The sequence below is a fragment of the Kribbella sp. VKM Ac-2568 genome, assembly GCF_004345365.1.
Taxonomy (GTDB): domain Bacteria; phylum Actinomycetota; class Actinomycetes; order Propionibacteriales; family Kribbellaceae; genus Kribbella; species Kribbella orskensis.
The window spans coordinates 54,642-111,856 of the sequence record NZ_SLVF01000007.1 but is presented as its reverse complement, the minus strand read 5'-3'; the positions used below and the strand labels follow the sequence as shown (position 1 = coordinate 111,856).

51 protein-coding genes (2 of these 51 cut by a window edge) are annotated in these 57,215 nt (G+C 69.7%); 34 read left to right on the top strand and 17 right to left on the bottom strand.

From position 1 onward, the window contains the following. Positions 1-1,313 carry the 3' portion of a DUF1116 domain-containing protein gene (locus EV648_RS21320; protein ID WP_132294466.1) on the top strand. Its footprint begins 103 nt before the window's first position, so only the last 1,313 of its 1,416 coding nucleotides appear in the window; the start codon falls outside the window, past its left edge; it ends in the stop codon at positions 1,311-1,313. A gap of 4 nt (positions 1,314-1,317) precedes the next feature. Then, positions 1,318-2,124: a DUF2877 domain-containing protein gene (locus EV648_RS21315; RefSeq protein ID WP_132294463.1), complete on the top strand. Its 807-nt coding sequence runs from the start codon at positions 1,318-1,320 to the stop codon at positions 2,122-2,124. Here the strand turns inward: EV648_RS21315 and EV648_RS21310 are convergent. After that, entirely contained in the window at positions 2,075-5,251 is a 3,177-nt protein-coding gene (locus tag EV648_RS21310) for an AAA family ATPase (protein WP_158294036.1), read from the bottom strand. The two genes, EV648_RS21315 and EV648_RS21310, sit on opposite strands and share 50 nt — an antisense overlap. Positions 5,252-5,369: 118 nt before the next feature. On the opposite strand from EV648_RS21310, the gene EV648_RS21305 reads away from it, so the two are divergent. The 7 genes from EV648_RS21305 (at position 5,370) to EV648_RS21280 (ending at position 12,458) form a co-directional block, all read left to right on the top strand. After that, the gene (locus EV648_RS21305; RefSeq protein WP_132294457.1) at positions 5,370-6,164 is read left to right on the top strand and encodes a phosphosulfolactate synthase; all 795 of its coding nucleotides are present in this window, start codon (positions 5,370-5,372) and stop codon (positions 6,162-6,164) included. After that, positions 6,154-7,083: a hypothetical protein gene (locus tag EV648_RS42665; protein ID WP_158294035.1), complete on the top strand. Its 930-nt coding sequence runs from the start codon at positions 6,154-6,156 to the stop codon at positions 7,081-7,083. The genes EV648_RS21305 and EV648_RS42665 overlap by 11 nt, the downstream gene beginning before the upstream one ends. Next, complete coding sequence (locus tag EV648_RS21300) at positions 7,068-8,417, top strand: adenylosuccinate lyase family protein (protein WP_158294034.1); 1,350 nt, start codon at positions 7,068-7,070, stop codon at positions 8,415-8,417. Before EV648_RS42665 ends, EV648_RS21300 begins: the two co-directional genes overlap by 16 nt. Next, positions 8,408-9,406 carry a 1-aminocyclopropane-1-carboxylate deaminase/D-cysteine desulfhydrase gene (locus EV648_RS21295; RefSeq protein ID WP_132294451.1) on the top strand — a complete coding sequence of 333 codons (999 nt, stop codon included), beginning with the start codon at positions 8,408-8,410 and terminating at the stop codon, positions 9,404-9,406. The genes EV648_RS21300 and EV648_RS21295 overlap by 10 nt, the downstream gene beginning before the upstream one ends. Next, positions 9,403-10,917 (top strand): argininosuccinate lyase, encoded by a 1,515-nt coding sequence (locus EV648_RS21290; protein WP_132294448.1) that lies wholly within the window; start codon positions 9,403-9,405, stop codon positions 10,915-10,917. The genes EV648_RS21295 and EV648_RS21290 overlap by 4 nt, the downstream gene beginning before the upstream one ends. 78 nt (positions 10,918-10,995) lie before the next feature. Further along, positions 10,996-11,355, top strand: a complete 360-nt coding sequence (locus EV648_RS21285) for a hypothetical protein (protein ID WP_132294445.1) — start codon at positions 10,996-10,998, stop codon at positions 11,353-11,355. A gap of 17 nt (positions 11,356-11,372) precedes the next feature. Then, complete coding sequence (locus tag EV648_RS21280; RefSeq protein WP_132294442.1) at positions 11,373-12,458, top strand: type I glyceraldehyde-3-phosphate dehydrogenase; 1,086 nt, start codon at positions 11,373-11,375, stop codon at positions 12,456-12,458. On the opposite strand, the gene EV648_RS21275 is transcribed toward EV648_RS21280, so the two are convergent. Further along, positions 12,435-13,091, bottom strand: coding sequence for a cupin domain-containing protein (locus tag EV648_RS21275; RefSeq protein ID WP_132294440.1), 657 nt, complete (start codon positions 13,089-13,091; stop codon positions 12,435-12,437). The genes EV648_RS21280 and EV648_RS21275 overlap by 24 nt on opposite strands. A gap of 137 nt (positions 13,092-13,228) precedes the next feature. On the opposite strand from EV648_RS21275, the gene nthB reads away from it, so the two are divergent. The 7 genes from nthB (at position 13,229) to EV648_RS21240 (ending at position 17,486) form a co-directional block, all read left to right on the top strand. Further along, on the top strand, positions 13,229-13,891 hold the full coding sequence (gene nthB, locus EV648_RS21270) for a nitrile hydratase subunit beta (protein ID WP_132294438.1): 663 nt from the start codon (positions 13,229-13,231) through the stop codon (positions 13,889-13,891). Then, the gene (gene nthA, locus EV648_RS21265) at positions 13,888-14,490 is read left to right on the top strand and encodes a nitrile hydratase subunit alpha (protein ID WP_132294436.1); all 603 of its coding nucleotides are present in this window, start codon (positions 13,888-13,890) and stop codon (positions 14,488-14,490) included. The genes nthB and nthA overlap by 4 nt, the downstream gene beginning before the upstream one ends. After that, positions 14,487-14,846, top strand: coding sequence for a nitrile hydratase accessory protein (locus EV648_RS21260; protein WP_132294434.1), 360 nt, complete (start codon positions 14,487-14,489; stop codon positions 14,844-14,846). The genes nthA and EV648_RS21260 overlap by 4 nt, the downstream gene beginning before the upstream one ends. Continuing rightward, positions 14,836-15,258 (top strand): OsmC family protein, encoded by a 423-nt coding sequence (locus tag EV648_RS21255; protein ID WP_158294033.1) that lies wholly within the window; start codon positions 14,836-14,838, stop codon positions 15,256-15,258. The genes EV648_RS21260 and EV648_RS21255 overlap by 11 nt, the downstream gene beginning before the upstream one ends. A gap of 75 nt (positions 15,259-15,333) precedes the next feature. Then, positions 15,334-16,656, top strand: a complete 1,323-nt coding sequence (locus EV648_RS21250) for an FAD-dependent oxidoreductase (protein WP_199234741.1) — start codon at positions 15,334-15,336, stop codon at positions 16,654-16,656. 10 nt (positions 16,657-16,666) lie between these two features. Then, entirely contained in the window at positions 16,667-16,924 is a 258-nt protein-coding gene (locus EV648_RS21245) for a hypothetical protein (protein WP_132294428.1), read from the top strand. 73 nt (positions 16,925-16,997) lie between these two features. Beyond that, on the top strand, positions 16,998-17,486 hold the full coding sequence (locus EV648_RS21240; protein ID WP_132187467.1) for an MSMEG_0572/Sll0783 family nitrogen starvation response protein: 489 nt from the start codon (positions 16,998-17,000) through the stop codon (positions 17,484-17,486). Positions 17,487-17,569: 83 nt separating this feature from the next. Here the strand turns inward: EV648_RS21240 and EV648_RS21235 are convergent, their stop codons facing one another. From EV648_RS21235 to rpe, 3 genes are read right to left on the bottom strand one after another with little or no spacing between them, the layout of a single operon-like run. Next, on the bottom strand, positions 17,570-18,256 hold the full coding sequence (locus EV648_RS21235) for an HAD-IA family hydrolase (protein ID WP_132294425.1): 687 nt from the start codon (positions 18,254-18,256) through the stop codon (positions 17,570-17,572). Further along, positions 18,253-20,178, bottom strand: coding sequence for a transketolase (gene tkt / locus EV648_RS21230; protein WP_132294422.1), 1,926 nt, complete (start codon positions 20,176-20,178; stop codon positions 18,253-18,255). Before tkt ends, EV648_RS21235 begins: the two co-directional genes overlap by 4 nt. After that, positions 20,178-20,882: a ribulose-phosphate 3-epimerase gene (gene rpe / locus EV648_RS21225; RefSeq protein ID WP_132294419.1), complete on the bottom strand. Its 705-nt coding sequence runs from the start codon at positions 20,880-20,882 to the stop codon at positions 20,178-20,180. Before rpe ends, tkt begins: the two co-directional genes overlap by 1 nt. A gap of 137 nt (positions 20,883-21,019) precedes the next feature. Between rpe and EV648_RS21220 the strand changes: the two genes are divergently transcribed. Further along, positions 21,020-21,688 (top strand): response regulator transcription factor, encoded by a 669-nt coding sequence (locus EV648_RS21220; RefSeq protein ID WP_132294416.1) that lies wholly within the window; start codon positions 21,020-21,022, stop codon positions 21,686-21,688. After that, positions 21,685-22,857: a GAF domain-containing sensor histidine kinase gene (locus EV648_RS21215; protein ID WP_132294413.1), complete on the top strand. Its 1,173-nt coding sequence runs from the start codon at positions 21,685-21,687 to the stop codon at positions 22,855-22,857. The genes EV648_RS21220 and EV648_RS21215 overlap by 4 nt, the downstream gene beginning before the upstream one ends. A gap of 6 nt (positions 22,858-22,863) precedes the next feature. Here the strand turns inward: EV648_RS21215 and EV648_RS21210 are convergent, their stop codons facing one another. Together EV648_RS21210 and EV648_RS21205 are read right to left on the bottom strand one after the other, a co-directional pair. Beyond that, positions 22,864-23,859, bottom strand: a complete 996-nt coding sequence (locus EV648_RS21210; RefSeq protein ID WP_132294410.1) for a class I fructose-bisphosphate aldolase — start codon at positions 23,857-23,859, stop codon at positions 22,864-22,866. A 36-nt stretch (positions 23,860-23,895) separates the two neighbouring features. Further along, positions 23,896-24,813 carry a LysR family transcriptional regulator gene (locus EV648_RS21205; RefSeq protein WP_132294407.1) on the bottom strand — a complete coding sequence of 306 codons (918 nt, stop codon included), beginning with the start codon at positions 24,811-24,813 and terminating at the stop codon, positions 23,896-23,898. Positions 24,814-24,922: 109 nt separating this feature from the next. Here EV648_RS21205 and EV648_RS21200 point away from each other — a divergent pair, with 109 nt between their 5' ends. The 4 genes from EV648_RS21200 to EV648_RS21185 all read left to right on the top strand — a co-directional run bounded on the left by EV648_RS21200 (position 24,923) and on the right by EV648_RS21185 (position 28,960). Continuing rightward, the gene (locus tag EV648_RS21200; RefSeq protein WP_132294404.1) at positions 24,923-26,383 is read left to right on the top strand and encodes a form I ribulose bisphosphate carboxylase large subunit; all 1,461 of its coding nucleotides are present in this window, start codon (positions 24,923-24,925) and stop codon (positions 26,381-26,383) included. A 25-nt stretch (positions 26,384-26,408) separates the two neighbouring features. Further along, positions 26,409-26,834: a ribulose bisphosphate carboxylase small subunit gene (locus tag EV648_RS21195; RefSeq protein ID WP_132294401.1), complete on the top strand. Its 426-nt coding sequence runs from the start codon at positions 26,409-26,411 to the stop codon at positions 26,832-26,834. Beyond that, positions 26,831-27,823 (top strand): AAA family ATPase, encoded by a 993-nt coding sequence (locus EV648_RS21190; protein WP_199234740.1) that lies wholly within the window; start codon positions 26,831-26,833, stop codon positions 27,821-27,823. The genes EV648_RS21195 and EV648_RS21190 overlap by 4 nt, the downstream gene beginning before the upstream one ends. A gap of 696 nt (positions 27,824-28,519) precedes the next feature. After that, positions 28,520-28,960 (top strand): BlaI/MecI/CopY family transcriptional regulator, encoded by a 441-nt coding sequence (locus tag EV648_RS21185; RefSeq protein ID WP_132294398.1) that lies wholly within the window; start codon positions 28,520-28,522, stop codon positions 28,958-28,960. Here EV648_RS21185 and EV648_RS21180 read toward each other — a convergent pair whose 3' ends face one another. Then, a complete protein-coding gene (locus EV648_RS21180) occupies positions 28,961-29,803 on the bottom strand; it encodes a sulfurtransferase (protein ID WP_132294395.1) in 843 nt (280 codons plus the stop codon). Positions 29,804-29,937: 134 nt separating this feature from the next. Between EV648_RS21180 and EV648_RS21175 the strand changes: the two genes are divergently transcribed. Then, a complete protein-coding gene (locus EV648_RS21175; RefSeq protein ID WP_241995437.1) occupies positions 29,938-30,429 on the top strand; it encodes a MarR family winged helix-turn-helix transcriptional regulator in 492 nt (163 codons plus the stop codon). An 8-nt stretch (positions 30,430-30,437) separates the two neighbouring features. Here EV648_RS21175 and EV648_RS21170 read toward each other — a convergent pair whose 3' ends face one another. Continuing rightward, positions 30,438-32,114, bottom strand: a complete 1,677-nt coding sequence (locus EV648_RS21170) for a nitrite/sulfite reductase (RefSeq protein ID WP_241995436.1) — start codon at positions 32,112-32,114, stop codon at positions 30,438-30,440. Between the two features lie 110 nt (positions 32,115-32,224). Here EV648_RS21170 and EV648_RS21165 point away from each other — a divergent pair, with 110 nt between their 5' ends. The 3 genes from EV648_RS21165 (at position 32,225) to EV648_RS21155 (ending at position 38,448) form a co-directional block, all read left to right on the top strand. After that, on the top strand, positions 32,225-32,632 hold the full coding sequence (locus tag EV648_RS21165) for a globin (RefSeq protein WP_132294386.1): 408 nt from the start codon (positions 32,225-32,227) through the stop codon (positions 32,630-32,632). An 86-nt stretch (positions 32,633-32,718) separates the two neighbouring features. Next, the gene (locus tag EV648_RS21160) at positions 32,719-35,496 is read left to right on the top strand and encodes an AAA family ATPase (RefSeq protein ID WP_132294383.1); all 2,778 of its coding nucleotides are present in this window, start codon (positions 32,719-32,721) and stop codon (positions 35,494-35,496) included. Between the two features lie 192 nt (positions 35,497-35,688). Next, on the top strand, positions 35,689-38,448 hold the full coding sequence (locus EV648_RS21155; RefSeq protein ID WP_199234739.1) for an AAA family ATPase: 2,760 nt from the start codon (positions 35,689-35,691) through the stop codon (positions 38,446-38,448). Here EV648_RS21155 and EV648_RS21150 read toward each other — a convergent pair whose 3' ends face one another. Further along, positions 38,449-39,567: a DUF4331 family protein gene (locus EV648_RS21150; RefSeq protein WP_132294380.1), complete on the bottom strand. Its 1,119-nt coding sequence runs from the start codon at positions 39,565-39,567 to the stop codon at positions 38,449-38,451. A gap of 173 nt (positions 39,568-39,740) precedes the next feature. Between EV648_RS21150 and EV648_RS21145 the strand changes: the two genes are divergently transcribed. From EV648_RS21145 to EV648_RS21135, 3 genes are all read left to right on the top strand, one after another. Further along, complete coding sequence (locus tag EV648_RS21145) at positions 39,741-40,154, top strand: cupin domain-containing protein (protein ID WP_132294377.1); 414 nt, start codon at positions 39,741-39,743, stop codon at positions 40,152-40,154. 116 nt (positions 40,155-40,270) lie between these two features. Next, positions 40,271-41,437, top strand: a complete 1,167-nt coding sequence (locus EV648_RS21140) for a HoxN/HupN/NixA family nickel/cobalt transporter (protein ID WP_132294374.1) — start codon at positions 40,271-40,273, stop codon at positions 41,435-41,437. A gap of 236 nt (positions 41,438-41,673) precedes the next feature. Continuing rightward, positions 41,674-42,690 carry a cation:proton antiporter gene (locus EV648_RS21135; protein ID WP_241995435.1) on the top strand — a complete coding sequence of 339 codons (1,017 nt, stop codon included), beginning with the start codon at positions 41,674-41,676 and terminating at the stop codon, positions 42,688-42,690. On the opposite strand, the gene EV648_RS21130 is transcribed toward EV648_RS21135, so the two are convergent. Both EV648_RS21130 and EV648_RS21125 read right to left on the bottom strand, forming a co-directional pair. Then, entirely contained in the window at positions 42,652-45,426 is a 2,775-nt protein-coding gene (locus EV648_RS21130) for an AAA family ATPase (RefSeq protein ID WP_132294371.1), read from the bottom strand. The genes EV648_RS21135 and EV648_RS21130 overlap by 39 nt on opposite strands. Positions 45,427-45,540: 114 nt before the next feature. After that, entirely contained in the window at positions 45,541-46,647 is a 1,107-nt protein-coding gene (locus tag EV648_RS21125) for an alpha/beta fold hydrolase (protein ID WP_132294368.1), read from the bottom strand. A gap of 221 nt (positions 46,648-46,868) precedes the next feature. On the opposite strand from EV648_RS21125, the gene EV648_RS21120 reads away from it, so the two are divergent. Continuing rightward, positions 46,869-49,637 carry a LuxR family transcriptional regulator gene (locus EV648_RS21120; RefSeq protein ID WP_132294365.1) on the top strand — a complete coding sequence of 923 codons (2,769 nt, stop codon included), beginning with the start codon at positions 46,869-46,871 and terminating at the stop codon, positions 49,635-49,637. An 18-nt stretch (positions 49,638-49,655) separates the two neighbouring features. On the opposite strand, the gene EV648_RS21115 is transcribed toward EV648_RS21120, so the two are convergent. After that, positions 49,656-49,880 carry a bleomycin resistance protein gene (locus tag EV648_RS21115; protein ID WP_132294362.1) on the bottom strand — a complete coding sequence of 75 codons (225 nt, stop codon included), beginning with the start codon at positions 49,878-49,880 and terminating at the stop codon, positions 49,656-49,658. A 109-nt stretch (positions 49,881-49,989) separates the two neighbouring features. Beyond that, positions 49,990-50,502, bottom strand: a complete 513-nt coding sequence (locus EV648_RS21110) for a VOC family protein (protein ID WP_132294359.1) — start codon at positions 50,500-50,502, stop codon at positions 49,990-49,992. A gap of 266 nt (positions 50,503-50,768) precedes the next feature. On the opposite strand from EV648_RS21110, the gene EV648_RS21105 reads away from it, so the two are divergent. Continuing rightward, the gene (locus tag EV648_RS21105; protein ID WP_158294032.1) at positions 50,769-51,698 is read left to right on the top strand and encodes an NAD(P)-dependent oxidoreductase; all 930 of its coding nucleotides are present in this window, start codon (positions 50,769-50,771) and stop codon (positions 51,696-51,698) included. 34 nt (positions 51,699-51,732) lie between these two features. On the opposite strand, the gene EV648_RS21100 is transcribed toward EV648_RS21105, so the two are convergent. From EV648_RS21100 to EV648_RS21090, 3 genes are all read right to left on the bottom strand, one after another. Continuing rightward, the gene (locus tag EV648_RS21100) at positions 51,733-52,506 is read right to left on the bottom strand and encodes an ABC transporter permease (RefSeq protein WP_199234737.1); all 774 of its coding nucleotides are present in this window, start codon (positions 52,504-52,506) and stop codon (positions 51,733-51,735) included. A gap of 94 nt (positions 52,507-52,600) precedes the next feature. After that, on the bottom strand, positions 52,601-53,326 hold the full coding sequence (locus EV648_RS21095) for an ABC transporter ATP-binding protein (protein WP_199234736.1): 726 nt from the start codon (positions 53,324-53,326) through the stop codon (positions 52,601-52,603). 131 nt (positions 53,327-53,457) lie between these two features. Then, positions 53,458-54,315, bottom strand: coding sequence for a hypothetical protein (locus EV648_RS21090; RefSeq protein WP_199234735.1), 858 nt, complete (start codon positions 54,313-54,315; stop codon positions 53,458-53,460). A gap of 441 nt (positions 54,316-54,756) precedes the next feature. Here EV648_RS21090 and EV648_RS21085 point away from each other — a divergent pair, with 441 nt between their 5' ends. From EV648_RS21085 to EV648_RS21075, 3 genes are all read left to right on the top strand, one after another. Further along, positions 54,757-56,004 carry an MFS transporter gene (locus EV648_RS21085; RefSeq protein WP_132294353.1) on the top strand — a complete coding sequence of 416 codons (1,248 nt, stop codon included), beginning with the start codon at positions 54,757-54,759 and terminating at the stop codon, positions 56,002-56,004. Positions 56,005-56,036: 32 nt separating this feature from the next. Continuing rightward, on the top strand, positions 56,037-56,513 hold the full coding sequence (locus tag EV648_RS21080; protein WP_132294350.1) for a helix-turn-helix domain-containing protein: 477 nt from the start codon (positions 56,037-56,039) through the stop codon (positions 56,511-56,513). A 98-nt stretch (positions 56,514-56,611) separates the two neighbouring features. After that, positions 56,612-57,215, top strand: the 5' portion of a protein-coding gene (locus tag EV648_RS21075) for a GAF and ANTAR domain-containing protein (RefSeq protein WP_132294347.1). 164 nt of this gene lie beyond the right edge of the window; only the first 604 of its 768 coding nucleotides appear in the window; its start codon is at positions 56,612-56,614; its stop codon lies beyond the right edge, outside the window.

Sequence of the window (57,215 nt, the reverse complement as noted above, 5' to 3'; positions counted from 1 at the left end):
TCGGGGTGGACTGGCGGATCCCGGCCGGTGGCGACTCCGAGGCGGTGGCTGCGCTGGCCCGGCTCCTCGGCCCGCGGGCGGACCGGATCGAGCGTGCGAACGCGGAGGTGATCCGCCGGCTCAACGAAGGCGTGCCGATGCTGGTCGGCATCGATCGCGCCGGCGACGTCATCCCGGGCTTCGGTGGGCGGGACGTCCTGCACTGCGGTCCGGCCATCGCCTGGCAGGACATGCCGGACCCGTTGCAGCGTTCGGTGCGCGCCGCCGTGGTCGCGGAGGGCTGGGCCGAGGATGTGGCCGCCGCCGGGGCGCTCGTCGAGTCCGGCCAGGTACGGCTGAAGCCGGCCAACGAGCACAGCACCGTCGTACCGATGGCCACGTCGATCGGCCCGTCCGCACCGGTGTACGTCGTGCAGAACGAGGCCGGGGGTACCACGGCGTACTCGAGCATCAACCAGGGCTCAGGTGCCGTGCAGTGGTTCGGGGTCGACAACGATCACGCCATCGAGCGGCTGCGGTTCGTCCGGGACGCGGTCGGACCGGTGCTGGCCGAGGCGCTGGCGTCGCGCGGTCCGGTCGACGTGTTCGCCCTTGCCGCCCAGGGTGTCCCGATGGGCGACGACGTCCACATGCGGGTCCAGGCGACCACCAACCTCTTCCTGCGTGACCTGCTTCCCTACCTGGTCCGCAGTACCCACCCCGCGGCGCCGGAGGTGGCGACCTTCCTCAGTGGCAACCACCTGATGTTCCTCAACGTGGCCATGGCCGCCGCCAAGTCCTTGGTGGAGTGGGCCCGTGACGTGCCGGAGTCCAGCATCGTCACCACCATGTCGCGCAACGGTTCGACGTACGGCGTGCGCCTCGCCGGCGGCGGCGACTGGTTCCTCGCGCCGTCACCGCCGATCCAGGATGCGTTGTACTACCCGGGATACGGGCCGGAGACGAGCGCGCCGGACATCGGTGACAGCGCCGTGCTCGAGCTGGTGGGGCTCGGTGGTCCCGCCGCGGCCAACTCGCCTGCTGTCGCGGGCTTCCTCGGTGGCCGGATGTCCGACGCGATCGCCGCGACGCGCAGCATGCAACGGATCTGCGCGGGGGAGAGTCCTCGCTTCCGGCTGCCCATCCTGGACAACATCGGCACGCCCGTCGGCGTGGACGTTCGCAAGGTGGTCGAGCTGGGTATCACCCCGGCGGTCAACACCGGCGTCATCCACGCGTCGGACGGCAGCGGCCAGGTGGGTGCCGGCGTGGCCTGGGCTCCGATCGCCTGCTTCATCGACGCCCTGCTCGACCTCGACCGTCGTCTGGCCTGACGCGATGCCCGCGCACCTGCGGCCTCTCGTCGTGGGCTCGGGGGTCGATGCCGCCCACGTCGACGGTGCCCACGGAACCGTGGTCGGGATCTTCCGGCACGGTTGTTATGTGCAGGTGGGCGGCGAGGTCTACGCCATCGCGGGTCCCGCCGTCGCGCCCGGGCCGATCCATCTGATCGTGGCCGCGCCGCCCGCTCGCGCCACCGAGGGGTTGGCCGTCTGGCGCGACGGCACCCGGCTGCGTTCGTCGCATTGGCAGGTCGAGCTCGGTGAAGCAGCTTTCTTCGCACCGTGGCAGCCCGCTCGCGCGGACCTGCTGCACGCCGAGGCGGCACTCGGATCGATGCTCGAGTCGCTGGCTGTCCCCGCCGACCTGGCGCGAGGATGGCACTCGGTACGACGTGCCGTGGCGGCCGGCGATCTCGTCGCGTCGCGCGAGCTGCTCGAAGGCCGCGGGGGAGGTCTGACGCCCACCGGCGACGACGTACTCGCCGGTCTCCTGCTCGTGCACGCGTGGCGCGGCGAGGACGAGGACACTCTGCTGCGCGTCGCGCGGGATACCGCCACCACGAACCTCAGCCGATCCTTCCTGGCCTGGGCTGCCCGAGGTCAGAGCGTGGCGCCGGTGCACGACCTGGTCGCCTGCGCGGCCGCCTACGACCGCCCGGCGTTCGACCACGCGGTCACGACCGTCTCGGCCATCGGCGGCTCGTCGGGCATCGCGCTCCTGTGGGGGATCGGCCTCGCAACCGCCGCGAGCGTCAACCTCGTCCGGCCGGAAGGCGTCCCGCCTGCGAGAAGTTCGGCCTGAGCTGGCGCGGCAGCCTCGCCTCGAGGCGGCGGAGGGCATCTCGCGCCTCGTCAGGTGCGCCCACCTCGCCCAGGAGCAGCAGTGAGCCGGTCTGCCGAGCCAGGACGGCGGCGTCCTCACCACGGCCCTGCAGGTGGAGAGCCAGGGCCTGGTACTTGACCGAGCCGGCCGCCCGCGCAGCCTCGAGCAGGGCCTCGGGATCCTCGAGCCGCAACCTCGAACGCACCTCGCGGATCCGCAGGTCGGCGCGCCACTTGAACGGCAGCCAGTGCTCGATCAGCTCGGACGCAACCTCGAGCCGCTCCGCCGCGCGGTCGAGCTGGCCGTCCAGACGCTCGGAGTCGGCCAATGAGCAGAGGGCGTGGAGCTCCTGCTCGATCTGCAGACTGCCCGCGTCCACCTCCCGCGACTGCTCGAGCGCCAGTTCGGACAGGTCGTGGGCCCGGGTCGGCTCGCCGAGCTCGCGCCAGACCCACGCGAGCGAGGTGTTCGTCCGCGCTCGGTAGAACGAGACGTCGTAGCGCTCCAGGATCGCGGCCTTCGTCTGCAGGGCCGTCAACGCTCCGGAGAGGTCTCCGGCGTTTGCGCGCGCCAGACCGGCGAAGAACAGGCCGCGCAGCAGCGGGTGGAACGCGCCGATCCGGTGCGCGGCCCCGACCGCCTCGTCCAGGACGTCGATCGCCTCGCCGTAGCGGTCGGCGTGGGCCAGCAGGGCGCCGAGGCAGCTGAGTACCGAGACCCGGACCGCTTCCTCCTCGTCGCCGAGCCCGTCGAGGGCTCGTTCGTACGCCCGGTACGCCGCGTCGAAGTCGCCGGCCCAGTGCTTGGTCCGGCCCAGCAGGTTCCAGGCGCTCGGCCCCGCGCCGGGCATCCGCGATGCCTCCTCGGCACGGGCGACGGCCTCCTCGACGTCGCGGCGGTAGTACGCCGTCCAGCCGAGGCGCTCGACCGCGGTCGCCCGGAGCGAATGCTGCCCGGTCGCGACCGCGAGGGACTCCGCCTCCTGATGGTCGTCGGTCGCCAGGTCGAACTGGCCGAGCTCCTCGTGAGCAGCACCCCGGCCGATCAGGGCCAGGCCTTCCAGCTCCTGGTCGGCTGCCTTCCGGGCGCAGTCGAGGGCGGAGGAGAACAGCCGAACGGCATCGGCGTTCGCGAACGAGCGACGGGCCAGCACGGCCGCCTCGTACCACGACCTGGCCGCGGCCGGTGTCAGCCCGGAGCGCTCCTGGTGGAGTGCCCGCAGCTCCGGCCTCGCCGAGAAGATCTCCGCCAGTTGCCGGTGGCGCAGTACCCGGATCGGTCCGGGCAGGTTGTCGTACAGGGTCTGCCCCAGGATCGGCGGCGAGAAGACGAACAGGTCGTTGCGGGACGCCAGCAGGCCGGCCGCCATCGCCTGCTGCACGGCCGGCATGAAGTCGACCGCCGGACGTCCGACCAGGCGCTCCAGCGTTTCGAGCTCGAAGGCGGTACCGATCACCGAGGCGGACTGAAGCAGGTCCTCGACCCCGCGGCCGCTGCGGCGTACCCGGTTGAGGACCATCGATCTCAGCGTGCCGGGAATGTCCGAGCGGTCCTCCCCGCGGCGCAGCGCCGCGAGCACCTCGACCACGAACATGAGCCGGCCCTGGGTCAGCTCCCAGACGAAGGCCGCCTCGTCGGGGACTCGGGCCTGGGCCGCCAGCTGGGCGACCTCCGACTCGGTCAGCGAACCGAGCTCGACCAGCAGGCTGCTGTCGGCCAGGGAGCCCAGTTCCGCGTCCAAGCGGTCGGACGGCACCGTGGCGACCACCAGGAGCGGCACCTCGCCGAAGGAGTGGAGGAGCCACTGGAGCGCCTCGACGGTGGCGGTGCCGGCCAGGTGCAGGTCGTCGAAGAAGAGCAGCAGCGGTTGCTCCTCGGCCGCGGTCGCGAGGACGTGGCGCATGGTGTTGAGCACGCGCCGGTGTTCGATCTCCGGGCTTGCCCGCTGGTAGTCGGGCGTACCGACGACATCACGCAGGTCGGGCACCAGCTCGACCGCCGTGTCCGTCCAGGACCCGAGCAGAGCCGGCAGGTCTTCGGGCGCGGTCGACAGCAGGATCCGGCTCAGCACGGTGACGAGCGGCTGGAGCGGGGAGGAGCGCTCGCCCTCGAAGCAGTCGACCCGGATCGCCCGGGCGCCACTGCCGTCGGCGTTGTCGGCGAGAGCCTGGGCGAGCGACGAGCGCCCGGAGCCGGGGGTTCCCGTGATCACCACCGAGCCGGCGTGACCAGCGGCGGCATCGTGCCAGCGGCCGACGATCGAGGTGAAATCCTCCGCCCGGCCGATCAGCTCGGAGGTCCCGGTCGCGGCCGGACCGGGAACCGACACCGGTCCTGGTTCGGCCCCGCTCACGATCGCGCTGAACAGGGCGTCGCTCTGCGGGCTCGGCTCGACGTCGAGCTCGTTGCCGAGCTGCAGCCGGAGCTCTTCGTACACACGCAGAGCGGCCACCCGGTCGCCGAGATGCCAGTACGCGTCCATCAGCGCGCAGCCCGCCAGCTCGTCGTGCGGGATGTGCCGGAGAACCGCCTCGGCCTGGCTCGCGATGTCGCTCCACATGCCGAGGCGAGCCTCGGCATCCCACCGCGCGCGGTTCAGGCGACGGGTGAGTGCGTCGACATGACGTTGCTGTTCCTCGGCCCAGCTGTGCTGGGCGAACGCGGGAGGCAGTTGCGGGTTGCCGCCGGCCAGCAGCGCGAAGGCGCGCCGCGCCGCGGTCACCGTCACGGCCGGGCTCAGCGCGGCTCGCGCCTGCGCCGACTTGGTCAGTTCCTCCAGTTGGGCGAGGTCACTCGTCCAGGTCCGGCCCGCGTTGAAGCGGTAGCCGGTGGACACCGAACCGGTGATGACGTCGGATCCGATGGCCCGTCTCACCCGGCTGACCAGCGAGGCGATCACGCGATCCGCCGTCGCCGGGGCGTCGTCGTCCCACAACGCATCCATCAGTGCGTCCGTCTCGACGACGGCGCCGCCGCCGGCGACGAGCCTGCGCAGCAGGATGCCCGCCCTGCCCGCGGGAACGGGGCCGAGCGGATGACCCTGCGCGTCGGTGACGCGCAGACCGCCGAGGACGAACACCGTCGAGGGCGGAGGACTGGTGGACATCGTGAGACACCGCTCCTCTCCAGGAATTACTTCGGCCATCTCCTATAGTGTAGAATCGTCACCTATCGTAGAGGGACTTCGGTCCCGCAGTCGAGCCGAGCGGAAAGGAACGGGTGCGATGGACGCGGCACCTCCCAGCTTCCTCACGGTGCCGGAACGGCCCGCCAAGCCACGATCCGCCGGCATCACCCATGTGTTGGACAAAGGGTATTCCCTCGACCCGGTGCGGTCGGTGCTGAAGGCCTACTCCGGCTGGATCGACGTCTGGAAGCTGGGCTGGGGTACGGCGTACGTCGAGCCCGCGCTCGCGCAGAAGATCCGCCTGCTCCGTGACCATCAGGTCAAGCCGTGCACCGGCGGCACGCTGCTCGAGATCGCCTGGCTCCAGGACCGGGTGGCGGAGTTCTTCGACTTCGCGACCTGGGCCGGCTTCGAGTGCGTCGAGGTGTCCCGCGGCGCCACGGAGCTGCCGCCGACCGAGAAGCGCGAGCTCATCCAGCTGGCGAGGTCGCTCGGGTTCGAGGTCTTCGCCGAGGTCGGCAGCAAGGATCCGCTCGAACTCGTCTCGGCGGTCGACTGGATCGCCGAGCTGCAGGGCGACCTGGACGCCGGCGCGACCTGGATCGTGGCGGAGGGACGGGAGAGCGGCACCGTCGGCCTGTACGACGCGGACGGCTCGGTCCGGGAATCCCTGCTCGACGAGCTGGCGTCTTCCGGCGCGGCCGGCAGGATCATCTACGAGGCTCCGCAACGGTCGCAGCAGGCGCACTTGCTGCGCCGGCTCGGACCAGGGGTGAACCTCGGGAACGTCGCGCTCGAGGACGTGATGGGACTGGAGACGCTCCGCCTCGGCCTGCGCTCGGACACCATCGGGCTGGGGATCGAGATCGGGGAGCCGGTCCGTGCTCGCTGAGCCGGCACGTGCCGCCGACCGGGCCACGGATCCGCTGGCGCCGAACGTAGTGCCCTCGCGCTACCGCCAGGTCGCCGTGGCCTCGGTCCCGAGCCTCGACCCGGACTGGCTGGCCGAGCACTTCACCGGCCGTGAGGTGTACTTCCGGACCCGGTTCGTGGTCGCTCGTCAGGGGAGCAGGGCGGCGTTGGTCGAGGTGGACCGGCTCCCGACGACCGAGCTGTTCACCATGACCCGGTCCGCGCGAGTGCTCGCCGGGCCGGAGGACTGTGCCCTCGTCGTGGACGAGTCTCTCGACACCGCGGTGCCCTCGCAGCTTGCCGCCGCGGCCGAGCGCTCCGGCGCCCGGTGCGTCATCGTCGAAGGCCTGTACTCCCACGTGAGCTTCATCCTCAACCCCGCCCCGCTGCGGATCCGGCTGGTCGACGTCTATCCACCCGGGCCGCCCAAACTGCTCGACCAGGTCCAGCGGGTGCTCAGCGCAGCGGAGGACCTGCCGCCGGTCGTCGTCGTCCCCGACATCGTCGACAGCCGTGACCTCCTCGCCGACCAGTACGACGAGCAGCCGGCCGAGTTGCTGATCCCGTGTCGCGGCTCCGGGATGGACTTCCCCGGCAGCAAGGTCTCCTTCCTGGACGAGCGCCCGCCCGAGCGCGAGTGGACGCTGCTCGGGTGCGAGCGGTCCAACCAGATCCATCGCTGGTTCTACGGCAGCACGCCCGACCGGGTCGACATCTGCCCCCGGCAGTGGCTGGCCTCGGAAGGACGGCCGACGCTCACCCGCTGCTGCCTGATCCAGGAGGGGATCGAGGCCGACGGGCCGGCCCGGTTGGTGCCGTGGGGCGCCTCCCTGGCCGAAGTACGGGCCGCGATCGAGCTCCTGGTCGAAACGTCGGAGGTGACGTGGACGCACATCTGATCGACTCCGAGATCTTCGGCCACCAGTGGAGCACGCCGGAGAGCCACGCGATCTTCGCCGAGCCGTCGCGGGTCAGGCGCTGGCTCGAGGTGGTCATCGCGCTGGCGCAGGCCCAGGCCGAGGTCGGGATCATTCCGGCCCGCTCCGCCGCTGCCATCGCGGGACTGCGCGACCGTGAGCTGGACGTCGCCGCGATCGGCGAGAGCACCCGCGCCACGTCGCACTCGACCCTGGGGATGATCCAGGTACTGCGCACCCTGCTGCCGGCCGACGCCGCCGAGCACGTGTACTACGGCACGACCGTCCAAGACATCTCCGACACCGCTCAGGTGCTGGAAATCGGGGCCGTGGCGGACCTGCTGTGGCGGGACCTGTGGGCGATCGAGGCGGAGCTGCTCGCCCTGGCCTCCACGCATCGCGAGACGGCGATGGTGGGACGTACGCACGGTCAGCCCGGCGCACCGATCACCTTCGGATTCAAGGCGGCGACCTGGGCGGACGAGACCGGACGCAACCTCGAACGCCTCCGTTCGGGCCGCGACCGCTGGCTGGTCGGGCAGCTCGGTGGCGCCGTCGGAGTACTGGGTTTCTTCGGCTCGAGGGCCATGCCCCTGCGGACGGCGTACTGCCGGCGGCTGGGGCTCGCCGAACCCGCGATCTCCTGGTTGACCACACGGGACCGGCTCGCCGAGTTCGCACAGGTGGTGGCGAGCCTGACGACGTCGGCGGCGCGGATCGCGAACGAGGTCTACGTGCTCGCGCGCGCAGAGCTCGGTGAGCTCCGCGAGCCCACCTCGGCGGCCACGGTCGGCAGCATCTCCATGCCCCACAAGCGCAACCCCGAGGTGAGTGAGCAGGTCGTCACCCTCGCGCGGCTGGTCCGTTCCCTGTCCGGCGTCCTCAACGACACCATGGTCGGCGAGCATGAGCGAGACGGCCGATCGTGGAAGACGGAATGGGTCGTGCTGCCGGAGCTGTGCCACTACGCCCTTACCGCGACCGGCATGACGCGTTCGCTGATCAGTTCTCTCGAGGTCGACCCGACGAGGATGCGTGCCAACCTCGAGGCGACCGGCTCGGCCACGTCGGAGCGCCTGCTGAGTGCGATGTCCGAACGGCTCGGCAAGCACCATGCTCAGGCCGCCCTCCACGAGGCCTACCGCGAGGCAAGCGAGTCCGGCCGAACCCTGAAGGCGGTGCTCGAGGGTCGTGTCGAAGCCGACGAGTTCGCCGAGCTGGACCGCGTGCACACCGGAGCGGCCGCCGCGATGGCTGACGAGGTGGTCGCCCGCGCCCGCCGCCGGCGCGAGAAAGAGAGCACCTCATGGCGCTAGACCACCTCCCGCGGGTACAGCTCGGACTGTTCCCCACTCCGATGCAGTACGTCGCCGACCTCGCTCCGGGCCTGCAGGACCTACTGCTCAAACGGGACGACCTCACCGGTTTCGCGTGGGGCGGCAACAAGGTCCGGACCGTCGAGTTCGTGCTTGGCGACGCCCTGGAGCGCGGTTCAGACACGCTCGTCGTCGCCGGTGGACCGGGTTCCAACTTCGCCGCCCTGCTGGCCGTCGCGGCCGCCGCGAAGGGAGTGGCGATCAGACAGGTCTGCTACGGCTCGCCGCGTGGCGCCGCGGCGCTCGAGGTGTCGAGAAGGGCCGGCGCGGAGGTGGTCTTCACCGGCTCCGACGACCGCCAGAGCATGGAGATCGGCGCCCGCGAGCTCGTCGAACGTCTGAACGCAGAGGGAGCCCTCGCGTACGCCGTACCGCGGGGCGGTGCTACGCCGGTGGGCGCCTGTGGCTTTGCCGGAGCAGCGGCCGAGCTGGTCTCGCAGCTTGCCGAGCGCAACCTTCCCCGGGCCACGGTCGTCCTCCCCGTCGGGTCAGGCGGCAGCATTGCCGGGCTGCTCGCGGGCCTCGGTGCCAACGGTCACGCCGACCGGGTCGACATCGTCGGAGTCTCTGTCTCGCGTCCTCCGGATGAAGTCGAGCCCCGCATCGCCGCCTGCGCCCTGGAGACCGCACGACTGCTAGGCGGCGGCGAACCGTCGACCCGCTGGCGGCTGGTCGACGGCAGGGCCGGCGGTCCCGGTCCGGAGGCCGATCGGTTGACCCGGGACGCACTCCGGCACAGCGGTCTCGTCGCAGACCCGGTCTACAACGTGAAGGCCCTCCTTTGGCTGGCCGACCACCGCGCCGAGTTGCGGGAGCCGACCGTCTACTGGAGCACCGGCGGCGCACTCGCGGCCGCCGACACACTCATCACTACGTTCGCCGAGGCTGGGATTGGATCCGGGGCCGTCGGCGCGGAGGCAAACCCATGACAGCGGTCAACGCGGGACGCCGGGTCGAGGGCCCGTCCAAGGATCGGCCGGCCCAGCAGCTCATCGACGCTGGGTTCGCCTGGGAGATCGCGGACGCCCCGCTGCTCCACCACGGCCTCAACCTCGCCGACATCGCGCACGTGCTCGATCTGCGCCACCGCCGGATCATCCCCGAGCGAGCGGCTGCCGCACTGCTCGGCGTACTCCTGGAGGCGTATCGGACCAGGCCCGAGGACTTCCCGTACGACGCGGCGTACGGCGAGCCCTACAACTCGCGCGAGCGGCACTTCGTCGCCACGATCGGTGACGACGCCGGCTGGTTGCACGCCGGCCGGCCGCGGCGCGAGGCGGCGCGGGTCGCGCTGCGCATCCTGCTCCGCGGGCTCACCGCCGAGCTCGCCGCGGGCGCCGCCGAGTTCGCGGCCACCTCGTCTCGCACGGCAGCGCGGTACCGCGAGGTCTTCATGCCGGACCAGACCTATCTCCAGCAGGCGCAACCGTCGACGTTCGGGCACTACCTGCTCGGCTTCGTGCCGCCGGCGATCCGCGACTGTGAGCGGCTGGTGGCAGCGCTCGCACAGCTGAACAGCAGCCCGGGTGGCGCGGGGTGTGTCAACGGCAGCCGGTTGCTCGACGACCGCCGGGTGATCGCGGACCTGCTGGGCTTCGACGATGTCATCACCCACACCCGCGACGCGATGTGGCAGACCGACACCTTCATCGACGTCCTTGCCACCGGTGTCAGCCTGCTGTCGAACCAGTCGAAGCTCGCGGAGGACCTCGAGATCTGGTCCAGCCAGGAGTTCGACTACGTCGACCTGGCCGGCCCGTACACGCGCGCCTCGGTGCTGATGCCGCAGAAGCGCAATCCCTATGCGCTGTCGATCGTCCGCGGCGCCGGGGGAGTCCTGATCGGACGGCTCACCGGCTTCCTGGCCGTGGTGAAGAGCCCTTCGGCCCGCAGCGACAACCTGATCTTCGCGTACGGCGAGATTCCCCGGGCGGTCGAGTTCGCCACCCGGATCACCGCGCTGATGGAGGGGGTGGTCGACACGCTGACGGTCAACGAGAGTCGCATGTGGGAACGGCTGGAGGAGGGCTTCACGCAGGCCACGGACCTGGCGGAGTTCGTCATGCTCCGCTGCGGGGTCGACTACCGGGCGGCGTACCTGATCGTCGGGGAGGTGGTGGGCGCTGCGAGCAGGCGCGGGATCCGCGGCGTGGACATCAGCCCGGAGGATCTCGACGTCGCCGCCCAGCGCGTGATCGGGCGATCGCTGGAGCTGGAAGCCGACGAGGTCAGAGCCGTCCTCGACCCCCGTGCCATCGTCGCGACGCGGAGCGCCCTCGGTGGGGCGGCACCCGAGGCGGTCGATGCCATGACCGAGGAGTACCTCGCGAAGGCCGTGGACCTGGGCTACCGGGCGAAGCGAGAGCTCGAGAAGTACGCCGCGGCGGAGGCGCGGCTGATCGCCGAGGCCGAGCAGGTCGCGGGGGACCAGCATCGCTGACAGGTGCCGCAAGCTGTCGTGCCGGGCCGGCAAACGGCCGTGCAACGGCTGTGCAACAGCGGCGGCCACCATCCGTTCATGGAGACGTTCAGTGTTGAACCCGACCGTTGCGGTTGCCGCTTCGAGCAGCACGCGCCCGCCCACCACCGCCGCCTGGTCTCGCTCGAGCGAGAGCCGATGACCGCCCTGGTCGAGCTGATCGAGATGGCCGCGACCTGGGACGAGATCGAGTACGGCGAGACCGAGCCGGTGATCCCTCCGACCGAGTGGATCGCCTTCGCCGAGGACCACGCGTGGATGGACGGCGATCGTGTCTTCGACGCCCTGGTGGCGTTGGCGTCCGTGGCCTTCCCCTCCCGTTCCCGGCGGCTGGCGGCGGTGACCTCGCTGCAGAAGACCGCAGCGGACGCCGTACCGCGTGCCCTGGCGACGGTCTGACAGGCGGGAGTGACCCCATGACCGACGCGCCCCGCATCGCGATCAACGGCCTCGGCAGGATCGGACGGGCCTTCCTCCGCGCCATCCTCGCCCGCGAGTCGGCGGTCGACGTCGTCGCGGTCCACGACCTGACGCCTGCTTCGACGCTGGCCTACCTGCTGGAGTACGACTCGGTGCACGGCCGGCTGGGCGTGCCCATCGAGGTGGCCGGCGACGAGCTGCGGGTGGGGGAGCGGCGGATCCAGGTACTGCGGTCGAACCATCCGGCGAACCTGCCGTGGTCCGCCCTCGGAGTCGACGTCGTCGCCGAGTGCAGCGGCCAGTACACCACCCGGGAACGGGCCGCGGGTCATCTCCTGGCCGGCGCCAAGCGGGTGATCATCTCCACGCCGACCGACTCGGCCGAGGTGACGATCTGCGTCGGGGTCAACGAGGCGGCCCTCGACCCGGCCGTCCACCGGATCATCTCCAACGCCTCCTGCACGACCAACTGCGTGGCGCCGATGTTCGCCATCCTCGACGAGGCTTTCGGGGTCGACGGCGGCTGGGTCGACACCGTGCACGCCTTCACCAACGACCAGCAGCTCCTCGACCTGCCGCACCACGACCTGCGGCGCTCGCGGGCCGCGGGCCAGAACATCGTGCCGACGGGCACCGGGGCGGACCGCGCCCTGGCGCTGGTGCTCCCGCAGCTGAAGGACCGGGTCCACAGCGTCGCGGTGCGCGTTCCGGTTCCCGACGGGTCCCTGAGCAACGTGGTGGCCATGCTCCGGGAGCGCGCCACGGCCGAGCAGGTGCGCGAGGCCTTCATCGAGGCAGCCCGCTCGGACCGCTGGTCCGGCATCGTCGGCGTCACCGACGTGCCGTTGGTGTCGTCGGACATCCTCGGCGACCCGCGTTCCTGCGTGATCTCACTCCAGGACATCGAGTCGCACGGTACCGCCGTACGCCTGTTCGGCTGGTACGACAACGAGTGGGGTTACGCCAACCGGCTCCTCGACCTGGTCGAGATGGTGTCCGCCCGCAGCAACGTCAGGCCACCGGCGAACGAGCTGGTTCCGCAGCCGGCCTTGATCGGCTCAGGCGCGGCGTTCGGGAAGTGACACCCACAGCACCTTGGCGGTGCGGCCGGACGGGTTACGCCAGGAGTGGCTCTCCTCCGAGCGGAAGTGGAGCGAGTCACCGGCGGTCAGCCGGAAGACCTGGCGGCCGACGGTGAGCTCCAACGTCCCCGACTGCACGTGCACCAGGGACTCGCCGGCCGGGTGCCGGTTGTCCTCGGCGGACCGGGCGCCGGCACCGATCTCGGTGACGCTCGCCGCGAGGTCGAAGGGGCCGGACTCCGCGGAGATGGATCCCACCACGACGTCGCCGTCGCCCTCCGTGCGGGTCCGGCGTTGCTTGGCCGGGGTGTAGACGACCGGCGAGTCGGGGGCCTCGACCTCGCCGATGAAGTGGGCCACCGGGACCTGGAAGGTGGCCGCGAGTTTCAGCAGCGTGGTGATGGTGGGCACCATCGTGCCCTGCTCCACCTTGTGGATCGCGGCCGGCGAGACGTCCGAGCGGTCCGAGAGCTGCTGCAGCGACAGGCCGTGTCGCGTGCGCAGCGAGCGCAGCCGTGGACCGATACCGGACACCACCGCTGAGACCTCGGTCTCCGGCAGCGGCGCCGCGGCGAGCCGGTCGGCCGCTGCGTCGTCGCGAACGCCACCGGAGCTGGTGGCTGAGGGGGACATGCTCTCTCCTTCGTCGGGAACGCGCCGTTGAGTAGCCGACAGCCTAGCTCTGATAGTTGACGGCCCGCTATGTCTCACATAGTGTTTTGCCGTATCGGATAGGAGATGTTGCGCAGCGCAACCGGAGGAGGCCGCGGATGGACGGGATCCACGACATGGGTGGCACCCACGGCTGGGGCACGGTCGCCATCCAGCCGGACGAGCCGGTGTTCGAGGAGCAGTGGCACGCCCGGACCTTCGCCCTCGGGCTGGCGTCGATGGGCGCATCGGGGACCAACCTCGACGCGTTCCGGCACGCGCTCGAGCGGCTCCACCCGGTGGAGTACCTCGCCGACGGCTACTACGGAAGGTGGCTCGCGGCTGCTGAGCTGTTGCTGGTCGACAGCGGTGTGCTCGCGCCCGGAGCTGTCGAGGCCCGAGCCCGCCGCCTGGGTGGTGAAGATGTCGTCGAGCCCGCGGATGTCGAGGTGTGCAAGCCGTCGTACGAGCGTGGCGGTCCTGGTTCGCTACGCCAGATCGACGACGAGCCCGCCTTCGAGGTGGGGCAGCAGGTGCGTGCCCGCGATCTCCGCAAGCGAGGCCACACCAGGATGCCGGCCTACGTCCGCGGGCGGACCGGTGTGGTCGATGCCCGGCGGCCGGCGGCCGTCCTGCCTGACAGCACGGCTCACTTCACCGGTGAGGACGCGCAGCACGTCTACACCGTCCGCTTCGAGTCGACCGATCTCTGGGGCTCCGACGCCGAGGTCTCGACCGTCTACATCGACCTGTTCGAGAGCTACCTGGAGAAGACACTGTGACCGCCGATTCCCGCACTGCAGACCGGCCTCCCGCCGCGCTGCGCGCCGAGGCACTCGAGGCGCTGCTGACCGAGCGAGGCCTGGTCAAGACCGACGTCCTGGACGGGTTCATCAACCGTTACGTGAACGACGTCGGCCCGCTCAACGGAGCCAAGGTCGTCGCCAAGGCCTGGGTGGACCCGGACTACCGCGCCCGCCTGCTCGCCGACGGCACCGGCGCCATCAAGGAACTCGGCTTCGGCGGACCGCAGGGCGAGCACATCGTCGTGGTCGAGAACACCGACGAGGTTCACAACGTGGTGGTCTGCACGCTGTGTTCCTGCTACCCGTGGCCGGTGCTCGGCCTGCCTCCGAACTGGTACAAGGACCCGGCCTATCGCGCCAGGGTCGTCCGGGAGCCGAGGGCGCTGCTCGCGGAGATGGGCCTCGTCGTCGACGGCGCCGTCGAGATCAAGGTGTGGGACTCGAGTGCGGAGAACCGGTACTTCGTGCTGCCGCGCCGCCCGGCCGGCAGTGAGAACCTGTCCGAGGAGGAGCTGACCGCCCTGGTCAGCCGGGATGCCATGGTGGGCGTCGCCGACGTGAAGGTCGCCTCATGACCGGGGCCGAGGCCCTCGACGCCGTCGGCGCCACGGCGCTGCCTCGCGCGAACGGCGAGCTGGTCTTCGACGAGCCCTGGGAGAGCCGGGCGTTCGGCCTGGCGGCCGCGCTGGCCGACCAGGGGTTGTTCTCGTGGCGGGACTTCCAGACCGGGTTGATCGCCGAGGTCGCCGCGGACGAGTCCGGGCCCGGGGAGTATCGCTACTACGACCGCTGGGTCGGCGCCCTCGAGTCACTGCTCTTCCAGCGGGGCGTCGTCTCGCTGGAGGACGTCGACGACCGTGCGGACGTTCTCTGTCATCGGCCGGCGGGCCATGACCATCGTGATGACGAGCATGGCCTCCATGACCACTGACGCTCGCGTCGCGGCCGGGCGAACCGTCACGGGCAAGTGGAGATCCGGGTACCACTGCTCGGTGCGAGCAGGGTCGTTCACGATCGAGGTCGACGAGCCGGTGCGGGTCGGCGGGACCGATCTGGGGCCGCAACCGACCGATCTGTTCCTGGCGTCGGTCGCCTCCTGCTTCCTGATGGCACTCAGCTATGCGGCTCGCAAGCGGGAGATCGAGCTGTCCGACCTGTCGGTCGACGTGACCGGCAGCTACGACGGTCAGCGGTTCAGTGCGATCCACGTGCAGGCCCGCGTCGGTGTGCCGGAGGCCGAGCTGGATCAGCTGGTCCGGGCTGCCGAGCGCGTCTGCTACGTGACCAACACATTGCGCGCCGGCGTCGAGCTGACCACCGAGGCGATCGCCGTCGAGCATTGACCGGCGCGCCGGCTCTGTTTACTATCGGAAACACTCATTGAACTTAAGACGTACAGCGGAGAGTGGGCGCTTCTCGTGAAGATTGTTGTGATTGGCGGCGGAGCCGCCGGACTCGGCGCCGCGGGCGCCGCGAAGGGGCAGGACCCGTCGGCACAGGTCGTGGTGTACACCGAGTACGAGGACGTCGCCTACAGCCCGTGCGGCATCCCGTTCGTGCACGGCCGGGAGATCGAGTCCTTCGAGAAGCTGTTCCTCGCCACCAAGGAGCAGTACGTTGCCCAGGGCATCGACGTGCACTACGAGACCACCGTCGAGAGCATCGACACCAGGTCGAAGACGATCAAGGTCCGCGGTGAGGGCGAGGTCGGCTACGACAAGCTGGTGCTCGCCACCGGCTGGAACTACGACACCCCCGACATCCCGGGCGCCGAGCTCGGTGGCATCTACCACGTCAAGAACATCCGGGCGGCGATGGAGTGGGACCGCCGGCTCGACGACGTACGGTCGGCGGTCGTCGTCGAGTCGGGTCCGATCGCGATGGAGATGGTCTCCGCGCTGCGGCATCGCGACATCGAGGTGACCCTGGTCGACCCGGGTCCGTGGCCGATGGCCGACGTGATCGATCCCGACATCGTCGAGCCGGTCCGCAAGGACTGGGAGGAGGCCGGCGTGAGCCTCAAGTTCGGCGAACACGTCACCGCCTTCAACGGCGCGGACACGCTCACGCACGTGAGCACGAGCTTCGGTGACGTGCCGGCGGAGATCGCCGTGATCGGCAGTCACAAGGTGCCGAACAGCGCGCTGGCGCAGTCGGCGGGGATCAAGCTCGGCAGCACGGGTGGCGTCGTCGTCGGCCCGGACCTTCGCAGCTCCGACCCGGACGTCTTCGCCGCGGGCGACTGCGCCGAGATCCCGCACGGAGTGTCGAACGTCCCCCTCCAGGGCCTTTCCGGCAGCCACGCCTACGCGCAGGGCAAGACCGCGGGCATCAACGCCGCCGGCGGGACGCGCACGCACAATCCCGTGTACGTCCCGTGGGGGATGCTGGCCGGCTCCTGGATGATCGGCGGAGTCTCCTTCGGCGAGACCCTCGCAACGGCTCTCGGGCTGCCCTTCGTGACCGGCGTCGCCAACGGCATCACCAGGGCGCGCTACTACCCGGGCGTGAAGCCGATCACCGTCAAGCTGCTCGCCGATCCCAACACCCGGCGGCTGATCGGGGCCCAGATGGTCGGTGGCGAAGGGATCAAGGAGCGGGCGGACTTCCTCGGCATCGTGGCCAGGACGGGCATCACCATCGAAACGCTGGCCACGATGGAGAACGTGTACTCGCCCGCCATCGGGGCGTTGAACGAACCCATCGCCATGGCGGCGCAAGCGCTCGTGGCGAAGCTCTGAGGTGGCTGCCGTGACCTTTTCCCGATGGCTGCGGTCGAACTCCGAGCACGCGTTGCTGCGGGACGCGCAGCGCCGCATGGCCGCGAAGTACGACGCGAATCCGCCGGCCCGTCCGCACGCCGTCAGGGACCGCTGGTGGCGCCAGGTCTTCGCGCCGGTCTACCGGCTGCTCCCCTGGGGCCTGCGGCGGGTGCTGATGCAACGGATCCCGGGCAGCCACCGCAAGGGGTGGCCGAAGCCGGAGTACATCTCGCCGAACGACCAGTGAACCACCTGCCTCGCCCGGCCGGGCGAGGCAGGACAGCACGGCCGCATCATCCACACCACCAAGGAGTCAGCACATGCCGAAGACGGTCACCATCGAGCCGCCCAAGGAAGGCGACATCCTCTTCGACGTCGAAGAGAAGATCTTCCCCGACTACAAGGCAAACGAAGGCGACAAGGCGTACGTCTTCATGCACACCGTGCCCTTCGAGGGGTCCGTCGGCCTGGTGAACATGCTCACCGCGACCCGCCTGCAGCGCAAGGGTTTCGAGCTCACCTTCATCCTCTACGGCCCGGGCGTCCTGATGGCGTCCGCCGCCCGGGGGTACCCGGCAGTCGGCAACGAGGGCTTCCCGGGCAACCTCGGCTACAACAAGCAGCTGAGGACGCTCATCGACGAGGGCGCCAAGGTGTATGCCTGTCGCTTCGCGATGGGTGCGCTGTACGGCATGCGCGAGGACGACCTGATCAAGGGCGTCATCCCGTTCAACCCCCTGGACGTGCTCGACGCCAACATCCAGGCCTGGCGTGAGCGGGCCATCGTCTTCGCGACCTGGACGGTCTAGCCGCGACGAATCGGTCACCACGAACTGATGCCCCGCAGGCGACGCTGCGGGGCATCCTCGTGTCCGGTTCCCTTTGCTCAGGTTCAGTTGTGCAGTCGGAACCAGGCCACCAGTGCGGGATCGTCGAGTCCGCCGGTGACGAGCGTCGCTCCGGAGAGGTCGTCGTCGCGGGTGTAGGGGTTGTACGCCGCGACGCAGCGCAGGCCGGCGGCCACGGCCGCCCGGACGCCGTTGGTGGAGTCTTCCACTGCGACGGTCCGGTCAGCCGGGCAGCCGGTCCGGCGGAGCACCTCGAGGTAGACCTCGGGGCTGGGCTTCAGCTCGGGCACTTCGGTGCCTGTGACAACAGTCTGGAACCGGGGCCCGAAGACACGCTCGAGCAGCGGTTCGACCCACGCGCGCGTGCCGGTCGTGGCCACGTGCACAGGGATGGAGGCCGCATCGAGTTCGTCGAGCAGCCGATGAACCCCGGGCTGAGCCTGCACCCGTCCGTCCGCGATGAGGTCGCGCATGATCTCCGTCTTACGGGCGTGCAACCGCTCAGCGAGACTCCGGGCCTCTACGGGCGTCCGGCCGGTGCTCTCGAACCAGGACGCCAGGCGCCGCGCACCCCCGGCGATCGGGAGCAGCCCGCCGTACGTCGTGACGTCCCAGTGGTCGGGCAGCCCCGCTTCCGCGAAGGCGGCGTTGAAGGCGACCCGGTGTCCGTCGCGCTCGCTGTCGACCAGCGTTCCGTCGACGTCGAAGACGACCGCGGCGAGCCGGGTCATGACCGATCGAGGTGCTCGCGGACCCGGGCCAGCACGGAGTCGACCGTGAAGCCGTGGTGAGCGAGGACCTCGTCCCCGGGGCCGCAGGTGCCGAATTCGTCGATACCGATCGCGAGATCCACGAGACCACGCCATCCCGCCGTACTTCCGGCTTCGATGCTGATCGTGGTCGCCTGAGGATCGGGCGAGTACTGCGACCTGTCCAGGACGGACACCGTTCGGACGACGTGGCCTTCCACCGTCAGCCGGTCACCGACTGCCGCGGCAAGCGACGCCTCCGACCCTGTTGCGACGAGCTCGATCGTGGCCGGGTGGTCGCCCGCCTTCCAGGCCGGGAGCTGAGGCAGCGCCTGGCGGGACAGGATCAGTGCGGTCGGCCCGTCGGTCCGCTCGAGCGCGAGTCTCCATGCCTCGGCGGTCTGGTCGTCGTCGGCGGGCCGCAGCACCTGCAGTCCCGGAATCACTCGCAGGGACTCGAGCTGCTCGACCGGCTGATGGGTCGGTCCGTCCTCACCGACCGCGATGGAGTCGTGGGTGAGGACGTGGATGACGGGTTGCCGCATCAGCGCCGCCAGCCGCAGGGCAGGGCGCAGGTAGTCGACGAACACCAGGAACGTGCTGCCGTAGACGCGGAACCCCCCGTGCAGGCTGATGCCGTTCATGATCGCCGCCATCGCGAACTCCCTGATGCCAAAGGCAATGCTGGAGCCTCGGTAGTCGGCGCGCGTCACGATGGCGCCGCCGATCGCGGTACCGGTCGAACCGGAGAGATCTGCCGATCCGCCCACGAGCTCTGGCATCAGGCGGGTCAGCTCGGTCAAGCAGGCCTGCGAGGACTGCCGGGTGGCCCGGGGCGCATCGCCGATGACCTTTGCGAGCCCATCACCCAGGCCGTCCGGCAGTGCCCGGTCATGGACACGGCGGATCTCCGCCACGCGCTCCGGTGCCCCGGCCTCCAACGCGGAGTACGCCGCCCGCCAGTCGGCGTGCTCCTGGGCGCCGGCAGCGGCTAGCGCAGTACAGGTCGCGCGGACCTGCTCCGGTACCGCGAACGGGGGATATTCCCAGCCCGCTTGCTGCATGGCGTGCGCCAGTACGCTTTCCCCGAGTGGCGACCCGTGGGCCTTGGGAGTGCCTTCCACGCCGGGGGCGCCGTGACCGATGACGGTGCGCACCGCGATGAAACTGGGCCGCGGGTCCGCCTTCGCGCGGGAGATGGCGGCGTCGATCGCCTCGACGTCGGTGCCGTCCTCGATGGTCTGCGTGTGCCAGCCGTACGCCGCGAAGCGGGCCGGCTGGTCGTCGCTGCAGGACCGGTCCACGGCGCCGTCGATGGTGATCGAGTTGTCGTCCCACAAGACGATCAGCCGGCCGAGCCCCAGGTGCCCGGCGAACGAGGCGGCCTCGTGGCTGATGCCCTCCATCAGGCAGCCGTCGCCGACGATCGCGTACGTGTGGTGGTCGGTGAGTTCCGGATGGCGCGCATGAGTCATGCGCTCGGCGAGGGCCATGCCGACCGCCATGCCGAGGCCCTGACCGAGCGGTCCGGTCGTGCACTCGACCCCGGGAGTGTGCCCGAATTCGGGATGGCCGGGTGTGCGCGAGCCCAGCTGACGGAACCTGCGCAACTCCTCCTGGGGGAGGTCGTAGCCGAAGATGTGCAGCAGCCCGTACAGGAGGGCCGAGCCGTGGCCGGCGGAGAGCACGAAGCGGTCGCGATCGGCCCAGTCCGGGGCGGAGGGATCGTGCCGCAGGTGGCGGCTCCACAGGGCCCAGGCCATCGGTGCGGCACCCATCGGCATGCCCGGGTGTCCCGAGTTCGCCGCCTGCACCATGTCCGCGGCCAGGAAGCGCAACGTGTCCACGGCCAGCCGGTCGACCTCGACGGACAGGGCGGACTCGCGCTGCAGAACGTCGGTCATCAGGCTGCCTCTCCCTGGTACCGGCCTGCCGCGGCGGCGCGGAGCTGCCTGACAGCGGCCGGCTTTCCGTCCGGATGCGCGTACAGCCACGAGCCGGAGATGAAGACGTCCGCGCCCGAGGCGGCCGCGCCGGGGATGGTCTCGGTGGTGATGCCACCGTCCACCTCGAGCTCGACCGGCAGGCCCGAGTCGTCGATCAGCCGGCGCAGCCGCGCGACCTTCCGTTCCACAGTCGGGATGTAGGCCTGTCCGCCGAACCCCGGGTTGACGGTCATGGCGAGCACCAGATCGGTCTCGCTCAGGACGTTCTCGACCACATCGGCCGGAGTGTGCGGATTCAGCGCGACACCGCTGCGCGCGCCGAGATCGCGGATCCGGCCGAGGGTGCGGTGGAGGTGGGTGCATGCCTCGGCGTGCACGATGATCAGCTCACACCCGGCGGCGACGTACCGCGGCAGCAGCTCGTCCGGGTTGATCACCATCAGATGTGCCTCGAAGGGGACGTCGCTGTGCGGGCGGGCCGCCGCGATCACGTCCGGCCCGAAGGTGAGGTTGGGCACGAAGGCGCCGTCCATCACGTCCCACTGGATCCGGTCCACGCCGGCGTCGCACAGCTCGCGAACCTCCTCGCCGAGGCGGTCGAAGTCCGCGGGCAACACCGAGGGCACGATGAGGGGCCGCCGGAGACGGGGGGACCTGGTCATGGGCAGAGGCCTTCCTGTCGGGGTGCTCCAGCACACCGCGCCGCGCCGATCGCGCACTCACCCGAGTGGGTGGCGCAGTGGGTGAGATTCCCTGTGGGTAAAGGCGCGCAGGGGTGGATGGCCCTACTCTTGCCTGTATGCGGCCACCCTCAGCGACGCCTCTGCGCCTTGTCCTGGTCGACGACCACGAGATGGTGCTGCACGGCCTCGTCGCCATGCTCGGTCACTTCCCCGAGCAGGTGGCGATCGTGGGACAGGCGACCACCGCGTCGGCGGCCCTCACGATCGTGGCGGAGGAGCGACCCGACGTGGTGCTGTGCGACGTGCGGATCGGGAAGGAGAGCGGCCTCGACCTCTGCCGCCAGATCACCGCGCAGTACCCCGGGACCAAGGTCGTGCTGCTGACCGTCTACGACGACGAGCACTACCTCTACCAGGCGCTCCGGGTCGGTGCCTCCGGCTACATCCTCAAACGCATCGACGGCCAGGAGCTGGTCGGCCATCTGCGCAGGGTCCGCGAGGGCGAGACCGTCATCGACCACGCGCTGGCGGGGCGGGTGGCCCTGTCGGCCGCACGGCTCAGTGCCGGGGAGTTCTGGCCGGGCGCGCACCTCGGGCTCACCCAGCGCGAGTCGGAGGTACTGGAGCTGCTGGTCTCCGGTCATTCGAACAAGGGGGTCGCGAGCAAGCTGGTCGTCAGCGAGGACACGGTGAAGACGCACATCCGGGGTCTCTACCGAAAGCTCGGAGTCTCCGACCGCAGCGGCGCGATCGCCGTCGCATTGCGCGAGGGGTTGTTCCGTTGACCACCGACGCGGGGACGGTTCCGGGCGCGGAGGAACTCGCGCCGCTGCTCGACGCCGACGGGGTGCTGCTGTTCGCCAGCGACGGCCAGGACCTCACCGTCGCGGACATCTGGCCGGCGCATCCCGCGGCCGCCGCGCTGAGCCTGCCGGTCGGGTTCGGCGTCACCGGACTCGTCGCCCGCAACGGCAAACCTGTACTGCTCGACGCCGACTCCCCGCGCAACGTCCTGCACCGTCAACTGCTCGGGCTGGAGCCGCAGGGGACCGTCGCCCGCATGTGCCTGCCGCTGCCGGGCCTCGAGGATCGCATCGTCGGTGTCCTGGCCGCGCATCGCAGTCCCCGCAGGCCTTTCGGGTCCGACGACCTCGCCGCGGCGGCGCCGTACACCACTGTGCTCGGTCTCAGGCTGCACGCCGAGCAGCTGTGGCGGGCGGTCAACCGTCATCGCACAGAGCGGGACCGGCTGATCAAGCAGGCGATCTCGGCCCAGGAAGCCGAACGCCGGCGCATCGCCTTCGACCTGCACGACGGTGTCACCACAGCGCTGGCGTCCATGTCGTTCCATCTGTCCGCCGCCGATCTGACCGTTTCCGAGCTCGCGGCACGGGATCTTCTGGCCGGGCCGCCGTCGCACCAGGAGTTCGAGCGGGCGCGGGCGGAGCTGGTGAGCGCCGCGAAGCTGGCCGACCTGGCCTACGACCAGACGAGAGCCGCGATCTCCGGACTGCACAGCCTGGTCCTCGACGATCTCGGTCTCGTGGCGGCGATGGAGTCCCTCGTGCAGACGGCAGCGGGCGGCGACGACGGTCCGTCGATCGACCTGCTGGTGGATCCCGAGGCGGCCCTGGACGACATCGCCGACCACGCGGCCGCGGCGCTGTACCGGATCGCCCAGGAGGCGCTGGCCAACGCCGTCAAGCACGCCGAGGCCGACCGCGTCGTGCTCTCGCTGCGACGGGTCGGCGACTCGATCGTGCTCGGGTGTGCCGACGACGGTCTGGGCTTCGATCCAGCGGAACGCCGCACCGCCCGGGCCGGTGACGCCGACGGTGCGCAACACTTCGGGCTCAGCTCCATCGCCGAGCGCTGCGCGCTGATCGAGGCCTCCCTGCGGATCGAGTCGGTGCCCGGTCGCGGTACGACGCTGCTGGTCGAGCTCCCGCTCTGACCATCGTCACCGGGTTGTACGCGCGGCCCGGCGGCAGTTGGCGAGCAGAGCCTCCTGGGCAGCCTTCACCTTGCCGGGGTCGCCGCCCCAGACACCGAGGGCTTCGCTGACGAGCGCGCGGCCGAAGGAGAAGGTCACCGGCCACGGGCGTTCCGGCACGGCTTTCAGCTCATCGAGGAACGCGCACGCGGCTGCGGTCGGGTGCCCTCCGGACAGAAAGGCGATCCCCGCCACAGCGTCCGGAACCTCGTCGTGGAGGACGTCGAAGGTCGCGGCGGCGACCGTGCGCGCGGTCGCCGCCCGCGCCGCGAGGCCAGGCGTCACGAAGTTCGGCTTGAGCACGATGCCGGACAGCTCGACGCCCGCCTGCGCGAGTTCGTCGAAGACGACGTTCAGGGCCAGGCGCGACGCCTGGGCGGACTCGCCGAGGGAATGGCCGCCGGTGCAGAGCACCTCGGGTTCGACGATCGGGACGATGCCGTGCGCCTGGCACGCGGCCGCATAGCGGGCGAGTGCGTGACCGTTGGCCCGAGCGGTGTACGGCGTGATCGTGGCGACGTCGAAGACCGCCCGCCACTTCGCGAACGCCGCGCCACGTTCGGCGTACGACGCGAGCCGGTCGTCGAGGCCATCGAGTCCCTCGGTGATGAGGGCGCCGTCGCGGCCGGGCAGTTTCTTCGTCCCGGTGTCGACCTTGATGCCGGGAAGGATGTCCAGCTCGCGCGCGGCCACCGGGAAGGGCCGGTCGTCACTGAGCGCCTGCCCGAACGTCTCGTCGCACCAGATGACTCCACTCACCGATTCCGACAGGCCTTCGGCGGTGACGAGGAGCTCGCGGTAGTCCCGACGCGTGGTCACGCTCGGCGGGATGTCCTCGTTCTCGAGGCGGGCCGACATGGTCCTGATGGATTCGTCGGCTGCGAGGATGCCGCGGCCGGCCTGGGTCAACCGGCGGGCGGTGTCGGAGAGTGTCGCGAGGTCAGCTGGCAGCGTTGTGGTCATGGTGAGCAGCATCTGACCGTACTGCGTGCCTTGGCCTCACCCCGTCGGGCGAAGCCGGGTGTGAAATGCCGCCGCCCCCACCAGCTCCGGGTCGCACACGTGCCGCAGGAACAGCCGGGTCGCCGCTGTCGGCTCGGCAGTCGTGCACAGATGCCACGGTCGGTCCACGGGAGTGCCCTGGACGGCGTACTGCGCGAGGTGGCCGGCGTCCAGCTGGTCCCGGACGGCCTCCTCGTGCACCAGCGTGACGCCGAGTCCCTGACGTGCGGAGGCGACCGCGGCTCCCGACGTACCCAGCGTGAGGAGCGGAGGTGAGGCCTGCAGGCGGGTCAGCAGCGACAGCGTGGTGTCCCGGGTGCCCGACCCCTGTCCGGTGAGCAACCACGTCGTCGTCAGTGGATCCGCACGAAGGCCCGGGCGACCAACCAGCACGAGCTGGTTCGCCCGTCGGGCCCTGGTCAGCAGCCCCGAACCACGGGGTGGACGCCCGGCCAGCACCACGTCCACGGCGTGGTCGACAGCGAGGGAGAACAGCTCGTCCCGGGGCAGAACGGAGAGCGACAGCTCGACGTGGGGGTGTTCCTCGGCGAACGAGGCGATGAGCGGTGGCAGCACGTACTCGCTCGCCGTCGCGACCGTGCCGACCCTCAACCGTCCCCGCCCGGCCTCCCGCACGGCGCCGGCCGCCTCGGTGAGCAGACCGAGGAGCTTGCGGACGTACGACGCGAACGTCTCGCCCGAGTCGGTCGGGACGATGCCGCGGCCGGCTTTGCTGAACAGGGTGGTGCCGAGTGCCGACTCCAACGCAGCGATCGCCGCGGATACCGCGGGCGGCGTCACATGCAGCGTTTCCGCGGCCACTCGCACGCTGCCGGCGTCATAGACCGCCAGGAAGGTCTGGAGGCGTCCCCAGGTCGCCGCGGCCGGCAGATCGGTGCTTCCGGCGATCTTCATAGTTCACCGATGCCTTATCTATAGCAAGTAAAGATTCAATTGTAGGTGATGCATCGTGCCATCCAGACTGGATCCACGGCAGGTTGACGAAACCGAGAGGGAAGAGCCGATGACGATCATCGAGGACGGCGCGAAGACCAAGGAACGCTGGGATCCGGGCGTGCAGAGCTATGCCGGGATGGGTTACTGGAACCCTGACTACATTCCGAAGGACACCGACGTGCTCGCGGTCTTCCGGGTGGCGCCGCAGGACGGCGTGGAGCCGATCGAGGCCGCGGCCGCGGTCGCCGGCGAGTCGTCGACCGCGACCTGGACCGTGGTGTGGACCGACCGGCTCACCGCGAACTCCCACTACCAGGCCAAGGCGTACCGCGTCGAGGAGGTGCCGGGGCGGCCGGGTGAGTACTTCGCCTACGTCGCCTACGACATCGACCTGTTCGAGGAGGGGTCGATCGCGAACCTCACCTCGTCGATCATCGGCAACGTCTTCGGGTTCAAGCCGCTGAAGGCGCTGCGGCTGGAGGACCTGCGGATCCCGGTCGCGTATGCCAAGACGTTCCAGGGCCCCGCGCACGGGATCGTGATGGAGCGCGAGCTGCTGAACAAGTACGGCCGCCCGTTGCTGGGCGCAACGATCAAGCCCAAGCTCGGGCTGTCCGCGCGCAACTACGGACGCGTCGTGTACGAGGCCTGCCGGGGCGGCCTGGACTTCACCAAGGACGACGAGAACATCAACTCCCAGCCGTTCATGCGCTGGCGCGACCGCTTCCTCTACTGCATGGAGGGGGTGAACAAGGCAATGGCGGAGACCGGCGAGATCAAGGGCCACTACCTCAACATCACCGCCGGCACGATGGAGGAGATGTACCGTCGCGCCGAGTTCGCCAAGGAACTGGGCAGCGTCGTCGTGATGATCGACCTGACGATCGGCTACACCGCGATCCAGTCGATGGCGCACTGGGCCCGGGAGAACAGCATGCTGCTGCACCTGCACCGGGCCGGCCACTCGACGTACACGCGGCAGAAGTCGCACGGCGTCAGCTTCCGGGTGATCGCCAAGTGGTGCCGCCTGATGGGGGTCGACCACATCCACGCCGGCACGGTCGTCGGCAAGCTCGAGGGCGACCCGGCGACGACCCGGGGGTACTACGACACGCTGCGCGAGAACCACGTGCCGGCGAACCCGCAGAACGGGATCTTCTTCGACCAGGACTGGATCTCGATGCCCGGTGTCATGCCGGTGGCGTCGGGTGGTATCCACGCGGGCCAGATGCACCAGTTGCTCGACCTCTTTCAGGATGACGTGATCCTGCAGTTCGGCGGCGGCACGATCGGCCACCCCTACGGCATCGCGGCCGGGGCGGAGGCGAACCGCGTCGCGCTCGAGGCGATGGTCAAGGCGCGCAACGAGGGACGCGATCTCCTTCGCGAGGGACCCGACGTACTGCGGAACGCGGCGAAGATCTGCGCACCCCTAGAGGCGGCCCTGTCCACCTGGGGCAACGTCACCTTCGACTACACCAGCACGGACGCGCCCGACGTCGTACCGACCGCAATGCCCTCCGCCTGACCCGAGCCACCGACAGGAGCACGCCATGAAACTCCGCCACGGAACCTTCTCCTACCTGCCGGACCTCACCGACGAGGAGATCGCTGCGCAGATCCGCTACGCCCTGCAGCGCGGCTGGCCCGTCTCGGTCGAGCACACCGACGACCCTCACCCGCGCAACATCTACTGGGAGATGTGGGGTCTGCCGATGTTCGACCTCGCCGAGCCGGACGGGGTGCTTGCCCAGATCAACGAGTGCAGGGCCACCTTCCCGAACCACTACGTGCGCGTGCTCGCGTACGACGCGAGCCTCGGCCGGCAGACCACCGCCATGCAGTTCCTGGTCCAGCGCCCGGCCGACGAGCCCGGCTTCCTCCTCACCCGGATCGAGGGCGTGGACCGGACCCAGCAGTACGCCGTCACGTCGTACGCCACGAGCCGCCCGGCCGGGTCTCGGTATGTGAGCGGATGACCGTCATGGACACGCCCAACGGGTTCGGCTATCCGCGTCCATCCGCCACCGGCCCGGCTGGATCGGAGCCCGAGGAGCAGCCGGCGAAATCGGTCACCCTCGCCGACGACGCGGAGCTCGACCTGTCCGCGGACGAGGCCGCCGCCCGCGTCGAGCAGACCCTCGCCTCGCTCGACGCGGAGCTGGTCGGCCTCGCGCCGGTCAAGCGCCGGGTCCGCGAGATCGCCTCGCTGCTGCAGGTGGACCGCGCCCGTCGTCGGTTCGGGCTGACCTCGTCGCGGCCCACCCTGCACATGAGCTTCACCGGTGGGCCGGGTACCGGCAAGACCACGGTCGCCCTGCGGATGGCGGCGATTCTCCATGCGCTGGGCTACATCCGTGCGCCGCGCGTGCACACCGTCACCCGCGACGACCTGGTCGGCCAGTTCATCGGCCACACGGCACCGAAGACCAAGGAGGCGATCGCTCGCGCCGCCGGGGGAGTGCTGTTCATCGACGAGGCCTACTACCTGTTCCGCCCCGAGAACGAGCGGGACTACGGGCAGGAGGTGATCGAGATCCTGCTCACCGAGATGGAGAACGAGCGCGGCGACCTGGTGGTGATCTTCGCGGGGTACCCCGACCGGATGGCGACGTTCTTCTCGGCGAACCCGGGGCTCAGCTCACGGGTTCCTCATCACATCGCGTTCGACGACTACAGCTACCCGGAGCTCCTGCAGATCGCCGGCCTGATGGTCGCGTCGGAGAACTTCCGGTTCGACGAGGCGGCCCACCAGGCCTTCTCCGAGTACTTGAGCCGGCGGATGGAGCAGCCTCGGTTCTCCAACGCGCGGAGCGTGCGCAACGCGATCGAGCGGTCACGTCTGCGGCAGGCTCGCCGGCTGGTCGAACTGCGGCGGCCGCTGCGCAAGGAGGACCTTGTGACGCTGACGGCCGACGACATCTACGGGAGCAGCGTGTTCGAGGACTCGACTGACAAGAGCGGGTGAGGTCACCCGTCCCTCCAGCTCATCCCAGACGGCGTCGAAGCGGGCGCAGATCAGCCTGGTCAGGTGCCCCGCGGGACCCGTGCGCGGGAGGCACGGATGCGGACGGGTCGGTGCTGCCGCGATGGCCAGGGTGAAGTGGTTGCGCAGACGCCGCTCGTCATCGGGGCCGAGGTGCCGCCTGAGCATCGCCACCAGGCGGCGCTCGGCGGCGAGGGTCTGGGTGAGCAGGCTGCGCACACCGTTCCAGACCGAACTCCACGAATGGTGGACGGTCTGGGCGCCGCCGTACTGCTTCGCCTTCGCGCGGATCAGCATCCGCTCGAGCCGGCGGGACAGCCGGACGAAGTCGCGAACCTCGGCCCGTCCTCCGTGGAGGTGTTTCTTCACCGCGGGGAGCAGGACCCGCGCCGTCGCGGCCCCGTGACGACTGGCCGCGGCGAGGAACCTGTCGGTGTTGTCGCGCACCTCGCCGGGGATCGCCGCGCTGTTCTGGCGGCAGGCCGCCCGCTGCAGCAGCCCCACCAGGGCCGCGTGTCGTTCCTCGACTTCACTCAACAGGATCTGCATCGGAGCACCTCCGGGGTCGGGACGTGCTCTGAGTGTCCAGAGTGTTTTCACAATCGCACAAGGTTGAACTTGCCCTCACCCACCGCCTCACCCCTCCGGTCGATCCCAGAACAGAGGAGGTGTCGTGGAATGACCGCGAAGACGGGTCACCTCGGACCTTCGGAGGCGACAGCGGGCCTGACAGGCCGACACGAGGAGGGTGGCGTGCGCGGGTTCGGCGATCTGGAGGCCGCTGTGATGGACCGGCTCTGGTCTCGCGACGATCCCGCCACGGTGCGGGAGGTTCTCGACGACCTGCGCCGGGTCCGCGAGCTCGCCTACACGACGGTCATGACGGTGATGGACAACCTGCACCGGAAGGGCTGGCTGAGCCGGCAGCTCGACGGCCGCGCGTATCGCTACCGGCCGGAGTCGACCAGGCCGGAGTACTGCGCCCGCTTGATGCGGCAGGCCCTCGACGGCAGTGGGGACAACGCCAGAACTCTGCTGCGGTTCGTCGAGCAGATGTCGCCGGCCGATGCCGAGGCGCTCCTGCGTGCGCTTCAGGAGCACCCCGGCGACCGGATGTGACTAGGCGGCGGACCCGCGCTCGACGGGGACGCCGACCAGCGAGCCGTACTCGACCCAGGAACCGTCGTAGTTCTTGACGCCCGGTCGGTCGAGCAACTCGCTGAGCACGAACCAGGTGTGAGCGCTGCGCTCGCCGATGCGGCAGTAGACGATGGTCTCGCTCGCGTCCGGATCGACCGCCGCCTCGCCATACAGGCTGCATAGCTGCTCGTCCGACTTGAACGTGCCGTCGTCGTTGGCGGCCGTGGACCAGGGGACGTTCCTGGCCGTGGGCACGTGACCGGCCACCTGAGGCTGCTCCTGGGGAAAGTGTGCCGGGGCGAGGATCTTGCCGGAGAACTCATCGGGCGATCGGACGTCGACGATGGGCTTGGTGCCGATGGAGGCGATCACCTCGTCGCGGTAGGCGCGGACCGAAGCGTCAGGCTCCTGGGCGCGGTACTGCGTGGCGGGTCGACTCACCGCTTCGGCGGACAGCTCACGACCGTCGAGCTCCCACTTCTTGCGTCCTCCGTCGAGCAGGCGGACGTCGCGGTGGCCGTAGACCTTGAAGTACCAGTAGGCGTAGGCGGCGAACCAGTTGTTGTTGCCGCCGTAGAGGATGACGGTGTCATCGTTCGCGATGCCCTTGCGGGACAGCAGGGCCTCGAAGCCGGCCTTGTCGATGAAGTCGCGGCGGAGCGGATCCTGCAGGTCCTCCCTCCAGTCGATCTTCACGGCACCGCGGAGGTGGTTCTCGTCGTAGGCACTGGCGTCTTCGTCGACCTCGACCAGGACGACGCCTGAGTCGTCGAGGTGTTCCAGAATCCAGTCGGCGTCGACAAGTACGTTCGAGCGGCTCATAGCTTCTCCCGGGCAAATGGGGGTGGCGTCGGGAGCTATGCCTTGTCCCCGGACTCCACCAGATGATTAGTACACTAATGATTAGTATGCCAGTTGTTGTACCGTGGGCTTCTGACGTCTCACGGAGGTGCCCCTTGGTCGACTTCGGCGAGAATGCCGACCCGCTGGACCTGGAGAACCAGGTGTGCTTCGCCCTGGCGGTCGCCTCGCGCGGCGTGATCGCGGTCTACCGCCCGCTGCTGGAGCCGATGGGGCTGACGCATCCGCAGTACCTGGTGATGCTGGCGCTGTGGCAGCACGCACCGCTTTCGGTCAAGGACCTCAGCCGGTTGCTGCAGCTCGAGCCCGCCACGTTGTCGCCACTGCTCAAACGCCTCGAGGCCAGTGGGTTCGTCCATCGCCCGCGCGCCAGTGAGGACGAGCGCGCTCTCGCGGTCACCCTCACCCCCGCGGGATGGCGGTTGCGCAACGAAGCCGAGAAGATCCCGGCGGCGATCGTGGGACGCCTGGGAATGGAAGTGAGCGAACTCCAGCACCTGCATCAGGTGCTCACCCGGGTGATCGCCGCCGCCAACGAGGCCAACACCTCCCACCGGGCCACGCGCGGACAGGCATCTGCTCCGTAGGGCCCCTCTCAGGCGAGATCCGCGTCGCTGGCGCGCGCCACCCACTGTGAGAAGGATTCTCCCGCCGTGCGCTGATCGGCGTAGCGGCGTACGACCTGCTCGATGTAGTCGGCGGCGTCGGCCGAGCGGACCTTGTTGCCGCGGACCTTTCGGCCGAAGGCGCCGTCGAATCCGAGGGCACCGCCGAGGTGTACCTGGAAGCCGTCTTCCTGGCTGCCGTCGGCGGCCGGGAGGGCCATGCCCTTCAGGCCGATGTCGGCGACCTGGATCCGCACGCAGGAGTTCGGGCAGCCGTTGAGGTGGATGCTGATCGGCGACTCGAGCGTGTCCTGGACGTCCGCGAGCCGTTCCTCCAGTTCGTCGATGAGCCGGGCGGCGCGTGCCTTCGTCTCGACGATCCCGAACTTGCAGAACTCGTCTCCGGTGCACGCCATGGTGGCGCGTCGCCACGGCGACGGGCGCGCGGGCAGGCCGATCGCGCCGAGCTCGGCGATGAGCTCCTCGACGTGCGCATCGGGGACGTCGAGCACGACGAGTTTCTGCAGGGGAGTGATCCGGACCCGTCGCGAACCTGCTCGTTCGGCCGCCGCGGCCGCCGCGACCAGCCGGGTCCCGCCGACCCGGCCGGCGACCGGGGCGACACCGACGGCGTTGAGCCCGTTCTTCTGCCGCTGCACCCCGACGTGATCGCGGGGGCGTGACAACTGCGGCGGAGGTGGTCCGTCGATCAGCCTGCGCTGCAGGTACTGCTCCTCGAGGACTGCCCGGAACTTCTCCACACCCCAGTCGGCCACCAGGAACTTCAGCCGCGCCTTGTTCCGCAACCGGCGGTAGCCGTGGTCGCGGAACAGTGCGACCACCGCTTCCCACACCTCGCCGACTTCGGCCAGCGGCACCCACGCACCGAGCCGCTGGGCGATCTTCGGATTGGTCGACAGTCCGCCGCCGACCCACACGTCCAGGCCCCGCCCGTGCTCGGGATGGTCCACGCCGACGAACGCGACGTCGTTGATCTCGTGGGCCACGTCCTGCAACCCGGAGATGGCTGTCTTGAACTTGCGGGGCAGGTTGGAGTACTCGGGGTTGCTGAGCAGCCGTCCGGTGATGTCGGCGACGGCTGGGGTGATGTCGAGGACCTCGTCCTCGGCGATCCCGGCCAGCGGCGAGCCGAGCACGACCCGTGGTGTGTCGCCCGCGGACTCGACGGTGGTCAGACCGACCTCCTCGATCCGCCGCCAGATCTCCGGAACGTTCTCGACGTACACCCAGTGCAGCTGGACGTTCTGCCGGTCGGTCAGGTCGGCGGTGTCCCGGGCGAACTCGCGGGAGACCTCGCCCAGCACGCGGAGTTGCCCGGTGGTCAGCGCGCCACCGTCGATCCGCACCCGCATCATGAAGCAGTCGTCCTCGAGATCCTCCGGCGCGATCGACCCGATGCTGCTGCCGGGGATCCCAGGCTTCCGCTGGGTGTACATGCCCCACCAGCGGAACCGGCTGCGCCGATCGGTGAGGTCGACACCGGCGATGCCGATCCTGCTGTACACCTCCTCGATGCGGCGCCGGACGTTCAGCCCGTCGTCCTCCTGCTTGATCCGCTCGTTGTCGTTGAGCGGCAGGCGGTCACCAGCCGCCCACTGGCCCTCCGAGCGCACCTTCCGCTGAGCCGATCCAACGCTCTCCGTCACGGTTCCCCCTATAGTTAGGGCACAAATCATTCGTGTACGATCAAACCACGAGCCGGGCGGCATCGCCGAGCCCGGACGAATGATGAGACCGGCCGAGGCGGTGGCACGAAATCGAGATCGACATCACCAGCAACCCGGGGACCGTCTTCGCAGCAGTCGGCGGTGAGGAACCCATCCGCCGACTGGTTCACCTCTTCTACCAAGGGGTGGCGGAGGACCCGCTACTGCGTGCCATGTACCCGGAGGAGGACCTCGGCCCGGCAGAGGAACGCATGGCCCTCTTCCTCATCCAGTTCTGGGGTGGCCCGCGCAGCTACAGCGAACGCCGCGGCCATCCCCGCCTGCGCCTGCGCCACGCACCCTTCCGCGTCGACCGCGCCGCCCACGACGCGTGGCTCCACCACATGCGCACCGCCCTCGACGCGCTGCACCTGCCCCCGCCCATCGAACAGGAACTGTGGAACTCCCTCACCACCACAGCCGCGGCGATGATCAACACCCCCGAGGACCCCGCCTGACAACTGGGGCCTCTCCCGTCACCGCAGCGGAGCGCGGAGGCTGCGGCGCCTTGCCGATCGAGTGGACGCGATCCCTACCATCGATCATGGGCGCGTCCAGGGATCACCCGCGTTCCGTCCTACATGGTCGGCGCGGCGAGTGCGAGGCGCTGGCCGGGCTGCTGGACCAGGTGCATGCGGGCCGGAGTTCCGTGCTGGTTCTGCGCGGCGAGGCCGGCTGCGGCAAGTCGGCGCTGCTTGACTTCATGGTCGAGCGCGCGTCGGGTTTCCGCGTCGCACGAGTCGTCGGCGTCGAGTCGGAGATGGAACTCGCGTTTGCCGGCCTGCACCAGCTCTGTGCGCCGATGCTCGATCGTGTCGGGGAGCTACCGGTGCCACAACGGGATGCGGTGCGCGTCGCCTTCGGGCTGCAACGGGGCGACGCTCCGGATCGCTTCCTTGTCGGCCTAGCCGTCCTGAGTCTGCTGGCCGGTGTGGCGGAAGGACAGCCACTGGCTTGTCTGATCGACGACGTGCAGTGGCTCGACAGGGCCTCAGTACAGACTCTTGCGTTCGTTGCGCGACGCGTGGAAGCCGATCCCGTGGCCTTGGTGTTCGCCGTGCGTGAGTCCAGCAACGAACCCGAGCTGACGGGCCTGCCAGAGCTGAAGATCCACGGGCTCGGCGAAGGCGACGCCCGCCTGGTCCTGGCATCAGCGATTCGCGGACGCCTCGACTACCAGGTGCGGGACCGGATCGTGGCCGAGACGCGCGGTAACCCGTTGGCGTTGCTGCAGTTGCCCCGCGGGCTGACGCCGGCGGAGCTGGCAGGCGGCTTCGGTCTGCCGGCCACGGAGCCAGTAGAGAGTCGGATCGAACAGAGCTTCCACCGGCAGTTCGAATCACTTCCGCGCGACACGCAACGGCTTCTGCTCACCGCGGCCGCTGAGCCGATCGGCGATGCGACGCTGTTGTGGCGGGCGGCCGAACTGCAGGGGATCGGAGCCGGCGCGGCCGCGCCGGCCGTGGCCGTGGGGTTGGTCGAACTCGGCGCCCGGGTCAGGTTCCGTCATCCGCTCGTCCGCTCGGCGGTCTACCGGCCGGCGTCCTTGGCGGACCGGCAAGCGGTGCATCGGGTCTTGGCCGAGGCGACCGATCCGGAGGTCGATCCCGATCGTCGCGCGTGGCATCGTGCCCGGGCGGCGTCGGGGCCTGACGAGGCGGTGGCCGACGAATTGGAGCGCTCTGCCGGCCGGGCGCGGGCCCGCGGCGGCGCGGCCGCGGCGGCCGCGTTCCTGGAGCGAGCGACCGAGCTCACGCCGGACCCTGCGCGCCGGGGAGCGCGTGCGCTCTCCGCCGCTCAGGCCAAGTTCGATGCAGGCGCGCCGAATGAGGCCGAGGTGTTGCTGGCAACGGCCGAGCTGGGACCGCTCGACGACCTCCGGCGCGCCGGGCTGGAGCGGCTGCGCGCGGAGGTGGCGTTCTCACTGAGACGCGGCAACGACGCTCCGCCGCTGCTGCTCGACGCCGCTCGGCGACTCGAGGCGCTGGACCCGGAGCTGGCGCGTGAGACGTACCTCGAGGCGCTCGGAGCAATGATCTTCGCGGGCCGTCTCAGCAGCGGCCGCGGAGTGATCGAGGCGGCCGAGGCCGCCCGCGCCGCGCCGCCCGCACCGCAGCAGCCACGGCCGATCGATCTCCTCCTCGATGGTCTGGTGTCACGCTTCACCGAGGGCTACGCGGCAGGCGTGCAACCGCTCAAAGAAGGGCTGCACGCACTTCTCCGAGAGGAGGGCCGTAGCTTCGACCAGATCCGCCGGCTCTGGCTCGGGTGCCGCATTGCCGCGGATCTTTGGGACGACGAGTCATGGCATGAGCTGGCTACCCGCCAGGTGCGGCTCGCCCGCGATGCCGGCGCGCTGGCCGTCCTGCCGATCGCGCTCACCTACCGTGCCGGCGTGCACGTGCATGCCGGTGAGTTCTCTGCCGCGGCGGAGCTGATCGACGAGGCCGATGCGATCACCGAGGCAACCGCCGGCGTCCCCCTGATGTACACCTCCCTGGTGCTCGCCGCCTGGCGTGGTCAGGAGGCCCAGGCATTGGCGCTGGTTCGGGCCAGTGTCGAGGATGCGACCGGCAGGGGTGAGGGAAGGGCGATCGCCTTGGCGGAATACGCGACCGCGGTGCTGTACAACGGTCTCGGCCGCTACCAGGATTCGCTCGCGGCCGCCCAACGGGCCTGCGAGCAGGATGATCTGGGTCTCTTCGGCTGGGGCCTGGTCGAATTGATCGAGGCGGCCGCGCGAAGCGGCAATCTGGAGATCGGCAGTGGCGCCCTGCGACGACTCGAAGAACGAACAGGCGCCGTGGGCACGGACTGGGCGCTCGGAATGGAGGCCCGCTCACGGGCGTTGCTGAGCGACGGCCACGCCGCCGACGCGCTGTACCGGGAGGCGATCGAGCGCCTCACCCGGAGCCGTATCGCCGTGCACCTCGCCCGAGCCCACCTCCTGTACGGCGAATGGTTGCGTCGCGAGAACCGGCGTCTGGACGCTCGCTGGCAGCTCCACCGGGCCAATGACATGTTCAGCAGAGCCGGGGCCGAGGGCTTCGCGGAGCGTGCCCGCCGCGAGCTGCTGGCCACTGGTGAGTCCGTGCGCAAGCGGCAGGCCGAGACGTCCGAGGAGCTGACCGCACAGGAAGCGCAGATCGCCCGGCTGGCTCGCGACGATCTCACGAATTCCGAGATCGGCGCCCACCTGTTCATCAGTCCTCGCACCGTCGAGTGGCACCTCGGCCACGTGTTCGCCAAGCTCGACATCACCTCCCGCAGACAACTGCGCCGCGCCCTGCCGGATCCGAGCCCTCCCACCTCGTCGGCGTAGACCAGGGGTCGATCCCGGGGCCCCCCGGGGGCGATGCGGACCGCTCAAAGGTGACAGTGAGGTCGTCACACAGCCACACCCATAAAATCTTGCGAGGTCCGCATGCATACCGGCAGACAGGCGATGGTCACCCTCGTAGATCGAGCCTCGGTCCCTGTCGCTGCGATCGGTACCGGCGGTACCGGACCCGTCGTGGCCGAACGTCATGTCAGTCAGCTGTTCGGTCGCGAGCGCGAGCTCGCGGTGCTGAGCGAGCTCTTCGAAAACCTCGGCGGTCATGGCGGAGCGCTCTTGATCACGGGCGAGGCCGGTATCGGCAAGTCCGCTCTGGTCGCCGAGGCGAGGAGACGCGCGGAGCAGCTCGGTATGTCGGTGCTCAGCACTTCCGGAGCGCCCCTCGAGGCGCAGATGCCGTTCGCCGGCCTGCAACGACTGCTGCGACCTCGCATGCAGGAGGTCACCGCACTCCCGGAGCCTCAGCGTGAGGCCCTGTCGGTCGCCTTTGGTGTGAGTGGCGGGCCGACGCCGGACACCTTCCTGGTCGCGCTGGCAGCACTGAACCTGGTCGCGGACCGAGCGGGTGAAGCCCCGCTTCTTCTCGTCATCGAGAACGTGCGCTGGCTCGATGCCGCCACCCGGGATGTCCTCGCCTTCATGGCACGACGGGTGGAGATGGCGCCGATCGTCTTCCTCCTCGCGGTCCGGGACGGGTACGCCACCTTTCTCGACGACGCAGGGCTGCGAGAGCTCCGACTCGAAACGCTGGACGACGCAAGTGCGAAGGCCCTGCTCGACGCCGGCGCTCCCGGACTTCGTTCCGACCTTCGACGGCGTGTGCTCAACGAAGCCCGTGGCAACCCGCTCGCGCTCGTCGAGCTTCCGCGAGCCCTCGACACGAGGGAACGCGGTGAGTTGTCGGCCACGGCACCGTTGCCGTTGACAGAGCGGCTGGAGCGAGCCTTCGCCGGTCGGGTGGCCGAGCTTCCGACGGCGACGCGCTCGCTCCTCCTGGTCGCGGCACTGGACGAAGGCGCAGGTCTCAGCGAGATCCTCGCGGCCGCGTCGCTCGTCGAGAACCGCCCTGTCACGGTCGACGACCTCGCCCCGGCGGAAGCGGCCGGACTGGTGTCGGTGAACCGTGAGGCTGCGCGGTTCAGGCACCCTCTCGTGCGGGCGGCGATCTCCTCTACCGCCGCGCTCTCGGTGCGGCGGGCAGCCCACCAGGCACTGGCGCAGACGTGCGCTGCGGATCCGGAGCGGAGCGTTTGGCACCGGGCAGCGGAGTTGACGGGCCCCGATGAGGAAGTCGCTGCCGACCTGACCGCCGTCGCCGAACGGGCGCTACGCCAAGGGGCACCTGCGTGGGCGGCAGCAGCGCTCGAACGGGCGGCGCAGCTCACTGAGCTCGCATCCAGTCGCGGCCACCTGCTGGTCCGTGCCGCCGAGATCGAGTTCGAGCTCGGGCGCTCGGAACTCGCCCGCAGGCACGTTGCGGAGGCGAAGTCGTTGGAGCTCGGGCAGGAGGAGCGGACACAGCTGACGTTCATGCTCGACGCGTCCGATCAGGACAGCTGGTCGAGCGCCGACAGACTGGCGGCCCTTGCCGAGCTGGCAAGCGAGCTGACAACCGCGAACGGGCCGGCGACGGCGTTGAAGTGTCTCCTGACGGTCGCTCTGGGCTGCTGGTTGGGGAAGCCCACGCAAGAAACCCGCGATCTGGTCGTCGCCGCGGTGGAACGCCTCCCGGTCGCGGAGGATGACCCTGCCCGGCTTGCGGTTCTCGCCTGGGCCGATCCGGTGAAGCAGGGTGCGTTCGTCATCGACCGGATCTCACAGCTGACGCCGGATGCGACCGGCGACCCGGTAGCTCTGCATCTCGTCGGCGCGGCCGCGTCCGCGGTGTGGGCGTTCGACCTCGCCCTGGGCTTCCTCACCAGCGCTGTCGACGGTCTGCGAGCGCAAGGCCGCTTCGGGTTGCTTGCCCAGGCGCTGGTTGCCCAGTCCTGGGCGGCGATCCATCTTGCACAGGAGACACTCGCACTGTCGGCGGCCGACGAAGCCGCCCGGCTTGCCCGCGAGACCAGCCAAGCTCGGTGGGCGCTGGCCGCTGACCTTGCCATCTCGGTCCTGGCCGGCGAGCGCGGTGACTCCGAGATCGCAGCCGCCCTGGCCGATCGAGCGGAGAAGGAGCTGCTGCCGATCGGCCCGCACGCGATGCTCTCGCTGGTCCAGTTCGCGCGTGGCCGCGACGCCATCGCCCAGCAGCGGTACTCGATCGGCTTCGATCATCTGAGGCGGATACTGGACCCCAGGGACATCGCCTACCATCCCTTCGTCGGCGCCTGGGCGCTCGCCGACCTCGTCGAAGCCGCGGCCTGCTCCGGGAACATCGACAAGGCACGGCTGTACCTCGAACAGCTCGAGTCGCTGGCGGCCGCGACCTCAGGACCGTTCCTGCGGGCCACACTCAGCTACGCGAGGCCGCTTCTATCGCCGGACTACAAGGCCGAGGAGCTCTACCAAGCGGCCTTGAGCGCCGGCTTGTCCGACTGGCCCGGCTACCGAGGACGTCTGCTGCTCAACTACGGCCGGTGGCTCCGCCACCAGCGACGAGTCGCCGACTCCCGCGCGCCGCTTCGAGCCGCCTGGGAGAACCTCGATGCCCTCGCGTTCGGCGGACTGGCTGAGGCGGCGCGTCAGGAGCTCCGTGCGTCGGGGGAGACGAGCATGCCCCGAACACCCGATGCGAGAGATCGCCTGACGCCTCAGGAGCTGCAAATCGCGCAGCTCGCCGCGAGAGGATTGAGCAACCGCGAGATCGGCCGGCGTCTCTACCTCTCGCACCGCACGATCGGCTCCCACCTCTATCGGCTCTTCCCGAAGCTCGGCATCAGCTCGCGCTCCGAGCTCGCCGGCGTCTTGTCCAGCGCCGTACCCGACGAAGTGGGCTGATCAGCGCGCTGCCGGGACGACGAAGGGGAAGACGTCCTGGCTGCGACCCGGATCGGCGGTCAGGCCGCTGGTCACGGCCGAGTTCGTCGCGAGCGAGAACATGATCTCCGCTGTGTTGTCGGCGAGCCGGCGGCCGTTGAAGCCGGAGAACCCGAACAACGCCGGCGTACCCACCACGTACCGGACCAGGTCGGGGACGATCCGCTTCACGACGTCGGCGGCGTAGATCTCGGGACGATCAGAGGTTCCTCGACGACGAACCACCGAAGCCACCAGGTCAGCGATGACCGGACCGTACTGCGCGACGTCGTCGGCGGGATGCGTCTGGTTGGAGTGACTCGCCTCGTCGGAGTCGGCGTCCCGGAAGATCGGCCAGATCATCGGCAATGCGGTCCGTCCTACCTGTCGCCAGCCGCCGGCATCGGTCGCCAGTTTGCTGGTGCACCAGGTGGCTATGCGACGCCCCGCGGTGAACGCACCAGCGCCCGTCGGCACCGCGAGCACTATCGATCGGACCGTCGCACCTGCGAAGGTGTCTTCCGCCACGCCCGCGACCCACCGGGTCAAGTCACCATCCTGGCCGTGCAGGACCGTCTGATCGACGACGTCGAGCTGCTTGAGGTCGAGGAAGAACGGCTCGACCGCCTCTCCGGCCCATACCTGACCGCCCTCGGTCGTCTGCAGCATGTCGCCGGTGACGCCGCGGGCGATCACCGGTCCGCTGCCCGCGTCGTCCAGAGCTGCCGGGCCCGCGAGCAGCTCTACGGTGAACAGCTGTCCAGAGTCCTCCGTCGGGTCGAAGGCCAAGCGGTAGGTCAGCGCTTCCCGCTCGTCGCCGTCCAAGTGGACCTTGAACTCGTAGCGGGCTTCGGGGTGGAACGGGTCCCCATCCGGGTCGCCGGCGAGCGACGTCCGGATGTTCATGATCAAGACCGTGCCGGCACCCGAGTCGAAGACGTAGTGATCGGTGATGTTCAGCCGCGGGTCCTTGCGAGCCAGCGGCGAGTCGAGGTGGTGGGACATGTCGGTTCCCTTCCAGGTAACGGATGTGGCGACGGCGATCTCGTCGAACCGCCTCCGCCACAGTGACGCGTTCGCGCCGCGCGAGGCTTGGGTCATTCGACTGCTTCGACGTCGCTGATCTCGACTCCGCGCGTCGCAACGAGCCAGGTGCAGTCGGATGACTCAAGCCCTGGCCCTCGCTCGCGACCTACCTTCGATTCATCTCGGCGCGGCCTGGACACACCGATGATCCGGCCGCCCACTCACCCATAGAGGACAGAGGAAGAATCATGGATGCGTTCGGCAACACCACAGGGCAGTCAGGCGATCCGGTCCCGGACCAGCTTCGCTCGCTCTTCAACAACCCAGACGACGTACGAGTGCAGGGCCTGCCCTGCGCGCTGCCTGGTCTGGACTCACTGGCAGTTCACTTCGGTGCCGGTGCCAGGACGGTGCCGCACCAGCATGTCGGCGGTCAGCACCTGGTCATCGTCGAAGGCGTCGGCGTGGTTGCCGACGACGACGGCGTACACGTAGTACGCACTGGCGACGTCATCAGCAATCCGCCAGGCGCATGGCACTGGCACGGAGCCGTCCCGGGCGAAGGGATGACCCACGTGACGTTCGAGGCGGCCGGCGACTTCGATCTCGATGTCGAGCAGCGCGACTGGGACGACGCCTATCCATCCGGCCTCGGCGCGTAGACCGATCCGCGGACCTTCATTCCGCCCTGGCCGGCTGCTGTTCGACAAGAGTCGGCGGCCGGCTCGGGCGGGCCTCCAGAACTGCTCGTCAACGCACCAGACAAGGAGAACTTCAGATGCCACCCCCCAGCACCGAGGCCGCCGGACTCGCCCGGTTCCGCCGTTCCCTCGGCCGAACCGACTGGCGCAGCCTGGCCGGCATGTCCGCGTTCATCGTGGTCCTGCACGTACTGGGCTTCGGCATCCTGTTCGGCCTCGTCGTCCCGCGGCACTACCACATCGGCGGCGACCATCCTGTCTTCACCGTCGGAGTCGGCGTACTCGCCTACACCTTCGGACTGCGGCACGCCTTCGACGCCGATCACATCGCCGCTGTCGACAACACCACACGCAAGCTCCTCGCCGACCAGGCCGGCGTCGCCCCTGGCACCCCCAAGCCACTGTCGGTCGGCTTCTGGTTCTCACTCGGCCACTCGACCATCGTCTTCGGTCTGGCGCTCCTGCTGTCGGCGGGCGTGAAAGCCCTGGCGGGGCCGGTCGAGGACGGTGACTCCGGCCTCCACTCGATCACCGGTGTTGTCGGCGCATCGGTCTCGGGAGCCTTCCTCTGGATCCTCGGCATCGTCAATGCCATAGTGCTGCTCGGCATCCTCCGCGTCTTTCGCGACATGCGCCGCGGCCGGTACGACGACCAGGAGCTCGAGGCTCACCTCGACAGGCGAGGATTCATGAACCGAATCCTCGGCGGCCTGACCCGCTCCGTGCGCAAGCCGTGGCACATCTATCCGGTCGGGGTGCTGTTCGGACTCGGCTTCGACACCGCCACCGAGGTCGGTCTCCTGGTGCTCGCCGGCGGCGCCGCCGTCTTCAGCCTGCCCTTCTACTCGATCCTCGTGCTACCGATCCTCTTCGCCGCAGGCATGTGCCTGATGGACACCGTCGACGGGGTGTTCATGAACGCCGCTTACAGCTGGGCTTTCGCCCGTCCGGTCCGCAAGGTCTTCTACAACCTCACCATCACCACCATCTCGGTGACGGTTGCCCTCGTCATCGGCACGATCGAGCTGATCGGAGTCGTGGCCGACCAGGGCAACATCACCACCGGTCCCGTCGCCGCGGTCGCAGCCATCCCCCTGGACTACGCCGGCTACGGCATCGTGGGCCTCTTCGTGACCGCGTGGATCCTCGCGCTCGCGATCTGGCACTTCGGCAACATCGAGGAGCGCTGGTCCCGAGAGCCGGCGACGATCAGCTCGAACCATCGAGACCACCTCGCAGGCTGAGCGGCGGGGTCGGTGACAATGAACTGGTTGAAGTCGCCGCGTAGGTAGGCTCATCGAGGGGCCGTGATGCCGGAAGTCCATTTCGCCAACCTGCTCTTCGTCACGCTGATCGCGTTGCTGGCACCTCTGCTGCTGGGACTTGCTCCGGTACTTCGGGTTCCGGCGGTGGTGCTGGAGATCGTGGCAGGCATCGTGTCGGACCGTACGGGCTCGGCCTGGTCGAGGTGGATCTCCCGGTGCAGATCGTCGCGCTGCTGGGACTGGGGTTCCAGCTCTTCCTTGCCGGGCTGGAGATCGACGTCCACCGCTTGCGAGGCCGGGTTCTGCGGCTGGCCGTGCTCGGCTACCTCGTCACGCTGGTGATCGGGGGCCTTGCGGGCTGGGGATTCTCGGTGGCCGGCTGGGTGCAGGATCCCTCGCTGCTGGCGGTCACCCTCTCGGCGACCTCGCTCGGCCTGGTGGTTCTCGTGCTCAAGGATGCGGGCAGGGTGGAGGGCGAGGTCGGGCAGTCCACCATCGCGACCGCCTCGGTCGCGGACTTCGCCGCGGTACTGGTGCTTTCGCTGGTCTTCTCGACCGAGGGCGGTAGTACGGGCGAGCGGCTGGTGATGCTCGCCCTGTTCGCGTCGCTGGTCGCCGTCACCGGCATGGCGGTCTTGACGGCCGGACGTTCGCAGCGGGTCGGGGCCACGCTGTTCCGGCTGCAGGACACGACCGCGCAGATCCGGGTCCGGGCGGCTGTGGTTCTGCTGGTCGCCTTCGTGGTCCTGGCCGAACAGTTCGGGCTCGAGACGATCCTGGGTGCGTTCCTGGCCGGCGCCGTGGTCGGGCTGGTGGATCGGGACTCCAGCACGCATCCGCAGTTCCGGGTCAAGCTGGCGGCGATCGGCTACGGATTCCTGATCCCGGTCTTCTTCATCACCAGTGGCCTGCGGCTCGATCTCGGCGGGCTGCTCGACGATCCCGCCGCGCTCCTGCGCGTGCCGTTGTTCCTGCTGGCGTTGCTGGCTGCCCGCGGCGTACCCGCGCTGCTCTGGGTCCGGCGGCTCGGTGCGCGGCCGACCGCGGCGATGGCGTTGCTGCAGGCAACATCCTTGCCGTTCATCGTCGCGGCGACCCAGCTCGGCGTGGCGACCGGGCTGATGTCCTCGGTCACCTCCGCCGCTCTGGTGTGCGCCGGACTGCTGTCCGTCCTGCTGTTCCCGGCGCTGGCTCTAGTTCTGCTGAAGCGTTCGGACGGAGGCCGGCAGTGATTGCCTGAGTTGGCGTCGGGTGGTGACGCCGACCTTGGAGAACACCTTGCGCAGGTGCCATTCGACGGTGCGTGGGCTGATGAACAGGGCGGCGCCGATCTCTGGGTTCGTGAGCCCTTCCGCGGCGAGCCGGGCAATGTGGGCCTCTTGGCTGGTGAGGTCTCCGGAGGTCTCCACGGTGCGATGGTGGACGGCCTCGCCGGTCGCCGCGAGCTCCTTGCGGGCGCGCTCGGCGAATCCGTCGACGCCCATCGCACTCAGGGTTTCGTAGGCGGTGCGGAGCTGTGTGCGGGCATCGGTACGGCGGTCTTCGCGGCGCAGCCATTCGCCGTAGCGGAGTCGTGCTCTGGCGTGTTCGACGCGGAGTGTGGTGTGCCCGAGTCTCTCGATCTCTTCGCGGTAGCAGGCCTCTGCGGCGTCACCGGTGCGGAGCAGAGCGCTTCGCCCGGCAAGCACGCCCAGTGCCGCTTCGGTGCCACTGGCCTGCGCGAAGGAAGCGAGCTGCTCGAGCGCGCCCGCGGCCTCGTCCGTGTTCCCGCTGCGCACGCCTGCCTCGACCAGTTCGGCCAGGGCCCACTTGGGCGGTCCGAGCTCAAGGGGTGACGCCGCCCCCGTTCGGGCGGCCGCCAGCGCATCGTCGTACCGGCCGAGGCCGTTCCACATGATCGCCTGGAACCAGCTGATCATGTTCAAGCCGACACCTTCGCCGCGCGCGGTGATGTCGTCCAGCAGCCTCTTGAACTGGCCCTCGGCGAGTGAGGTACGGCCGCGCAGGGCGTTCAGGCTCACCTCGCCGTAGGGGATCATCGCGTTCTGGCCGCCGGTGGCCTCAGCGATCCATTCGCACTCCGCGACCAGGGCCTCGGCCTCGGCCAGGTCGCCGCTGTACAGGTCGTAGATGATCCGGCTGTTGAGGGCCACGGGCAGTACGCCGAGCGCACCGATGTCCCGGATCGCGTTCAGATGTCGCCTGGTGAGGACGCCCCAGTTGCCGTCGTCCCAAAGGTCTGTCGCCGCGCACGCCGCCAGCCACGCGAAGCGGACGGCCTCGTCGACCGTCAGGTCGTCGTGACCGAAGGCCCGGACGGTGTCGAGCAGACCGGGCGCCGCCGCGGCGTACCCGTCGGTGTAGAGCACCGCGGCCCCTTGGAGCAGCAGGTCGGATTTGCTCGGTGTTGTGGGCAACTGCACCTGGCGCATCGCCTCGGCGACCTGTCGCATGCCGGTGTCGGTCCCGGAGGCGAGCCGGCCGGCGAACATGGCCGCCGCGAGAGCGTCGAGGTAGGTCTCCCGGGCAAGCCTCGGGTCGGTCGGCTCCAGTCGTCGGGCCGCGGCAAGGAGGAGCGGCAGCGCCTTGTTGCCATGCTGGGAGTATTGGGAGATCTGCGCATGCTGGAGCTGGACCCGCGCGCCTTCGGCCTCGTCGAGCGGTCCCGCCTGAGCGACCGCCAGGAGCGCCATGGCATCGTCGAAGGCGCCGGCGGTCGCCTTCGCCTGGGCGGCCGCCAGGGAGCGCTTGGCCCGCCGGGCCGGGTCCGGGGTCAGGGTCGCGGCCGCTTCCAGGAACGCGGCCGCTGCCGCGACTCCGCCGCGCCGTTGAGCGCGGTCAGCCGACTGCTCGAGCTCGGCGGCGACGGTTTCGTCGGGGCCGGCCGCCGCGCGGGCGCGATGCCAGGCCCGCCGGTCCGGGTCCTTGTCCGGGTTCATGACGTCCGCGAGGGCTTGGTGAGCGGTACGGCGCTCCTCCGCCGTGGCCGCGCGGTAGACGACCGATCGGACGAGAGGGTGCCGGAACTCGACCCGGTGGCCCAACTGGACCAGACCTGCCGTGTCGGCCGCCCCCGTTGCGTCGTACCCGAGGCCGATCCGCTGGGCGGCGCGCCGCAGGAGATCGACATCACCGACCGGTTCGACGGCCGCGAGCAGGAGCAGTCGGCGGGACTGCTCAGGGAGATCCTGCAGCTGGCGCAGGAACCCTTCCTCCAGGCGGCTGATGAGGGTGGTGTCGCTCGCCGGTCCGTGGCCGGGCTCGAACGCCAGCTCGGTCGAGGACAGTTGGCGAGGCAGCTCGAGCAGAGCCAGCGGATTGCCGTGGGCCTCCGCCAGGACGCGGCCCCGGACCCGGTCATCGAGTGGGCCTACGGCCGATTCCAGCAGCGCGGCCGCGTCACGGCCGGCGAGACCTTGTAGCTCCAGCTCGGGGAGTCCGGTCAGTCTTGGCTGATCCGAGGTGCGGACCGCGAAGGCCATCACCACCCGTTCGGCGCTGAGGCGGCGGGCGACGAACTCGAGCGTCTGCGCGGAGGCCTGGTCGAGCCACTGGGCGTCGTCGATGACACAGATCAGTGGCTGCTGCTCGGCCACGTCGGACAGGAGGGTCAGCACGGCCAGGCCGACCACGAAGCGGTCCGGTGGATTTCCCGGCTGGAGTCCGAACGTGGTGGCGAGCGCATCATGCTGCGGGGCCGGCAGCTCGTCCAGCCGGTTGAGGAAGGGCGCGCAGAGCTGGTGCAGGCCCGCGAAGGCGAGCTCCATCTCCGACTCCACGCCGGCCGCACGGCTCACCCGGCAGTCCGCGGCATGCTGGAGCAGGAACCGGAGCATCGCGGTCTTCCCGATCCCGGCTTCGCCTCGCAGGACCAGCACCTGGCTCCGGCCGGCTCGAGCATTCGTCACGAGGTCGCTCAGCACTTCGCACTCGCTGGCACGGCCACGCAGACCTGGCCACTTCGACATGGCACACCGTCCCGGACAGAACCGGCCCCGGGGCAGGGGGATGGTGGGGCCGTCCTGTTCACCATTCCACCGGCACCGGGGTCCGGCAAGACACCGTCCGTTCAGCGCGGGCGTTTATCCGGCCTTTAGATACGGGGCCAGGAAGGTGTCCAGTGCCTCGAGCATCTCCGCGGGAGCCTGCTCGGCCACCCAGTGGCCGACGCCGGGGATCACCAGGGTCTGTACGTCGGTCGCGGCGGGCTTGATTCCCCCTGCGGCGGCGGGACCCCAGCTGTTCTCCCCGCCGATCCCGAGAACCGGGATGGTCAGCTTCGTCTCCTGACGCATCCCGTTCTGCTCCAGGGTGGCGTCCCAGGCACGGTAGACGCCGAAGCTGGCGCGCAGCGTGTTCCGGTCGCGGGTGTACAGGGCGACGTAGTAGTCGATGGCGTAGTCCGGCAGCGTCGGGCCGCCGGCCTGGATGGAGTACTCGTAGCGGTAGTAGGCGTCCGCGTTGCTCTTGACCATGTCCACGATCAGTTCGTCGTCGACCCGGTTGAACGGGATGTGCCACAGCTTGTTGTTGAGGAACTCGGGGAGGAACAGGGGCGGGGGCGGGACCAGGGGGTCCACCACTCCTGGTGGTCCGGGGATCTCGGCGACGACCAGGCGGGCGACCCGGTCGCGGTGATCGGCTGCCAGCGCGTAACTGATGATGTACCCGGTGTCGTGGCCGACCACGGCGAACCGCTGGTGGCCGAGCTCGGTCATCAGTGCGGCCAGGTCGTCGCCGAGGGTGCCCGCGTCGTACCCGTCGCGGGTCTTCTCGGTCAGCCCGATACCGCGCTGGTCGACGGCGATGACGGTGAAGTCCCGAGCCAGGGCGGGCATCATGAAGCGCCAGGCGTACCAGTTCTCGGGCCAGCCGTGCACCAGCAGGAGCGGTGGACCGTCACCGCCGATCACCACGTGCTGACGGATGCCGTTGGCCTGGACGAACCGGCTCCTGAAGGTCTTGGTGAAGCCGGCCGGGAGCCTCGGAGCGGTGGAGACCGAGCCGAACCCGTCCGGCACCGACCTCGAGGGCGAGGCGGCAGCTGAGGCAGACGCCATCCACCCACCGAGCAGTGAGCCACCGGCAACAGCGGCGCCGGTGCCGACGAAGCCGCGGCGGGAGAACCGCCGCGTAGACGCTTCGGCGCCACCGGCCTGGCTGGGCGACTCTGAGGGAGGGATGCTCATCGCGAAACTCCTTCGAACAGGACAGAACCGCGGTGTTCTGTCGATGTCATCGAGCCTGGCCATCGCCGCGATCCCTTGCACCAGTGGGTTTCCCTGGTCCCCTCCCTGGTCCACGGGTACGGCGTTCGCCTGGTGTCCGTCAGCTCGAACGGACCGGTGGGGGGCCATTGCGTGGCGGTAATCGGGATGGGAACGTTGGGAGCTAGTGCTTGGAGGAGGACGTGTCGCCGCGACCGAACAGTCAGTGGCCGGGGCTACGTGGCCGGCGCAGCGAGTGCGAGACGCTGTCCGGTCTGATCCAGGCCGCCCGATCAGGCCGCAGCGCCGTACTGGCCGTCCAAGGCGAACCGGGCATCGGAAAGACGGCCCTGCTCGAGTACCTGGCGGGCACTGCGTCGGGAAGCCGGATCCTGCGCGTGGCCGGCGTCGAGTCGCAGATGGAGCTCGCGTTCGCCGGTCTGCAGCAGTTGTGCGAACCCTTGCTGGGCGGGCTCGAGCGGCTGCCCGCCCCCCAGGCGGATGCCCTCGGCACCGCCTTCGGGCTGCGGACCGGAACCCCGCCGGACCGTTTCCTGATCGGCCTCGCCGCGCTGAGCCTGCTCGCCGAGGGCGCCCGTGAGCAACCACTTCTCTGCCTGGTCGACGATGCGCAGTGGCTGGACCAGGCCTCCGCGCTGGTCCTCGCCTTCGTGGCCCGCCGGCTGGCAGCCGAATCCGTCGTCCTGGTCATCGCGGCCAGAACGAGCGTGGACCAGCAGAGATGGGCCGGCCTGCCGCAGTTGACGGTCCGTGGCCTGCCGGACACAGACGCCGAGAGCCTGCTCGAGTCGGCCATGATGGGTCCGCTGGATGATCGGGTCCGGCACCGGATCCTGGCCGAGGCCCACGGAAACCCGCTGGCGCTCCTGGAGTTGCCGCGGTGGCTGACGGCGACGGAACTGACCTTCGGTCCGCATACTGCTCAGCCGCGGACGCTGCTCAGCCGCATGGAGGAGGGCTTCCGACGTCAGCTGGAGCCGCTGCCGGAGCAGTCGCGCCGTCTGCTGCTCACCGCGGCGGCAGAGCCCCTCGGTGACGTCGGTCTGCTGTGGCGCGCGGCCGAGCGAGCCGGGATCGGGGTGGAGGCCGCCGGCCCGGCGGAGAAGGCCGGACTGATCGAGTTGCGTGAGACGGTCCGGTTCCGGCACCCGTTGGTACGGTCTGTGGCTTACCGGTCCGCGGCAGCGCCGGAACGACAGGCAGCGCACCGCGCGCTCGCGGAGGTCACGAATGCTGACCTGGATCCGGATCGACGTGCCTGGCATCGCGCTCATGCGGCCACAGGTCCTGATGAAGCCGTCGCGGCAGAGCTCGAGCATTCCGCCGGCCGTGCGCTGGCCCATGGCGGACTGGCCGCGGCGGCTGCGTTCCTGGAGCGCGCGGCCATGCTGACCCCGGCCGCAGGCGACCGCGCCGAGCGCCAGCTCAACGCGGCCCAGGCGATGCTGCACGGAGGGACTTTCGACGCGGCACTGAACCTGCTGGCCGTGGCTGAACACGGACCGCTCAGTGCCCTGCAACGTGCTCGGATCGATGTGCTCCGCGCCCAGATCGGCTTCTCATCCCTGCGTGGGAACGAAGCGCTGCCCTTGCTTCTGGTCGCCGCTCGCCGGCTGGAACCTCTCGACGCCGAGCTAGCTCTCGACAGCTACGTGGACGCGCTGACCGCCGCCCTGTTCGCCGGGCGCCTGGCGTCCGGACCGGGGCCGGTGGAGGTGGCCCAGGCGGCGCGCAACGCGCTGACGTCGGCGGCGCATCCGCGACGAGGAGACGTTCTGCTGCGGGGCGTAGCCATGCTGTTCGCCGACGGCTACCCCGTCGCGGCGCCGTTGCTCAGGCGAGCGACGCAGGCCTTCGACAGCGACGACCTGTCCCTGGAGGAGGGCGTGCGGTTCATGTGGCTGGCGGCTGTCGTGGCTTCCGATCTGTGGGACGAGCGCGCCTGGGACCGGTTGACCCGCCGGCACCTGAAGATCGTCCGCGACGCCGGTGCGCTCAGCGCGCTGCCGCTGGCCTTGAACACGCGCGTCTTCGTGGACCTGTTCGCCGGCGAGCTGGCCGCCGCTTCCGCTCTGGTCGAGGAGATCAATGCGGTCACCGAGGCAGCCGAAAGCAAGCTGACGCCGTACGCTGCCATCGGGCTGGCAGCCTTCCGTGGTCACGAGGAGCAGGCGATGCCGCTGATCACGGCCTCGAAGGACGACGTCGTCGCCCGCGGTGAAGGGATCGGTGTGTCTCTCACGAACTGGGCCCAAGCGTTGCTGTACAACGGACTCGGCCGATACCCGGAGGCCTGCGCCGCCGGCCGCGAGGCCGCCGCCTTCCCCGCGGAGATCGGGGTGTCGAACTGGGGACTGGTCGAGCTGATCGAGGCGGCTGTGCGTGCTGGTGATCGTCCCACCGCAGCCGCCGCGTTCGAGCAGGTCTCCGAGATGACGCAGGCCAGCGGTACCGCGTGGGCGCTCGGAGTGGCGGCGCGCTCCGAAGCGCAGCTGCACGAGGGCACCAAGGCCGAGGACCTCTACCGGGTGGCGATCGACCGCCTCGGCCGCGCCGACGTGCGCACCGAGCTGGCCCGGGCGCGGCTGCTGTACGGCGAGTGGTTGCGGCGCGAAGGCCGACGCGTCGAGGCGCGGGAGCAGCTGCGGGCCGCCCACGGTGCGTTCACGGCGATGGGGATGGACGCGTTCGCCGAGCGGACCCGGCGGGAGCTCGCCGCCACCGGCGAGACGGTGCGCAAGCGGACGGTGGACACCCGTCAGGACCTCACCGCGCAGGAGTTGCACATCGCCCGGTTGGCGACGCAGGGCCTCACCAACCCCGAGATCGGTGCCGAGCTCTTCATCAGCCCTCGCACTGTGGAGTGGCACATGCGCAAGGTGTTCGCGAAGCTCGGGATCACCGCACGCAAACAGCTGCGCGAGGCACTCGAGGCGACCAACGCCGTCTGAGCCGAATGCCCACAATCGCTAGCCTGCGCCAGTGGGGGTGACGACGATGTGCTTGACCTCCGCCATGTACCGGTCGGCAGCCGAGGACGCCTCGTCCGCATTACTCCCGTTCTCGCGTGCACGCATATACGCCGCGTACCAGTCCCACCAGTCGTGCGGTGGGGCAGCCTCCTCGAACGCGCCGTGGCGCTCGGCGGTCTCATGCAGCAGGTCTGCCAGGGACGCCACATCGGTGTTACTCATCAGGGACCTCCAAGGGGTCGGCTAATAGATTATGCGCCGGCCCCGGCCGCTCGCCGAGCGGCTGCTTGACCTCGAGGCAAGAGCACAGCGAGCGCCGGGGCGACTGCGGTCAGACTCGACCGGGAAGTCGCTGGGTGATCTCTTGCAGCAGCCAGCGGTTGCCCTCGGTGTCGTGGAACGAGGCATAGGTGGCGTAGGACCGGCCCTGCGGGTCGTGGCCGGGAGCGCGTCCCTGGTCGCCGATCTGGAAGCCGCCGATCGGGCCGCCACCGGCATCGTGGAATGCCTCGCTCACCTCGACGCCTTGCGCGAGGAGGGCGTTGCGGGCCTCGTCGATGTTGTCGACCACCAGGAGCAGCCCGTCGAAGGACCCAGGCTGCGCGGCGGTGACCTGGGTGCCGAAGATGATCGAGGCGTTCGACCCGGGCGGCGTGAGCTGCATCAGCCGGTAGCCGTCGCCGAGGTCGGCTTCGGCGTCGACCCGCCACCCCAGCCCTGTGTAGAACGCCTTGGCGCGGTCGAAGTCGGCGACCGGGATGACGACGACTTCGAGCCGGAACGGGACAGCCGTCGTGCCGGATGCCGTTGCCGCGTTGCCTTCGGCAACTTGCGAACTGGTCATGAGTGAACTCCTTGGTCCGTTGTCGGGGGTTGTCTGCAGTCTTCGCCGCCGGCGCCCTGGTCGCCCCTGGGTGATGCCCTGGTACAGACACTGGGCACGCGTCGGCCCATCGGTTCGAGGGCATGCGGTCCGGGCGGGACCGACGCCCGCCGTACCGAAGTCATCGGTGGCACGTGGCCGGACCAGGGACTCCCCAGGGTGCGAACGCCGCTCCAGTGAGCGACGGTGAACGAGCCACACCCAGCCATGACAGCAAGGAGATGACCATGCGAGTCTTCGTCGCAGGGGGAACAGGGGTCGTGGGCCGGCCGCTCGTCGATGCGCTGGTAGACCGGGGCCACGAGGTCACGGCCAGCACCACCCAGCCGGACAACCTCCGCGTAGTGGAGGCACTCGGTGCGCGGCCGGTCGTGATGAACGGCTTCGACGATTCCGCGGTGCGTCTGGTGATCCTCGAGGCGGGACCGGAGGTGATCGTCAACCTGATGACTGCGCTCTCCCTGCCGTCCCGTGACTACGGTAAGTGGCTGGCAGCGACCAACCGGCTGCGGAGCGAGGGAACGCAGACAGTGATGAGCGCGGCTCGCGAAGCCGGCAGCCGTCGGGTCGTCGCACAGAGCGCCAGCTTCATGACCCAGCCCGGATCCGGTCCTACGGACGAGTCGTCACCCCTGTACCTCGAAGGTCCGGGGCCGATCGGAAGCCACATCCAGGCGAACCTCGCGGCCGAAGAACTGGTGCTGGGCACACCGGGAATCGAAGGCGTCGTCCTTCGCTACGGGTTCCTGTACGGCGCGGGCACCGCGATCGGGCCGGGTGGGGAACAGGCGGTCAAGGTCCAGATGGGTGACCTGCCGATCGTCGGCGCTGGTGCCGGCCGGTACCCGTTCGTGCACGTGACCGACGCTGTGTCGGCCACCGTGCAGGCGGTCGACCGCGGCAGCCCCGGCGTCTACAATGTCGTGGACGACGAGCCTGCCGCTCAGGCCGAGTGGCTGCCGTACCTGGCCGGAATCCTGGACGCACCTCTGCCGTGGTGCGTCTCTGTGGAGGAGGCCGAGAAGACGCTCGGCGTCCAAGCCGTGTACTACGGCAACCAACTCCCCGCGGCCACCAACGCCAAGGCCAAGTCGGAGCTGGGCTGGACCCTGGAGTACCCGTCCTGGCGAGAGGGATTCCGAGAGGTGTTCCGCTGACAGACCGCAGATCAAGGGATCAGAGCCAGGCCTGCTACAGGTCCTTTCGTAGGAAGGAGATTGCTGTCAGAGCCCAGACCATGGCTACCCACGGCGCGGCCCAGGCGAGGTAGGCGCCCGCCAGAGGGGCGTCGCTCAGGAAGGGGAAGCCTTGCATCTCGGAGCCGAACTGGGCCAGGGCGACCGGGTCCTGCAGCGCGTGCATCGCCCCGCGCCACAAGCCGTCGGTGGGTAGGAGGATGCGTGAGACAGTGCCGACCCGTGCGATGCCGTCGTTGCCGAGGGCCGCGCCGACGCCTCCGACCACACCGGCCACCCAGGTCGCACCGAACAGGCCGACCGTGACCACGCCTGAAGCCATCGGTGAGACCACCGTCGACAGCAGTACTGCGAGCGTGAGCAGCACGATCGTCTCGCCGGCGAGGAGGGCGAGCGCGGCCGCGGGATGTGGAGGCCAGTAGTCCACCGTCCACCGGACCACGAGGCATTGGGCCAGCCCGGCGAGTACGACGAAACCGCTGCCGAAGGCAACCAGTCCCAGCCACATGCCGAGCAGGAACGCGGAACGGCGGATCGGCCGGGCCAGCACGGCCAGGGCGATCCCCGACTCCGTCTCGCCGGACAGCGTCGGCCCGGCCAGGAACGCCGTACCGAGGGCTGCGATCAGGCTGAAACCGAACATCACCAGGTTCAGTACTTGGGAGGCCGCCAGCCGGGCCTCGCCACTCGTGAGTGAGCCCTGGGTGGACTCGGCGGCCAGGCGCGAGAATCCCCACGCGCTCAGCCCGAGCAGCAGGAGGGTCAGCACGGCGAGAGCCAGCAGGACCCGCCGGCGGGACGCCTCGCGTCCCGCCGGCGGGACGCCTCGCGCAGGGTGAGTCCGGCGACGATCACCACGATCCTCATCGGTCGTCTCCTTGATCCGCGCGGAGGATGCCGAGCAGGCGGTCCTCCAAGCTGATGCGGCAGGCTCGACGGCGTGCACTTCGGTGCCCTGGGCAACGAGGTCCCGTACCAGAGCGGGAATGACCGTTGCATCGTCCGAGGATGACCACCCGATCGCAGACCCGCTCGACCTCGCCGATCAGGTGCGAGTTGAGCAGTACGGCGACGCCGCGGGACTTCAGGTCCAGCACGATGTCGCGGACGTCCGCCCGGCCGAGCGGATCCAGAGCGCTGGTCGGCTCGTCCAGGATCACGAGCTCGGGCTTGGCCACCAGGGCGACCGCCAGTCCGAGGCGCTGCTGCATTCCCTTCGAGAAGCCACCCACGCGATCACGGGCCCGTTCGGCCAGGCCGACGAGCGCCAGACAGTCGAGCTGCTGTTGCGTGGGCACGCCACTGCCCGCCAGCCGGGCGTGCAGGGCGAGTACTTCGGACGCGCTCAACCACGGCTGGTACCGGAAAAGCTCGGGGAGATAGCCGACGCGGGCCCGGGCGGCTGGATCCGTCGCGGGGCGGCCGAGCAGCATGACCTCTCCCGCATCGGGGTGGGTGAGGCCGAGGAGCATCTTGATCACGGTGGTCTTGCCGGCGCCGTTCGGGCCGAGCAGTCCGACCACTTCGCCGCGGCCGACCTCCAGTGACACGTCCTGAACGGCCGGCCGTCGGCCATAGCGTTTGCGCACGCCGGAGCACCAGACAGCGGCCGACGGCGGCAAACCCGCTACCAACGCCGCAGCCGCCCGACGCGCGGCGTCGTCACCAACAGACGGAGTTCCGCTAGTGGTCTCGGTGTCGACGGGGTCGGGATCCAGGGTCACCGCAGCTCCCGGGCGACGGGCAGGAGCTCGTCGGGGTCGAGCGACCCGGCCACGGCAGTCACGATGCCGTCATTCACCCAGACGACGGCGGCCATCGTCTGGTCGCGCGCGGTCAGCACAGTCGCTGAGCTCCCGTTCACAGTGGCCGATGACGTGGTCACCTGGTCGGCCGGAACGGGCAGCGGCAAGGTCGAGCCATCACCCGCGAAAGTCCTGAGCTGAGCCGCGACCTTCTCGGGTACGCCGGGAAGCGAAAGGAGGTAGTCGCGGACGGTGGCGATTGGCACCCCGGACGACGATGCCGACGGAGCGACGGCGCGTCCGACAATGAGGGCCGGCGCCCCGGCGTCCGACGACCAGACCTGCACGACCCCCGGACCGGCGGAGAGCCGCAGTTGACCACCGTCGAGCCCCGGCGGCGGAGGCGGCAACGTCTTCCCCGCCTTCTCGGCAGCCTGCGCGGCCCGATCGGTCGAGAAGGTGAAGGTCACGCTCACTTTGCCCGCAACCCGGTACTCGGACTCGCCGCTGACCCCGCGCGGCAGGGTGTTCACCTTCGGCACGTCGAGCCCGGTCTGTACTGCGGCCGCCGCCGCGTCGGGGACTCGCCTCAGTCCGCTGTCACCGGTCACCTTGACGACGCCGTATGCGTGTAGGTCCGGCAGCCCGACCAAGTCGCCGGCGCTGAAGCTCACCGGAGCGATCGCCTTCGTCTGGAAGATCGGCAACCAGTCGTTGGCGGCCGCAGTACCGGCGGCGGTGAGAGTGACCGCCAGGGCGAGGGCCGCGACGAGAGGGCGCCGCCAAAGTGCGCGGGACCGGTGAGGCACCCCTGCCGTGGCTGCTGCGGTCACCCGATGCGCGGTTGTCGCGTGCCGCGGCCAGTCTGCCGAGGCACTGCTCGCAGCCGGCCAGGTGCTCGCGGTCGGAGTCTGCGACCCCGGCCGGCTCGTCGACCAGCCGGCGAAGCACACCTTCACTCGGATGACGCATGAATCCTCAACTCCTGTCGCGCGACGACCTCGTGGACCGGGCACTGGCTCGACGCCCCCGCCGAGCGACCTCAGCAATACCCGTGCATCGAAGATCACTCACAATCGATTGAATGTCAATCGATACCCATCGACTTGATCGAACTCCTCGAGGCGGCTCGGCGGCTCCGGCCAGAAGGCGGCGGCGAGCCTCGTGATCAGGGTCACACGATGGGCTGGATTGCGTGACGCTACTCAGGCGTTCTGGGTTGCATCGAGCAACCCAGGGGACCGGACAGCGCGGCCCCCGGAACGGATCACCGCATGACCATCGCCGAACTGCCCGCCATCGCGACGCGTCGGGCGCCCCGCACTCTGAGCCGCCGGGCCAGCTTCTGGACGGCGGCCGCCGTCGCCGGCCTCAGCCTCTGGACGAGCGCGGCCCCGACCACCACCTACCCGCTGTACGCCCGGACCTGGCATCTGACGCCGACCGCGACGACCGCGATCTTCGCTGTCTACCCCATCGTCCTGGTGGTGTTCCTGCTGGTCTTCGGCCAACTGTCCGACTACATCGGCCGCCGCGCGACGATGCTGTACGGCGTGGGCGCCCTGCTGGCCGGCGTCCTCCTGTTCGCGCTCGCGCCCTCGGTGGGCTGGGTCTACGCCGGGCGCGCCTTGATGGGAGCGGGCGTCGGTCTGGCGCTCACCCCGGCGACCGCCGCGGCGGTCGAGTTCAGCGCTCGTGGCAAGGTGGCGCGGGCCTCATCCATCACCACCGCCGCGACGGCGACCGGTCTGGCGCTGGCAACGATCGTCGGCGGCGGCCTGATCGAGTACGCGCCGGCGCCGCAGCACCTGGACTTCTGGGTCCTGCTGGGCGTGATCGCGGCCGTGGTCCCGTTCGTCTGGATGATGCCGCGACACACCAAGGACGAGTCGCAGGGCCCCTGGCGGCCGCGCCCGATCAGGGTTGCGAAGGGCATCCGTCTCCTGTACGCCGCGTCCGCGCTCGCGGTGACCACGTCGTACGCGTTCGGCTCGGTCTTCCTGGCGCTCGGCGCCCAGCTCGGGCGTGATCTGATCGGCTCGACGAACATCTTCGTGATCGGTCTGGTGCTGGCGATCCTCTCGGCGGTGGGTGGCTTGACCGCGATCGCCACCCGGAGCGTGCCGGCAGGCCGCCAGGTCCAGATCGGCACCGGCACCGTGCTGGCCGCTCTCGCGCTGCTGGAAGTGTCGGCCACGGCCCACTCGCTGCCGCTGTTCATCGTCACCAGCCTGCTCGGCGGCGTCAGCTACGGTCTGCTCTTCTCCGGCGGACTCGGACTCATCGCGACCCACGCCCCGGCTCACCATCGCGGTGGCACCGTCGCCGGTGTCTACCTGGTGGCGTACGTGGGCCAAGGCGCGGTCGCGCTCACGCTCGGACTGATCGCCACGGCGTCCGGCCTGAGCACCGCGTTGCTGCTGGGTGTGCTGGCGATCGGCGTGGTCGCACTCCTCACCTTCGCGGTGGCGCGGCTTCTCGCGGTACGGGGCGGCGGTAGCGTGGCCGAGGAGGTTCGATGAGCCCTGAGATGAGCCTTGAGATGAGCCCTGAGATGAGCACTGAGACTGACACCCTGCCGACCTGCTCGATCGCCCGCGCGCTCGACCTGGTCGGCGATCGGTGGGCACTGCTGATCCTGCGTGAGGCGCACCGCGGCTTCACCCGGTTCGCCGACTTCCGCGAAGTACTCGGCATCGCACCGAACATCCTCGCGAACCGGCTGGCCGCGCTGGTCGAGGCGGGAGTGCTGGAGAAGCGCGAGTACCGGGCGGAGGGTGAGCGCACCCGGTCGTCGTACCACCTCACGCCGGCCGGCGTGGACCTGAAGATCGTGCTCGCGGCCTTGCAACAGTGGGGTGACGTGCACGTGCCGCGCGCAGACGGCCCGACAGTACTGCGGCGCAACACCCGAACCGGCGGACTCGCCACCGTCGGCTTCCTCGACGAGAACGGCGAACCGGTACCTGCCGAGGACGTCGCGTTCGAACCCGTTCCCGGCGGCCCCGCCGACCGCCGTATCTGGCGCTGACGCGGGCTCCAGTTTGGAGCGGGGTACGGGGGGTGTTTACGGCCCGTTCCATTGAGGTCTGGGCTGGTTCGGCCGGAGAGGGAACAAGAGGTAGCCGGATGACTCAGGACATCATGGAGCTGGGCCGGGAGTTGGCGGAGGTCACCCGGCTCATCGAGGACGACGATGTCCCGGCCACCCTCGACCGGTTCGTCCAGCGGGTGGTCCGGATGCTGCCTGACTGCGAAGAAGCGGCGATCGCTGTGCTGTCCGAGGCCGGACCGGAGCTGATCAGCAGCCATCGCATCGCGGCGGATCCGCTCGAGGAGCAGTCCCGCAGCGAGCTCGCCAAGGAGTTGTTGCACCACGGCGGTCCTCTGCACGACGTACTCACCTACGGGGAGCCCCACCATCTCAGCGATGCGGCTGCTGATCCGCGTTGGCCTGAGTTCTCTGCCGCGATGGTGAAGGCCGGAGTCTGCAGTTGCCTGTTGCTGCCCCTCCCCTCGAGCCGAGGGTCAGCCGGCGCGTTCGCCCTCTTCTCCTCCAAAGTCGGCGCCTTCGAGGACACGACGTACGACGTCGTCCTGCTGTTCGCAATGCATGCCGGGGTGGCCTTCGACAACGCTCAGCTGTTCCATCACGCGAAGGCCCTGGTCGGGCAGTTGCAGACGGCGCTGGAGACCCGGGAGCTGATCGGCCAGGCCACAGGTCTGCTGATGC

Bases quoted from the DNA above. Each gene is read 5' to 3' on its own strand.
- EV648_RS21315 (WP_132294463.1), top strand. From the start codon at position 1,318: ATGCCCGCGCACCTGCGGCCTCTCGTCGTGGGCTCGGGGGTCGATGCC.
- EV648_RS21310 (WP_158294036.1), bottom strand. From the start codon at position 5,251: ATGTCCACCAGTCCTCCGCCCTCGACGGTGTTCGTCCTCGGCGGTCTG.
- EV648_RS21305 (WP_132294457.1), top strand. From the start codon at position 5,370: ATGGACGCGGCACCTCCCAGCTTCCTCACGGTGCCGGAACGGCCCGCC.
- EV648_RS21295 (WP_132294451.1), top strand. From the start codon at position 8,408: ATGGCGCTAGACCACCTCCCGCGGGTACAGCTCGGACTGTTCCCCACT.
- EV648_RS21290 (WP_132294448.1), top strand. From the start codon at position 9,403: ATGACAGCGGTCAACGCGGGACGCCGGGTCGAGGGCCCGTCCAAGGAT.
- EV648_RS21285 (WP_132294445.1), top strand. From the start codon at position 10,996: ATGGAGACGTTCAGTGTTGAACCCGACCGTTGCGGTTGCCGCTTCGAG.
- EV648_RS21280 (WP_132294442.1), top strand. From the start codon at position 11,373: ATGACCGACGCGCCCCGCATCGCGATCAACGGCCTCGGCAGGATCGGA.
- EV648_RS21275 (WP_132294440.1), bottom strand. From the start codon at position 13,091: ATGTCCCCCTCAGCCACCAGCTCCGGTGGCGTTCGCGACGACGCAGCG.
- nthB (WP_132294438.1), top strand. From the start codon at position 13,229: ATGGACGGGATCCACGACATGGGTGGCACCCACGGCTGGGGCACGGTC.
- EV648_RS21260 (WP_132294434.1), top strand. From the start codon at position 14,487: ATGACCGGGGCCGAGGCCCTCGACGCCGTCGGCGCCACGGCGCTGCCT.
- EV648_RS21255 (WP_158294033.1), top strand. From the start codon at position 14,836: ATGACCACTGACGCTCGCGTCGCGGCCGGGCGAACCGTCACGGGCAAG.
- EV648_RS21240 (WP_132187467.1), top strand. From the start codon at position 16,998: ATGCCGAAGACGGTCACCATCGAGCCGCCCAAGGAAGGCGACATCCTC.
- EV648_RS21235 (WP_132294425.1), bottom strand. From the start codon at position 18,256: ATGACCCGGCTCGCCGCGGTCGTCTTCGACGTCGACGGAACGCTGGTC.
- tkt (WP_132294422.1), bottom strand. From the start codon at position 20,178: ATGACCGACGTTCTGCAGCGCGAGTCCGCCCTGTCCGTCGAGGTCGAC.
- rpe (WP_132294419.1), bottom strand. From the start codon at position 20,882: ATGACCAGGTCCCCCCGTCTCCGGCGGCCCCTCATCGTGCCCTCGGTG.
- EV648_RS21220 (WP_132294416.1), top strand. From the start codon at position 21,020: ATGCGGCCACCCTCAGCGACGCCTCTGCGCCTTGTCCTGGTCGACGAC.
- EV648_RS21210 (WP_132294410.1), bottom strand. From the start codon at position 23,859: ATGACCACAACGCTGCCAGCTGACCTCGCGACACTCTCCGACACCGCC.
- EV648_RS21205 (WP_132294407.1), bottom strand. From the start codon at position 24,813: ATGAAGATCGCCGGAAGCACCGATCTGCCGGCCGCGGCGACCTGGGGA.
- EV648_RS21200 (WP_132294404.1), top strand. From the start codon at position 24,923: ATGACGATCATCGAGGACGGCGCGAAGACCAAGGAACGCTGGGATCCG.
- EV648_RS21195 (WP_132294401.1), top strand. From the start codon at position 26,409: ATGAAACTCCGCCACGGAACCTTCTCCTACCTGCCGGACCTCACCGAC.
- EV648_RS21190 (WP_199234740.1), top strand. From the start codon at position 26,831: ATGACCGTCATGGACACGCCCAACGGGTTCGGCTATCCGCGTCCATCC.
- EV648_RS21185 (WP_132294398.1), top strand. From the start codon at position 28,520: ATGACCGCGAAGACGGGTCACCTCGGACCTTCGGAGGCGACAGCGGGC.
- EV648_RS21180 (WP_132294395.1), bottom strand. From the start codon at position 29,803: ATGAGCCGCTCGAACGTACTTGTCGACGCCGACTGGATTCTGGAACAC.
- EV648_RS21160 (WP_132294383.1), top strand. From the start codon at position 32,719: ATGGGCGCGTCCAGGGATCACCCGCGTTCCGTCCTACATGGTCGGCGC.
- EV648_RS21150 (WP_132294380.1), bottom strand. From the start codon at position 39,567: ATGACCCAAGCCTCGCGCGGCGCGAACGCGTCACTGTGGCGGAGGCGG.
- EV648_RS21145 (WP_132294377.1), top strand. From the start codon at position 39,741: ATGGATGCGTTCGGCAACACCACAGGGCAGTCAGGCGATCCGGTCCCG.
- EV648_RS21140 (WP_132294374.1), top strand. From the start codon at position 40,271: ATGCCACCCCCCAGCACCGAGGCCGCCGGACTCGCCCGGTTCCGCCGT.
- EV648_RS21130 (WP_132294371.1), bottom strand. From the start codon at position 45,426: ATGTCGAAGTGGCCAGGTCTGCGTGGCCGTGCCAGCGAGTGCGAAGTG.
- EV648_RS21125 (WP_132294368.1), bottom strand. From the start codon at position 46,647: ATGAGCATCCCTCCCTCAGAGTCGCCCAGCCAGGCCGGTGGCGCCGAA.
- EV648_RS21115 (WP_132294362.1), bottom strand. From the start codon at position 49,880: ATGAGTAACACCGATGTGGCGTCCCTGGCAGACCTGCTGCATGAGACC.
- EV648_RS21110 (WP_132294359.1), bottom strand. From the start codon at position 50,502: ATGACCAGTTCGCAAGTTGCCGAAGGCAACGCGGCAACGGCATCCGGC.
- EV648_RS21105 (WP_158294032.1), top strand. From the start codon at position 50,769: ATGCGAGTCTTCGTCGCAGGGGGAACAGGGGTCGTGGGCCGGCCGCTC.
- EV648_RS21085 (WP_132294353.1), top strand. From the start codon at position 54,757: ATGACCATCGCCGAACTGCCCGCCATCGCGACGCGTCGGGCGCCCCGC.
- EV648_RS21080 (WP_132294350.1), top strand. From the start codon at position 56,037: ATGAGCACTGAGACTGACACCCTGCCGACCTGCTCGATCGCCCGCGCG.